48 protein-coding genes and 1 pseudogene (1 of these 49 only partly in view) are annotated in these 57,671 nt (G+C 40.4%); 18 read left to right on the forward strand and 31 right to left on the reverse strand.

The genetic code is table 11. The features are described 5' to 3' along the window. Both F895_RS14865 and F895_RS14860 read left to right on the forward strand, forming a co-directional pair. On the forward strand, positions 1-313 hold the 3' portion of the coding sequence (locus F895_RS14865) for a biotin--[acetyl-CoA-carboxylase] ligase (protein WP_005239363.1). Its footprint begins 464 nt before the window's first position; only the last 313 of its 777 coding nucleotides appear in the window; the start codon falls outside the window, past its left edge; it ends in the stop codon at positions 311-313. Between the two features lie 15 nt (positions 314-328). Next, complete coding sequence (locus F895_RS14860) at positions 329-1,072, forward strand: pantothenate kinase (protein WP_005239364.1); 744 nt, start codon at positions 329-331, stop codon at positions 1,070-1,072. Here the strand turns inward: F895_RS14860 and F895_RS14855 are convergent. Together F895_RS14855 and ffh are read right to left on the reverse strand one after the other, a co-directional pair. Beyond that, complete coding sequence (locus F895_RS14855; protein WP_005239367.1) at positions 1,042-1,629, reverse strand: RBBP9/YdeN family alpha/beta hydrolase; 588 nt, start codon at positions 1,627-1,629, stop codon at positions 1,042-1,044. The two genes, F895_RS14860 and F895_RS14855, sit on opposite strands and share 31 nt — an antisense overlap. Positions 1,630-1,779: 150 nt before the next feature. Beyond that, complete coding sequence (gene ffh / locus F895_RS14850; protein ID WP_005239368.1) at positions 1,780-3,189, reverse strand: signal recognition particle protein; 1,410 nt, start codon at positions 3,187-3,189, stop codon at positions 1,780-1,782. A 147-nt stretch (positions 3,190-3,336) separates the two neighbouring features. Between ffh and F895_RS14845 the strand changes: the two genes are divergently transcribed. Then, entirely contained in the window at positions 3,337-4,146 is an 810-nt protein-coding gene (locus F895_RS14845) for a cytochrome C assembly family protein (RefSeq protein WP_005239370.1), read from the forward strand. Positions 4,147-4,226: 80 nt separating this feature from the next. Next, entirely contained in the window at positions 4,227-5,156 is a 930-nt protein-coding gene (locus F895_RS14840; protein ID WP_005239373.1) for a tRNA dihydrouridine synthase, read from the forward strand. A gap of 87 nt (positions 5,157-5,243) precedes the next feature. Here the strand turns inward: F895_RS14840 and F895_RS14835 are convergent, their stop codons facing one another. From F895_RS14835 to F895_RS14770, 15 genes and pseudogenes are all read right to left on the reverse strand, one after another. Beyond that, entirely contained in the window at positions 5,244-6,272 is a 1,029-nt protein-coding gene (locus tag F895_RS14835; RefSeq protein ID WP_005239375.1) for a DUF6160 family protein, read from the reverse strand. Positions 6,273-6,280: 8 nt separating this feature from the next. Then, positions 6,281-8,884 (reverse strand): DUF6160 family protein, encoded by a 2,604-nt coding sequence (locus F895_RS14830; RefSeq protein WP_005239378.1) that lies wholly within the window; start codon positions 8,882-8,884, stop codon positions 6,281-6,283. Between the two features lie 26 nt (positions 8,885-8,910). Then, the gene (locus F895_RS14825) at positions 8,911-9,687 is read right to left on the reverse strand and encodes a DUF6160 family protein (RefSeq protein WP_005239379.1); all 777 of its coding nucleotides are present in this window, start codon (positions 9,685-9,687) and stop codon (positions 8,911-8,913) included. A 10-nt stretch (positions 9,688-9,697) separates the two neighbouring features. Next, the gene (locus tag F895_RS14820; protein ID WP_005239381.1) at positions 9,698-11,869 is read right to left on the reverse strand and encodes a hypothetical protein; all 2,172 of its coding nucleotides are present in this window, start codon (positions 11,867-11,869) and stop codon (positions 9,698-9,700) included. A 254-nt stretch (positions 11,870-12,123) separates the two neighbouring features. Continuing rightward, complete coding sequence (locus F895_RS14815; protein WP_005239383.1) at positions 12,124-13,611, reverse strand: tryptophan halogenase family protein; 1,488 nt, start codon at positions 13,609-13,611, stop codon at positions 12,124-12,126. Between the two features lie 86 nt (positions 13,612-13,697). After that, positions 13,698-15,230, reverse strand: a complete 1,533-nt coding sequence (locus tag F895_RS14810) for a hypothetical protein (protein ID WP_005239385.1) — start codon at positions 15,228-15,230, stop codon at positions 13,698-13,700. 429 nt (positions 15,231-15,659) lie between these two features. Then, the gene (locus tag F895_RS14805; protein ID WP_005239387.1) at positions 15,660-17,054 is read right to left on the reverse strand and encodes a hypothetical protein; all 1,395 of its coding nucleotides are present in this window, start codon (positions 17,052-17,054) and stop codon (positions 15,660-15,662) included. A gap of 278 nt (positions 17,055-17,332) precedes the next feature. Continuing rightward, positions 17,333-17,608: pseudogene (locus tag F895_RS20425) on the reverse strand (hypothetical protein); the annotation flags it as partial. A 53-nt stretch (positions 17,609-17,661) separates the two neighbouring features. Beyond that, positions 17,662-18,591: an IS5 family transposase gene (locus F895_RS14800; RefSeq protein WP_005238191.1), complete on the reverse strand. Its 930-nt coding sequence runs from the start codon at positions 18,589-18,591 to the stop codon at positions 17,662-17,664. A gap of 22 nt (positions 18,592-18,613) precedes the next feature. After that, on the reverse strand, positions 18,614-19,861 hold the full coding sequence (locus F895_RS20145) for a hypothetical protein (RefSeq protein ID WP_005239389.1): 1,248 nt from the start codon (positions 19,859-19,861) through the stop codon (positions 18,614-18,616). Between the two features lie 278 nt (positions 19,862-20,139). After that, positions 20,140-21,603, reverse strand: coding sequence for a hypothetical protein (locus F895_RS14790; protein ID WP_005239391.1), 1,464 nt, complete (start codon positions 21,601-21,603; stop codon positions 20,140-20,142). A 417-nt stretch (positions 21,604-22,020) separates the two neighbouring features. Then, a complete protein-coding gene (locus F895_RS14785) occupies positions 22,021-23,724 on the reverse strand; it encodes a ShlB/FhaC/HecB family hemolysin secretion/activation protein (RefSeq protein ID WP_005239394.1) in 1,704 nt (567 codons plus the stop codon). An 85-nt stretch (positions 23,725-23,809) separates the two neighbouring features. Then, a complete protein-coding gene (locus F895_RS14780) occupies positions 23,810-27,307 on the reverse strand; it encodes a GLUG motif-containing protein (RefSeq protein ID WP_005239396.1) in 3,498 nt (1,165 codons plus the stop codon). Between the two features lie 387 nt (positions 27,308-27,694). Next, the gene (gene dcd / locus F895_RS14775; protein ID WP_003653416.1) at positions 27,695-28,264 is read right to left on the reverse strand and encodes a dCTP deaminase; all 570 of its coding nucleotides are present in this window, start codon (positions 28,262-28,264) and stop codon (positions 27,695-27,697) included. Positions 28,265-28,371: 107 nt separating this feature from the next. After that, complete coding sequence (locus tag F895_RS14770) at positions 28,372-28,965, reverse strand: LysE family translocator (protein ID WP_005239398.1); 594 nt, start codon at positions 28,963-28,965, stop codon at positions 28,372-28,374. A 316-nt stretch (positions 28,966-29,281) separates the two neighbouring features. On the opposite strand from F895_RS14770, the gene F895_RS14765 reads away from it, so the two are divergent. After that, positions 29,282-29,839: a DUF2062 domain-containing protein gene (locus F895_RS14765; RefSeq protein ID WP_005239401.1), complete on the forward strand. Its 558-nt coding sequence runs from the start codon at positions 29,282-29,284 to the stop codon at positions 29,837-29,839. A gap of 22 nt (positions 29,840-29,861) precedes the next feature. Here F895_RS14765 and F895_RS14760 read toward each other — a convergent pair whose 3' ends face one another. Continuing rightward, positions 29,862-30,734, reverse strand: a complete 873-nt coding sequence (locus tag F895_RS14760; protein ID WP_005239403.1) for a 5'-methylthioadenosine/S-adenosylhomocysteine nucleosidase — start codon at positions 30,732-30,734, stop codon at positions 29,862-29,864. A gap of 155 nt (positions 30,735-30,889) precedes the next feature. After that, positions 30,890-32,119 (reverse strand): iron-sulfur cluster carrier protein ApbC, encoded by a 1,230-nt coding sequence (gene apbC, locus F895_RS14755; protein ID WP_005239405.1) that lies wholly within the window; start codon positions 32,117-32,119, stop codon positions 30,890-30,892. Between the two features lie 365 nt (positions 32,120-32,484). On the opposite strand from apbC, the gene F895_RS14750 reads away from it, so the two are divergent. Further along, positions 32,485-33,057, forward strand: a complete 573-nt coding sequence (locus F895_RS14750; protein ID WP_228128853.1) for a hypothetical protein — start codon at positions 32,485-32,487, stop codon at positions 33,055-33,057. Positions 33,058-33,159: 102 nt separating this feature from the next. Here the strand turns inward: F895_RS14750 and F895_RS14745 are convergent, their stop codons facing one another. After that, on the reverse strand, positions 33,160-33,609 hold the full coding sequence (locus tag F895_RS14745; protein WP_005239410.1) for a hypothetical protein: 450 nt from the start codon (positions 33,607-33,609) through the stop codon (positions 33,160-33,162). Positions 33,610-33,796: 187 nt separating this feature from the next. Then, entirely contained in the window at positions 33,797-34,333 is a 537-nt protein-coding gene (locus F895_RS14740; RefSeq protein WP_005239411.1) for a GNAT family N-acetyltransferase, read from the reverse strand. A gap of 109 nt (positions 34,334-34,442) precedes the next feature. Between F895_RS14740 and F895_RS14735 the strand changes: the two genes are divergently transcribed. Beyond that, positions 34,443-34,940: a hypothetical protein gene (locus F895_RS14735; RefSeq protein WP_005239413.1), complete on the forward strand. Its 498-nt coding sequence runs from the start codon at positions 34,443-34,445 to the stop codon at positions 34,938-34,940. Positions 34,941-35,012: 72 nt separating this feature from the next. Then, positions 35,013-35,471, forward strand: a complete 459-nt coding sequence (locus F895_RS14730) for a hypothetical protein (protein WP_005239415.1) — start codon at positions 35,013-35,015, stop codon at positions 35,469-35,471. Here F895_RS14730 and F895_RS14725 read toward each other — a convergent pair. Continuing rightward, a complete protein-coding gene (locus F895_RS14725; RefSeq protein ID WP_005239417.1) occupies positions 35,468-35,923 on the reverse strand; it encodes a hypothetical protein in 456 nt (151 codons plus the stop codon). The two genes, F895_RS14730 and F895_RS14725, sit on opposite strands and share 4 nt — an antisense overlap. 204 nt (positions 35,924-36,127) lie before the next feature. Here F895_RS14725 and metG point away from each other — a divergent pair, with 204 nt between their 5' ends. Then, a complete protein-coding gene (gene metG, locus F895_RS14720; RefSeq protein WP_005239419.1) occupies positions 36,128-38,185 on the forward strand; it encodes a methionine--tRNA ligase in 2,058 nt (685 codons plus the stop codon). Positions 38,186-38,250: 65 nt separating this feature from the next. Here metG and F895_RS14715 read toward each other — a convergent pair whose 3' ends face one another. Further along, positions 38,251-38,967: a hypothetical protein gene (locus tag F895_RS14715; protein WP_228128854.1), complete on the reverse strand. Its 717-nt coding sequence runs from the start codon at positions 38,965-38,967 to the stop codon at positions 38,251-38,253. Positions 38,968-39,365: 398 nt separating this feature from the next. Between F895_RS14715 and F895_RS14710 the strand changes: the two genes are divergently transcribed. Further along, positions 39,366-40,343 carry an MBL fold metallo-hydrolase gene (locus F895_RS14710; RefSeq protein WP_005239425.1) on the forward strand — a complete coding sequence of 326 codons (978 nt, stop codon included), beginning with the start codon at positions 39,366-39,368 and terminating at the stop codon, positions 40,341-40,343. A 63-nt stretch (positions 40,344-40,406) separates the two neighbouring features. Here the strand turns inward: F895_RS14710 and F895_RS14705 are convergent, their stop codons facing one another. Further along, on the reverse strand, positions 40,407-41,030 hold the full coding sequence (locus F895_RS14705) for a LysE family translocator (protein ID WP_005239427.1): 624 nt from the start codon (positions 41,028-41,030) through the stop codon (positions 40,407-40,409). A 362-nt stretch (positions 41,031-41,392) separates the two neighbouring features. Here F895_RS14705 and F895_RS14700 point away from each other — a divergent pair, with 362 nt between their 5' ends. Further along, positions 41,393-43,015, forward strand: coding sequence for an oleate hydratase (locus F895_RS14700; protein WP_005239428.1), 1,623 nt, complete (start codon positions 41,393-41,395; stop codon positions 43,013-43,015). Positions 43,016-43,060: 45 nt separating this feature from the next. Here the strand turns inward: F895_RS14700 and F895_RS14695 are convergent, their stop codons facing one another. Together F895_RS14695 and F895_RS14690 are read right to left on the reverse strand one after the other, a co-directional pair. Continuing rightward, positions 43,061-43,828, reverse strand: a complete 768-nt coding sequence (locus F895_RS14695; RefSeq protein ID WP_005239431.1) for a class I SAM-dependent methyltransferase — start codon at positions 43,826-43,828, stop codon at positions 43,061-43,063. A gap of 100 nt (positions 43,829-43,928) precedes the next feature. After that, positions 43,929-44,606, reverse strand: a complete 678-nt coding sequence (locus tag F895_RS14690) for a DUF1345 domain-containing protein (RefSeq protein WP_005239432.1) — start codon at positions 44,604-44,606, stop codon at positions 43,929-43,931. A gap of 184 nt (positions 44,607-44,790) precedes the next feature. Here F895_RS14690 and F895_RS14685 point away from each other — a divergent pair, with 184 nt between their 5' ends. From F895_RS14685 to F895_RS14665, 5 genes are all read left to right on the forward strand, one after another. Beyond that, positions 44,791-45,339: a TetR/AcrR family transcriptional regulator gene (locus F895_RS14685; protein WP_005239435.1), complete on the forward strand. Its 549-nt coding sequence runs from the start codon at positions 44,791-44,793 to the stop codon at positions 45,337-45,339. 13 nt (positions 45,340-45,352) lie between these two features. Continuing rightward, positions 45,353-46,999, forward strand: coding sequence for an MFS transporter (locus F895_RS14680; protein WP_005239436.1), 1,647 nt, complete (start codon positions 45,353-45,355; stop codon positions 46,997-46,999). 119 nt (positions 47,000-47,118) lie between these two features. Continuing rightward, positions 47,119-48,186 (forward strand): HlyD family secretion protein, encoded by a 1,068-nt coding sequence (locus F895_RS14675; protein WP_227501358.1) that lies wholly within the window; start codon positions 47,119-47,121, stop codon positions 48,184-48,186. A 66-nt stretch (positions 48,187-48,252) separates the two neighbouring features. Then, positions 48,253-49,125: a 1-aminocyclopropane-1-carboxylate deaminase/D-cysteine desulfhydrase gene (locus F895_RS14670; protein ID WP_005239440.1), complete on the forward strand. Its 873-nt coding sequence runs from the start codon at positions 48,253-48,255 to the stop codon at positions 49,123-49,125. Positions 49,126-49,178: 53 nt separating this feature from the next. Continuing rightward, entirely contained in the window at positions 49,179-50,375 is a 1,197-nt protein-coding gene (locus F895_RS14665; protein ID WP_005239441.1) for a BaiN/RdsA family NAD(P)/FAD-dependent oxidoreductase, read from the forward strand. A 45-nt stretch (positions 50,376-50,420) separates the two neighbouring features. Here F895_RS14665 and F895_RS14660 read toward each other — a convergent pair whose 3' ends face one another. The 3 genes from F895_RS14660 to F895_RS14650 all read right to left on the reverse strand — a co-directional run bounded on the left by F895_RS14660 (position 50,421) and on the right by F895_RS14650 (position 52,838). Further along, positions 50,421-50,600, reverse strand: coding sequence for a hypothetical protein (locus tag F895_RS14660; RefSeq protein WP_005239442.1), 180 nt, complete (start codon positions 50,598-50,600; stop codon positions 50,421-50,423). 211 nt (positions 50,601-50,811) lie between these two features. Then, positions 50,812-52,407 (reverse strand): mechanosensitive ion channel, encoded by a 1,596-nt coding sequence (locus F895_RS14655; RefSeq protein WP_005239444.1) that lies wholly within the window; start codon positions 52,405-52,407, stop codon positions 50,812-50,814. Between the two features lie 230 nt (positions 52,408-52,637). After that, positions 52,638-52,838, reverse strand: a complete 201-nt coding sequence (locus F895_RS14650) for a hypothetical protein (RefSeq protein WP_005239445.1) — start codon at positions 52,836-52,838, stop codon at positions 52,638-52,640. Between the two features lie 205 nt (positions 52,839-53,043). Between F895_RS14650 and F895_RS14645 the strand changes: the two genes are divergently transcribed. Continuing rightward, a complete protein-coding gene (locus F895_RS14645) occupies positions 53,044-53,466 on the forward strand; it encodes a hypothetical protein (RefSeq protein ID WP_005191251.1) in 423 nt (140 codons plus the stop codon). Positions 53,467-53,523: 57 nt separating this feature from the next. On the opposite strand, the gene F895_RS14640 is transcribed toward F895_RS14645, so the two are convergent. Beyond that, complete coding sequence (locus F895_RS14640; RefSeq protein ID WP_005239447.1) at positions 53,524-54,285, reverse strand: ferredoxin--NADP reductase; 762 nt, start codon at positions 54,283-54,285, stop codon at positions 53,524-53,526. Positions 54,286-54,397: 112 nt separating this feature from the next. Between F895_RS14640 and gigC the strand changes: the two genes are divergently transcribed. Then, positions 54,398-55,282: a LysR family transcriptional regulator GigC gene (gene gigC, locus F895_RS14635; protein WP_005239449.1), complete on the forward strand. Its 885-nt coding sequence runs from the start codon at positions 54,398-54,400 to the stop codon at positions 55,280-55,282. Between the two features lie 58 nt (positions 55,283-55,340). Here the strand turns inward: gigC and F895_RS14630 are convergent, their stop codons facing one another. Continuing rightward, positions 55,341-57,587: a TonB-dependent receptor gene (locus F895_RS14630; RefSeq protein ID WP_005239451.1), complete on the reverse strand. Its 2,247-nt coding sequence runs from the start codon at positions 57,585-57,587 to the stop codon at positions 55,341-55,343. Positions 57,588-57,671 lie beyond the last annotated feature (84 nt).

Here is a 57,671-nt window from a genome sequence, read left to right on the forward strand (position 1 = left end):
TGTAGCAAATGCAGACCAACCGATCACTTCTTTAGCCATGCTCGGTCTCGCCCATGCAGATCGTTTAACCTTGATTGCGGAACTCTACACCGCCATTCAACAGGCAGCGCAGTGGTTTGAGCATGGCAGCTATAATCTCGCTGAACGCTTTAACCATCATGCGATTTGGCTCAATCAACAGGTCGAATTTGAACATGCTAAAGGGAAAGTTCAGGGAGTCTTTCAAGGGATTTCCAATGACGGTGCGGTATTGATCAAAAACGATCAGCTTCAGCAATTCTATCAAGGCCGTTTGCGCCTCGCATCGATTTGAGGAAATGGTGATTCTATGAAAAGTTTATGGCTGGATATTGGTAATACCCGCTTAAAATACTGGATTACGGCACATGATCAAGTGATTGAACATGCAGCCGAACTTCACCTGCAATCCCCCGCCGATTTATTACTGGGTTTGATTCAGCACTTTCGTCATCAAAACTTAAGTCGTGTCGGGATTTCGTCCGTTTTGGATTCGGAAAATAATCAACGTATTCACATGATTCTCGACATTTTGGATATTCCGATTATTTTTGCCAAAGTGCATGCCGAATATGCGGGTTTACATTGTGGCTATGATGTCCCAAGCCAGCTCGGGATTGACCGCTGGTTGCAAGTCTTGGCCATGGCAAAGCCAGATCAAAACTTTTGTGTGATTGGTTGTGGTACAGCATTAACGATTGATCTGGTCGAAGGATTGCAGCATTTAGGTGGTTATATCCTGCCAAATCTGTATTTACAAAGAGACTCGCTAATTCAAAATACCAAAGGCATTAAAATTCCAGACTCGGCTTTTGATAATTTAAAACCTGGCCACAATACTGTAGATGCGGTGCATCACGGTATCTTGCTTGGCTTGATCAGTACGATTGATCAAATTATGCAACAGTCTCCTAAAACGCTGATTCTGACTGGTGGTGATGCTGCTTTATTTGCCAAGTTCCTCAGCCATTATCAGCCTCAAGTTGAATCCGACTTATTGCTCAAAGGCTTACGTCATTATGTTCAACTAAATTCTGCTTTCAACAAAGTTTGAACAACTTGCAATAATTGAGGGAACTCACTAAACCCATCCTCTGTACGAAAATGCCCAGCCTGAGCTACCTCAATCAGTTGGGCATTGAGTAGATGAGAAAATTTAAAGGTAAGTGGTACAGGAATGATCGGATCATTACTGGAAAAGAAAACCAGACGCCTTTGGATATTGGCACGCAATAAACCACTCTCAAAATGTGAATGCTCAATAAGACGATTAAACTCAGGATGTCGTGGAATGACATCCTGAAAACCGGCAATAAAAATACCAGCTTTCAAGGCATGCTGCTTGAGTCGTTTGGCCAGAAATCGAGCCACGGCCACACAAGATAAGCCATGTGCCACGACAATGCTGTGCTCATTCATCCCCTTTAACTGTGCCTCCAAGCAGGCTTGCCAAACTTCAGCTTCGGGATGATCGGCATCAGCAAGTAAAATACGTTCAACCGCAACCTCTTCACTTTTCAGTTGTTGTTCCAGCCATACATACCAATGCTGTTCCGGATCAGCATTTTCACAATGCAGAATAAATACGCTATTCTTTGAATTATGTGACATATTTAACACTACTTTTTAATGTAAAACATAGACTTATTTTTAATTCTCTTCTTTTTAAAGCACCTTGAATGTTGATGTTTTGTATTAAATTCATACAACACTCTCGCATTAAAAAAGGCGCATCAAGCGCCTTTTTAGGAAGTATAGAACTTACTTTTTCTGGTCATTACTGCCAAATAAAGGTCCCATATTTCCGCCACCACCAAATTGCTTTTGCATATTACCCAATGACTTCAGCATTTTGCTCATGCCTGATGGATTAGCAAATTTCTTCATCATTTTTGCCATCTGCGCTTGTTGCTTGATCAACTTGTTGACCTCGGCAACATCCATCCCACAACCTGCTGCAATACGTTTTTTACGACTTGGGTTAATCAAATCAGGATTACGACGCTCTTTGATCGTCATCGACTGAATGATGGCTTCCATACGCTTCACTTGCTTTTCAGGATTGGCTTTTTCAATCGCATCCTGAATGCCCGCATTGCTCATACCAGGCAACTTATCCAAGAAGCCCATCATGCCGCCCATTTTGCTCATTTGCTCAAACTGCATCAGCATATCTTCAAAGTTGAAGGTTCCGCCTTTTTGCAATTTTTTCGCCATTTTTTCGGCTTTTTCTTTGTCGATTTTACGTTCAACTTCTTCGACCAAAGAAAGGACGTCACCCATCCCAAGAATACGTTGGGCAACACGATCAGGATGGAATGGCTCAAGTGCATCCAGTTTCTCGCCAATGCCCAAGAACTTGATTGGCTTGCCTGTGATGGCACGAACAGAAAGTGCCGCACCACCACGTGCATCACCATCAGTTTTGGTGAGGATCACACCTGTTAGTGCTAAAGCATCATTAAACGCTTTGGCTGTATTGGCAGCATCCTGACCCGTCATTGCATCAACAACGAATAAGGTTTCAGTTGGCTTCACCGCAGCATGTAATTCTTTGATCTCATCCATCATGTCTTCATCGACATGCAGACGGCCGGCTGTATCGACAATCAAGACATCTGCGAATTGGATTTTCGCTTGCTCAATGGCACGATTGACAATATCAATTGGCTTTTCAGTTGCTTCTGAAGGAATGAAACCAACACCAACTTCGTTCGATACGGTTTCTAACTGCTTGATCGCTGCCGGACGATATACATCGGCAGAAACAGTCATGACTTTTTTCTTTTGGCGTTCTTTTAAGAAACGCGCCAATTTTGCAGCCGTTGTGGTTTTACCCGCGCCCTGCAAACCTGCAAGCAATACAACCACAGGGGGTTTTGCGCTTAAATCAAGTGTTTCATTTGCCTCACCCATCATCTTGGTGAGTTCATCATAGACAATCTTTACAAATGCCTGACCAGGAGAAAGCTGAGTCATGACCTCTTGACCGAGCGCTTCTTCCTTAACCTTCGCGATAAATTCACGAGTTACAGGTAACGCCACATCGGCTTCAAGAAGAGCCATACGTACTTCACGTAGGGTATCTTTAATATTGTCTTCGGTCAGCTGCCCTGAGCCAGTAACATTTCTTAAACTCTGTGTGAGTCGTTCTGTTAAGGTATCAAACATTGCGAAATCCGCTTAAAATGGCTAGTTGCAAAAAAATCTTTCTTAAAATAGAAAATTTATGCATAAGATGCTATAGGATACTGTAGTTCGAAGCGAATTTATATCTTATATGGCGAATATTATTCATCCTCCTAAAAAAGGTTTGACATGATCAGTCTCCCCTTGGTTTACACAATTTTGGCACTCATCGCCTATACCAGTTCATTTTGGTATTTGTTTATTCACTTGATGTCAAAACGTACTCCAAATCTTTGGTGTTATGGTCTGATGGTTGGGTTAGGATTGATCCTACATAGTACTGTACTCTATCAAGACATGATGACAGCGCTTGGCGTGAATTATGATGTCTTTAACCTGATGTCATTTACCTCTGGATTGATGTTGGCGCTGAGTTTAATTTTGAGCCTGATTCGCCCAATTCTGCCATTGAACCTGATCGGAACACCTGTCGCAGCCTTTGGGTTAATTTTGGGTTTTGCCTTTAGCCAACCCAATCAAATTATTGAACAACATAGTTTTGGCCTCGATCTACATATTATTCTCTCCCTATCTGCCTATGCCGTGCTGTTAATGGCCACGATCCACGCCGTTTTGCTATGGTTTCAAGATCGGGAACTAAAAAAGAAACAAAAACGTCGTATTTGGGTCAATTTACTCCCGCCTTTTCAGGTGATGGAGTCTTTGCTTTTTGATCTGATCATCACTGGATTTGGTTTACTGACAGTAGCTCTGTTATTTGGTTTCTTTACTATTGATAACTTCTTCGCCCAGCATCTAGCCCACAAAACCGCCTTTAGTATTATTTCATGGTTCTTATATGGGGCATTATTGATTGGGCATTACAAATTTGGCTGGCGTGGCCGTAAAGCCATTCAATTTACTATTACGGGTTTTATCCTGCTCGCCATCGGCTTTATGGGCAGTAAATTTGTTTTGGAAATGATTTTAGGGCGTTAGTTTTTTCACATTCTAATAAAAACTAGACAGCCTATCTGAAAATGCGTATAACGCTGTTTTCGCTTCGCTAGGTAAAAATCGTGAAACTTGTACTCGCTCCGATGGAAGGTCTGACTGATCCGATCATGCGTGATGTGCTCACCCATGTTGGCAGTTTTGATTGGTGCGTGACTGAGTTTATCCGTATTACCGATAGCATCTTGCCAGATCATATTTATTATAGCTTTTGTCCTGAATTAAAAAATAAAGGTAGAACTGCTGCGGGTACGCCTGTACATGTACAATTCCTTGGCAATAATCCAGACATGTTGGCAGCCAATGCAGCCAAAGTGGTTGAACTGGGCGCACCAGCCATTGATCTTAATTTCGGTTGCCCTGCCAAAACAGTGAATCGCCATCGTGGTGGTTCTGTTCTGCTTGATGAACCTGAAACGGTACATCTATTGGTGAAAGCCGTCCGAGATGCTGTACCTGCACATATTCCTGTTTCAGCTAAAATGCGTTTGGGCTATCTTGATGAAAATCATACCCTAGACAACGCCCATGCCATTGAAGATGCGGGTGCGAGTTGGTTAACCGTACATGCGCGTACCAAAGCCGATGGTTATACCCCGCCAGCCTATTGGGAAAAAATACAGCCAATTACCGAGGCATTGAATATCAATGTGATTGCTAACGGCGAGATCTGGAACAATGCCCATGCTAAGGCCTGTTTAGAGCAATCATATTGTCAAGATTTAATGATTGGACGCGGTGCAGTGACCACCCCTGATTTAACCTTGTGTATCCGTCAAAATATGGATCAGGCGTTGCTGTCTTGGCAGGATTTGGTGGAACTACAACTACGTTTCTTAAGTGGGCAATATAAAACTGAAATTGGTATGGTGGGTCGTTATAAACAATGGCTAGGTATGATGAGCAAAGCCTATCCGGAAGCACAAGCATTGTGGGCTCAGGTGAAAAAGATCAAACAACTCGAAGAAATCATCCAGTATTTGAAACAAAGTTAAGATTTTTAGTCACAGCCATATCCTTCAATAAAAAAGCGGCTTATGCCGCTTTAGAGTAAAAAATTACTGTCTCATTAACTTGTTATGCTACATTCCATTGACTCGGATTTTTAAATCCGTCACAGATGCATTGGTAAAACCAATATTCCCAATTGAGCTATTTTGTAAGCCATTAAAACGATATGCAGCATCAGATGTAGCCGGAATAGCTGCCGTATTACCAAACTGAATGTTATTCAGTTTTAAATCGACATTATCTGATTTTCCTTCATTTCCAAAAACCAGCGCCCCATCCCCTTGACCCACACTCGATTCACCAATAATTCCAGCATAGAATTTATCTAAACCAAATCCTGTTGGGTTTGAGGCTTTTAACTGAAAATTAAAACTTGCACCAACAGGGTTATTGATTCCATCATAACCAGAAACAAGCATCATATTACAGCCTGAACCAGCACCACAAATTGAATCAATTGCACCACCAAAACGTATCATTTTACCTTGTGGCGCGGCTCCCAATTGGATATTCATCTTTGGTTTATTACTTGCTAAGAATTTAACATTCAAGCCATTTTGGAGGCGTAATATTTCTTTTACACCACTCTTCAGTGTGCCTGGGTTCGTGTCGAAAATAGAACCTCTAAGATAATTTGATCCAACCAAACTGGATAAAACACCTGTGCTATCACTGGCCGCATAAACAGATAAAGGAGAAATCACAAATTCATCTACATTCCCAAATGACAAGGCAATATTGGCAAATGCACCACCTGTACCTGTCCCCTTATCAGTATCGATAACCGCTTTTAAATTTAAATCGCTTGCAGCCCCAGCTGCTTTGAATGTGATGTTCGGATTGGACACAGTGGTATTTGGACTTTGTCCAAATACCAGACCAGCGCGCCCACGATATTCAGTCGCCGCAGCATTTTTAGTATCCCAGCCATCACTATCGATCACTGAGATTTGTTTAAACTCAATTTTTGAAACATTAACACCAATATTCAAACCATCCTGTCCCGTTGCACTAGATAGGCTTTGGTCATCAAGCGGTTGCATCGCCATTGCAAATGGCGTCAATAACAGCGACAAACATCCAATTATTTTATTCATCATGCCTATCCTTAGTTTCGAGGAATAATTCCAAGCTGCCCTGTTATACGACCACCTGTGAACACAGCCTCACCTAGGCGTTGCGGTGCACTTGTTGCTGATGGTGGATAGAAGTTAATATCCCGAACCCGTAACACACCATCAATTTTATCTTGGGCAGTTCCCGTTCCCGTAGTTCCAGCAGGGTTAAGGGTTAAACCGGCTTTAAATGACACCATGCCGTCACATCCCGCAGTAGGACATGCAGTTCTTGTATCTGGTGCAATAATAATCGCATTGTTGAATGCAACCTTACCATCAATATTGTCAAAGCCAACTGTTGATCCATCCAGAGGATCGCTCAACTGAATCGCACTTTTTCCACCATCTTTTACCGCTTTTAATTCTAACTCACCGACAACACTTAAACGACTTCCATCTGTCGTTGTATATTCACTATTGGGAATCAGGGAAAGATCAATTTTTTTACCATCTAAACGCAGTTTAGTTGAAAGTAACACGTCATTATTATTCGAGAAATCAGCCGATGAAGCTAAGGCTGCCGTAGATGTACCAGCATACCTTGCACCTGGTAAATAACCACCTGCGATTTGTGCAGATAAAATAATTAATATATCTTTTAAACTTGCGTTAAAACTACCATTTTCAAGGCCCAGTGTCCCTGTTCCTTTCAACAACATATCAATATTACGTAAGCCCATATAACGAACAGAGTTTGTATCGGCATTATCCAATAATAAAATTGAAGTTGTTTTTTGCTTGGTGGTATCTGTACTACCATTCATACCTGTGGTACTCATGGCAAGAGAGAAACCTAGACGTTCAGAACCAGCAACAACAGTATAACGATTACCATTCAAATCATAATAATAGGCATCTGAAGGGGCTGTTGTACCATACATGGCCAGATTGGCATTCAGATCATAAAATGGTAAGGCCAAACCCCATGTATTTCCAGCAGTGTCATTAATCTTCGGAATTGTTGTGTTCACTGTTCTAGCACTATTGGTAAATCGTCCACTTCGTGAAAACGCCTGAAATTCAGCACCGCGAATAGCGGCAAGAATTGCATATGGATTTTGATCCGTTATGCCATTATGTATGCTCTGCACATAATCCGCATCGGTTGTAAGCATTGTTGAGGTAGAACCATTCCAATACCGACTGGTTTGTAAAACCTTATTCGCAGGCAACAAAACAGTTTTGGTATCGACCAAATTTAAATAAACATTACCAGTATCAAATGAACCACGATTTTGCAGGTTCAGTCCTGTCAGTTCTCCAAACTCAAAACCATAGGTATTAAAGCCAGCTCCACCAATTTCCAAAGTGGTCGCCTTAGAATTATCCCCTTCCAGCATCGGATCATTCTTTTTGGTAAAATCCGCTCGCATACGGAAAGCAATACCCGTATCCCCGATGATATTTTGTGAACCAGTAGCACTAACCGCATTATTGGCTTTACCTAGAATATTGGTATTGTCAGGATTACCATATTGATTCGCAGGCACATTGTAAACAGGATCTGTCCGTAATGTCCCGTTATTCACACCACTATCAAAGCTGTTGGAGTTTGTTCCTCTCACCTGTACTGAGCCATTGACCATACGGCCACTTGCACCGAGACGAATAAGACCTTTTGCAGTGTCTGACGTCAGTTGCCCATTCAGTGGCGTTTTTGTTGCATCTACTGAATAAGGGGTGTTAGCGTTGACATTCTTATTGAGCATAAACTCAAGATTTAAACCCGCATTACTTGCCGTAGCGGAATAGGTATTTCCTGTAATTGTTCCAGCATTGGCAGGGTCTGTGACTCGGGTAAAATCAACATAACCATACGTTGAATTTGGTTTGGTACTTGTTGCGGTATTTACCGAGCCATCTGCATTATAGTTAATCACAGCATTGGGAGCATTAGCAGCATTGGTTCTCACAATAAAACCGTCTGTGCCATCTATATACATCACGCCTTTAGCGGCGAAATTAAAATTGAAATTCTTCAGAATCAACTGATTAAGAATTTGGCTGGTTGATGGTCCAGTCTTTTGACCTAAATAGATGTTCGCATTTCTTGAACTAAAGACTAGCTCACTCTGGCCATCTTTACTAAACAGGCCATCTCTTGTTTTAAAGCTGATACTGGTGTCTGAGTTGGTTTGTACAGCAATATCTCCCACAGGACTACCACATACCGTTGTATCACAGACTTTGAACTTATTCATACTGATCAACACAGGTGCAACTTTTAAATTAAAATCCAGACCTGTCTTACCAGCTTGACTACCACTATTCAGTTTAATATCGACATTAGGATTTACTGTAGGTGTTGACGTATGCGATTGGATTTTAAAATTTTCCCCTTCAGCACGCAAAGTCGTATCCGTTGTTTTTCCTGCACTGCCTCGTCCAGCATTATCTTGCCAGAAGAATGTCCCGACATTCACTTCTTTAAAGTCTAAATTGACATGCAGGCCATCTTGGCCATTGACATTACTTAGAGATCTGTCATCAAGTTCTTGCAAGGCATATGCAGAATGGCTAATCAATAGCAGACTTGCTGCAAGTGCATTCAGTACAAAGCATTCCTTATGCAGCTTTTGATTATTTTTTTTCATAGCTCAATCCTTTGAAACCGATAAATTTAACAACGTGCATGATTACTACAAGCAAAAATCTGAACTTTGCCTTCCATTGCAAGGTTGCCATTCATTTTCAATCCCATAAAACCGGTTTCTTTATTGGTATCATAATTATTTGCAGTTGTGCCTGTTGCACCAGTACTTTGTGGGACTGCACTATAAGTTGCTGTTTTTAAAAAACCATAATCTTGCGGATTGCTACTGGTTTCCTCGACTAGTTTTCCTGATGCATCAAAATAAGATAGAACCTTATCCTGTTCTATCGACAAAGCATTAAAACCGAAATCACGAATTTGAATCGGTTTAGTCGGATCAAATGAAAACTGCATTGCAGGTTTAATCATTGAACCAGACGCTGCTCCATTTACATACTTGGTATAATTTAAATCAATCCCCTCTAGACCAATTTTTTGGATATTCAAGGTCCCTTGCAAGCCTTTAAATACCACCCACAATTTACGTGCTTTGTTTGTACTGGTTGGATCACTTGCCGCTAAAGACCAAACATCAGCTGAATCACCCGACTGAAATTGAACAAAACGTTTATTTACAGAAACGGCTAAGCGGCAATATTCCAAATTTGTACAGTTAAAGGTCGGTGTTGTACCAGTCAACAAGGCATTATCTGTGAGTACATCATGATTTAAAGAAACCTTTAAGGATAAGTCTGCTCCACCCTGTCCTCGTATAGACTGAAGTGTTTCATTATCTAAAGCTTGTAATTCGGCATAAGATAAGCTTGAGGTTAACGATAAGAGCAAAACGAGTATTTTTTTCATGTATATGCTCCTATAGCCCTGTCGTTGTAATTTTTAGATGCTGAATAAGTAGACCATCAATGACTGCCGAACCCATATTGTTATTTGGAATTGTTGGGGTTGGTGCGGTGTTGGTTGTTGGAATTACAGCACCTGTTGTTCCATTGGATGATCCAATAAAACTGTCTAAAATCGGATTAGCTGTGGTACGCCACGCCGCACCATTTAAATTTGTATCCGACCATGTTCGGTTACCAACAGTGGCATATTTTGGTGTTGAAGTATCAGTAGCATTATTATTACAACTCCCTGAACCACCATTAGCGTTACATAACGAAGCATCTGTCGGCGTATTGGTCCAACCGTTCGTTGATTTATCTAAAACCCCTGCACCATTATAATATTGCCATTGATATAAAGAACCAGTGGTATTAGTCACACCATTACAATTTCCCCAAATATTAGTACTTGTGCATCGACTATTGGTAATCCAAGTAGAGGTATTCATTTCACGTTGTGCATAACGGATCTGTGTTGCGGTATTGGTTGTGACATTACTCAGTATACCCGCTGGATTTTGCATATTCCCAAAAGAAATACCGACAGCATCATCAACGCCAGCAGTTCCTTTATAAGCCTGTAAAGTTTTACCACCATCACCGCTATAAACAGAGCCTAGGCTAATACTACTATGCGTTGCCAGCTTCTTGCCTGAAAGTGCCGAGGTCGAATAATCGATACGTGCTGAACCACCCTGATAACCTGCGATGTCAGAAGTACCACATTGATAGACATTACAGGTTGAACCTAAGTAAGACGGATCCGCGCCTGTATAATCGGTATAGATCTTCTTATAAACTGCAGGATTATTTGGAATACGAGCAATTTCCAGACTAAAGTTTCGGCCATTCGAGCCTAGAATAACAGGTTGGTATAAGCCACCTAATACCAGGTTGATATTCGGGTTATAAATAAATATGCCTTCATTGGCATCAAAACTGGGTGCTGTTGCGCCACTTGACAATGCGGGTGTTTCCAGACATTTAGCAGGATTGGTCGAACAGTCGTAAGCTGACGTTTCTCGTGTACTGAGTCTTAAAACGCTGTTAGTAGGCACATTCCACACGCGTTTGATTTGCTGAGTATCTGTTCGAGTCTGCTTTTGAACAATAAACTTACATCCTGCAGATGTGCTGTCAAACGAACCTGTTCCCGTATTACCACAACTGCCTGTCGCAGCTGTTTTCGATGTTCCTAAGGTTGCATCCTGTCCATTATGAATCGTCGTCCATGCCGATGTCGTTCCAATACTTCCCAATTGGGTATCGGTATATGTCGCTTTTAGGTTCGCACCATCCCCACTGTTGATACGAATAACGCCTGCGAGGCCTAAAGTATTATTATAAAAAGAGCTCATACCATTGGCATTACTTGAACCTGCTAGAGTCTGAAAGACTTGCAAGTTACTACCATTGATACTAAAACCATTCATAATTGCCTGTAATCTTAGGCGATTTGCACGATTTGGATCACTGGTACTAAATAATTCACCCAAATTAAATTGATCAGCAGCGCCATCAGATTTACTTTGGTCACGAACAAAAGCATCTGCCCAGAAAGCAAGCTTTAAATTATAGGCATCGACCCCAGTTTTAGTGCCTGTTTCATATAACGGCGCTTCTAGATTCAGATAGGTAACAGCCCCATCAACGCCAGAAAAGTTGGGTACATTTGCTGCTGTTTTTGCTTTTAGTACCCATGGATTCTCAGCTGTTCCCCAACTTGCTATCTGGGGCGAAACTGAATCAAAACGACTATTTGTGTCATTACTATTATTTTTCGATAAAGCAAGACCATATAAATAAATATCAGCCTTACCTACTGAATGGTCAGATCCATTCACAACACCATCTTTATTGGTATCCTGAGCAAGTGACGTCAGACCACCAACAGGCAGGTAATGGATATAACCCGTATCTTTACTACGATCATTCAGCAAAGCAGTGTTGGTTTCGTTCCCCGTATTTGCACCACGAAAAATAAAATCAAAATTGGTGGGTAAAATCGCAATCCCTTCACCTGTTGTCTGGCTTAGAGCTTCATCTGAAATTTCCTGCAATGCAAAAGCGTATCGGCTTAAACATAAGCCAATCAACGTTGCTAAAACAGTTCGTTTAAATGATACCGTATGAAATGTCGTCATCTTGACCTTCCTGTTACACGATGCTCCGCACCAGTATTATTTTTCTAAATCTTGCTGAGTGACTTCCTACTGCGAAAAATCACAGTCAAAGATATGCTTCCAAGCACCACTCCAAACTTAGGCCAAATCCACCTAGTCAATCTCAGTTTTTATTATGCCTACTATTTACGCAAATGCAAAAAAAACCCGTTAAAAGTTACATTTTTCCGATGTATGAAAATAAATATAACTTTGCCCTGAACACATGCAACAAATCACAGTGCTAACTGTTGCTTTATTTCCTGCAAATACTTCGCTAATTTCTGCTTTTTTTCTGGTGACAATGCATAGAGTTCCGCCGAAGTCGCTTCAGGCTTGATGACCCCAACCCCAGCCCCCACAGCAAACCAGCTGGCAGCACTAAACATCGACATCCCTCCCATACTATGTTCTACAAAATCAATATCTCGTGGTGTCCGATGTAGCCAGCATTTTTTTAGTTCTTGATAGCTTTCTGACTGTGGTACGGTCAGCATATATTGCCAAAATGGGGTGTCTGACCGTCCAGTATCATAATGCATACGAATAAAATCACGTATACCCTGCCAATATTGGGCATTTTGGTGGTTATAAAAATCTATATTCTGCTGTGAAATCACCCCATGATTTTCTTGAATAAATGAGATCAACAACGCTAACTGACTGAGCATCTGGCCAATTGACGTTGCCTCCAATGGTTCAATAAAACCCGATGCCAAACCAATAGCTACGACATTTTTGATCCAGACCTCTTGAAAATAGCCTGCCTCAAATGCGATAGGTTTAACCGGATTGATTGAATAGCCCAACCATTGCTCAACTTCCTGCTGCGCTTGCTGATCTGTAATGAATTGATCATGATAGACATAGCCCGCACCTATCCGTTCTTGTAGTGGAATCTGCCATACCCAGCCCGAACTCAAGGCAGTCGCTCTTGTCACCAACTCAATTTTATTCTTATGCGGTAAATGAAAAGGTAAAGCTCTATTCATCGGTAAAATGTCAGCAAAAGAGCACCAATAACTTTGGTATTTTTTCCCGATCAAGAGTTTTGAAAATCCAGAGGCATCAATGACAAAGTCACAACTAATCTTCTGATCTATGCATTGAATTGCAGAGACATAGCCTGTTGCAGGGTCGAGTTCAAAATCCTCTATTTTATTTTCAATATGAACTATCCCTCTAGATAGAGCAATTTTCTTTAGATATTGACCAACCCGAAAAGTATCAAAATGCAGCGAAGCTCCAAAATTATTTTTTCCTTCTAATAAAATCTGTAAAACCTCCTGAAAAGGTTTACGATCTTCACTAAATTGATAAGATGCCATATAGCGACTAACATCTATGCCATGATTAAATAGTCCAGATAAATAAGGATTAAATCCAAATTCATTCCATGCAAAGTCTTCTGTTGGAAGCGGAAAAAGATGGTAGTAATAGTCATCTTCTTTACCCGTTCGCCAACGTTCATAGCGAAACCCCAATTTAAGTGTAGCCCCTGTTTTATCTATAAAATCCTTTAAATCAATCTCTAAATCACGCAATACCGTCAGTAAATTGAGTACCCCACCTTCACCCACACCAACAATCGGAATCTCTGGCGCGGAAATAACCATTACCTCAACAGATGGGCCAAACACCTGCCTAAGCTGCAAGGCTGCAAACCAACCTGCTGTCCCACCTCCCACAACCGCGACTCGATTTAATCCTCTTAAATTTAGCATCAGACTTCCCTTCAATATAAATAAAAAGTGGAAGCTTATAACTTCCACTTAAATTCCATTTTAAATAGTTCAATTTTGCATAGACATTAACAGAATGATAATGAGCCATAGCAGTTTGAAACAACCTTTTGGTTGTTTAACTGCTGATTTTGTAGTGTTAAAGTTGCAGGATTGGTTGTTGTATATGCCCCTAAATCAATATTAATTTGTTGCACGATTGGTGCTCCGGTTAAAGCTCCAATCGCCGATCCAAAACTAACATATGTATATGGAGACGTTTTCAATTGATCGGATGCCATTTTTGCAACTTGCGGCAGCACCGAACTGATATCTACAGGATTAGTCACATTTAATTTACCTAACTGTACTGGCTCGGCAAAAGACATCCACCATCCAGGTTGCGCTACATCCGTTCCACTGCTCATCGCATTCAAATTATTGATTCCCTGATCAGAGGTAGCAACAGTTGCACCAGGCCAAAGAAGTTGTTGGTTTTGCAAAGATAAATATCCACCTGTCCCTGTAAGTGGTATGTTATGAATCATACTCAGTGCTTGGTTAAAAGTAATATTCATTTTCAAGTTGGTAATGCTTGAGTTATTTGCCATTTTAAATATGGTATTGGGTACTGCGGCGGTGATCAGCCCACAAAGTCCTGAACCTGGGGCATTACACCCTAAATCAACATATAATTGATCATTTCCCCAAGTTGTGTTTCCAGAACCACAAGCTAAATTTGTCCCCGTAATATTTCCTGAACATCCTGTTTGTGGCGCAATTGGAATAATCGGAATATTCGCCATAATATTTTGTACATTAGCTTGAGTTTGTCTCACACCATTAATACTAAAGGAAGGAAGTGTAAATGGAACGGTCATACTTGGAATTGTAATCCCGGTTGTTTTACTATTAGACGGGTCACTCACAAATGATGCATTACCTAAACCAGAAATATTTGCATAGCCGCTAAGTGACTGATTACTAGCTCCTTTACCAAAAGTTGCAGCTTGAGTCACTGCAGTACCTGTGGTGCTGGCAATTTGCATAAAACCGCTTAAACTTTGGATTCCATCTGTTGTCGATGGAGTCGCACTATTGTTTGTTCCTGCAGTCAATAAACCACTAATAGCGGCAGCTCCTAACTGTAAACCAACCACTTGTCGTGTTGAAGCAGAATTCGGATTCTGGATAGCAAATTGAATAAAAGGGTTTGTAATTGTCGCATCTGTAGATGCACGGCTATTAAAAATAGGACTACCATTTGCATCATAACTATCAGGCAAACCACTTAAAGAAAGATTCTTAATATCAATATCACAATTAGCAGCACCGTTCATGCCGCCACAACCTAACTGTAAATTTTTAATATTTGCATTAAGTTCAACTTTGGCTTCCATACCTAATTTATAAAAGCCAATATTATTGGAACCAGCAATATTTTTCATTAAATTAGCATTGTCCGTAGGTGCGATATAAGACAGACTCATTAAAGCCTGACCTGTAGTCGCTGAAAGTTCACTATCTGACATTGACTGCAAAGTGGTAGAACTCGCATATGCAGAATTTACACATAACCCCATAGTTCCCAAAAGAACCATAGATAAATATCTATTTTTCATTATAAAAATCCTTTTAGATTCTAAAATTTAAAGTGAAATACTTATCTCCATGAACTCCACTTATAGACAAATAAGGTTAATGAGCTAACCACATGCCATATTACGCTTTCCAATATAAACTCAAAATTTGTTAAATAATAGACAATATCCGATAAAAATGGCCTATAAAGTTATAAGTAACATTCAATAATGAACCAAACAGTAAAATTTTCAGATAGAGAGTTTCCATCTCCATAAAAAAAGACAGCTTATGCTGTCTTTTCAAAAAGAAAGCGAATTAACAAAATGTTAAACTGCCATAACAGTTTGTTGGAATAGATTGGTTTTTAAGCTGTTGATTTTGAAGAGTTAGTGTTGCAGTGCTGGTGCCCACTGGTATGGTTAAGCTTTTAACAATTGGATTATTCGTTAGGGCCCCCGCCGCATCGGCTAAATTAATGTTGATTGGATCGCCTGCATATAAAGCCTGAGTAACAAATGTAGAAACCTGAGGTAAGACGCCACTAATATCAACTTGTTGTGATGCTTTTCTTTTAGATATCCTAATTGTACTGGCTCAGCAAATGACATCCACCAACCTTTTTGCGCAATATCATCGGCATTTGCACCTGGCCATTGCAAAGCTTGTTTTTGCAAAGCCAAGTATCCACCCGTTCCTTTTAAAGGTATGTTATGAATCATACTCAATGCTTGTTCAAAGGTAATGTCTATATTTAAGTTAGTCAGTTTTGAATCTGCTCCCATTTTAAACTTCGCATTACTAACAAGGCAGATCAAAAGAGCAACACAGTCCGTCTGAGCCAAATTGGCAGCATTATAACCAGAACCACTTGCCTTTCTAAGACTGACATATAACTGATCATTGTCATAATTAACAGTACATGCCGCTCGAGTATCACCAGCAACACAATTTGATGCTTTTGCAATTGGAATTTCAGGAATCGTTGCGCTTACATTTGGCGCAACCGCTTTTGTTTGTCGATTACCATTGACGGTAAATGCTGGTAAAGTAAATCCGACATTCATACTTGGAACCGTAATACCCGTCGTATTACTATCAGCAGGTAAACTAGCAAAATCTCTACGGCCCCACAGTACGACATCCAATTTCCCCGCAATTGATTGGCACGCCGTTGGACCACTAATTCCAGGCAAACAGTTTGAATCACTCTTTCCGAATGTAGCTGCTTTTGTCCAGACATCACCTGTCGTACCTGCGATTTGCATATAGCCACTCAAGCTTTGTATCCCATCTGTTGACGATGGGGTTGCTGCATTTGCAATACCCGCTGTTAATAATGCATTAATTTTTTCGGCACTGAGTCTTAAGCCAACAAACTCTCGGGTTGAAGCACTATTTGGATTTTTAATCGCAAACTCAATAAATGGATTGGTAATTTCCGCACTAGTCGATGCACGTCCATTATTAAAAGTTGGGCTTCCTTCATTCGGATTTGTAGAACCACTCACGACACCATCATTTAAGCCGCTCAGTGATAAATTTTTAATATCAATATCACAGCCGCCAGTGCCATTTGTACCACCACAGCCAAGTTGTAGATTTCGAATATTGGCATTTAATTCCAGTTTTGCTTCTAACCCCAATTTATAGAATCCTACACTTTGTTCGCCACCTGCACGTTGCCTTTCCAAATTGGCTGTATCATTAGGTGCTATATAAGACAGACTCATTAGTGCCTGACCTGTAGTCGCAGACATTTCACTATCGGACATAGAATATAAAGTTGCAGAGTTGGCATATGTAAAATTCGCACAAGAACTAAACATTCCTAAAAAGGCCATTGATAAATATCTATTTTTCATTATAAAATTCCTTTTCAGTTTTTTAAAATTAAAATAATTATCCTTGTTAAATTTACTTATAGACAAAATATTAGCGAACTAACCCTGTGTCCTATGTCTCGTGTCAATATAAAGCTATTTTTTGTTAAATAATAGGCAATTTCCGACAAAAATAACCTAAAAAGTAAAACAAAATTTACCGAAAAAGCCAAATAATCATAAAATCAACCAGATAGATTATTTCTATCCGTCTAATTTGATAAAAAAGCAACCTTAGTTACTTTTTATCAAACTAAAAATTAACAAAATTTCAAATTACCAAAACAGTTTGGTTGAAAATTTTGGTTTGTTAATTGCAAATTACCTAGATTTAAATTTAATGACTTACCCGCTAAATCTACAGTACCAATATCAACATCTAGAACACCTAATCCAAGTAGTCCACAAATATCACCCGTATAGGCCTCATGCCCACCACCATCACGTAACCAATCCGAAACAGCAGCTGCAATTTGAGGAAAGAGTGGAGAAATATCAATTGGATCTTTTGGTACAACATAACCAATATTTACAGGGGGCTTTGTTGCACAAATAGACGAAAGGTAGAGTTGTTCTAATCTTCAGATATTTATGCAACAGCCACCGTTTTAGCTGTACCAAGTTGAGTAAATTTATTCAAAATATCGACTCTTATTTGCAAGTCAACCACCTGACGATTAAAGCATCGACTAGATACACCATGTCCAAGTCGTTTCAAGGCAAACATTTTAGCCTCTATTCTGGATCGTCGATGATAACCAATATCTCGTTTCCACTGCTTTTGACCCTTGTCCCAACAGCCTTGTACTGCATGATTCCTTGCTTTACCAATTTCATTTTCTACCCATAAAGCAGCATTGGAACGAGGAGGGATAATTACATTTGCTTGCCGTTTCAAAATCGCATCATAACAATTCACTGTGTCATAAGCACCATCAGTCGTGACAGATGCAATGGGTTCATCAATTTGATCTAAAAGAGGTGGGAGCATTTCAGCATCACCATATTGGCAGGTCGTGACTTCAACCGCTTGTATTTCTCCACTGTTTGCATCTGTCGCAAGATGTAATTTCAGCCATTGACGATGTTGGTTTACGCCATGTTTTTTACGCACCCATTCCCCATCGCCTGTAACTTTGATCCCTGTGCTATCAACTAAAATATGCAAGTCTTCCTGTGGATTTTTTGCTGATTTATGTAGAAGTGGCTGGAGCTTATCTGCTCGCCGACTCAATGTTGAGAAGTCTGGAACATTCCAGTCGAGGTGAGCCATTTGAAAAAGGCTTTGAATGAAACCTTGTGTTTGGCGTAAAGCCAGTTGGAACAGGTTTCGTATCGTCAGGGCAAATTGAATTGCTATATCAGTGTAGGTAGGTTGACGTCCTTTTTTTCCACTAGGTGTTGCAGACCATTGCATTTGGGGATCAAACCAAATGGTGAAAGCACCCCGTTGACGTAAAGCCTGATTGTACTCAGACCAGTTCGTTGTTTTATATCGGCTTTTTGATTCTGTATTCATCTAACATGTATGGGGATGAAATTTATTTATGCAACAAAGCCTTTACAGGGTCTGAAAATGACATCCACCAACCTTTTTGGGCAATATCATCACTTTTAGCACCAGTCCACTGTAAGGCATTTTGCTGTAATGATAATGAGAAAGGAGAGTTAATCGGTAAATTATGAATTAAACCTAGTGATTGAGTTAAATTCAGATTCGCTGAAATATTTGAAATCGTACCATTCATCATGACCTGATTAAATCTTTTCCCAACCCCAGCAATTAAACACGCGGTAATATTGCAACTGGTTACTTCAGCTTGGGTTAACCCTCCTTGTGTGTAAATACCTGAAGGTTCTTGATAGGAAGGATCATGTGGCCCATTTGGATTGTACTGAACAGAGCCATTTATAGGATAATTCGCTCCACTACCTAAATAAATATTGGGAACTTTTACTGGAGCCGACAAAACTTTAGATTTAGCTCTATTCTCATTTACTAATATTGCAGGAACTTCAAAATAGTTATTATTAATTTGTGGAATATTAAATCCGCCCCCAACCGTTTTAAAGCCAGCTTTAGCGCCTAAAATTGATTTTAGCGTACCTGTGATCACCAGATCATCTTGATTGTACATCGTTCCATATAGATTATCTCGTGTTACCGCTGTAGTTGCATATCCTTTAATTACACCAGCATTATCTGATTGAACTTTCATATAGCCTGAAATTGTATTGATCCCATTCGGTGTGGAAGAGTTCTCATTACCTGCGGTTAATAAGCCAATAGCTTTTTCTGCACTTAAACGAAATCCTACGACTTGTCTGGTAGCTGCACTATTTGGATTTTTTATCGCAAACTCTAAGAAGGGGTTGGTTAATTTTGCTGATGAAGAGGCTCGTTCTTCTCTTGTCATCGCAACCGGTTTACCACTGGAATCAAGTTTCAGACCACTTAAGCTTAAATTATCAATATCAATATCACAGTCATTTGCGCCATTAGCTCCACCACAGCCCAACTGGAATTTTTTTATATTGGCATTCAGTTCAATCTCCGCCTCCATGCCCAGTTTATAAAATCCAATGGTTTTATCGCCACCTGCTCTTTTTGTCTCTAAATTCGTTGCATCTGTTGGTGCAATATACGACAAACTCATTAAAGCTTGTCCTGTCGCTGCAGACAACTCATGATCTGTCAGACGCTGTAAAGTAGAAGAGGCAGCCCCAGCGGAACCTAGATAAAAACCACTCACCCCTAAAAAAAATATAAATAAACATCTACTTTTCACTATAAAATCCTTTTTTAGTTTTTTAAAAAAACAGCTTAAACATTTATCTCAATAGCAACCTGATCTAAAAATAAATAGCACTTATAAAAATGATAGTAATCACTTTAATATAAACATAATGCTTATAAAACAATAAATATTTTCCGATAAAAGTGACCTATAATGATAAATAAATATGCTTTTCAAGAGAATTTAACAAAGAATTAGATCAAGCTATTTTATAAAGGTGAATAAAATAAAAAAGACAGCATAAGCTGTCTTTTTTATTAATACAAAAACTAACAGAAACTTAAACTCCCATAGCAGTTTGGCGCAAAATTTTGTCCATTCAACTGCAAATTAGATAAATTCATCTGCAACGCTGCAACATTCGACAAGTCTAAATTTCCAATATCCACATCCAAACCATTACCCGTCATGACACCAAGAAGATCATTTGTTCGCGCAGGATTCTGTTTTAAGTAATCTCCAGCTTTTGTAGCAAACTGCCCCAACAATGGTTCAATACTCAGTCTTTGTGTCGGTTCAACTCGTCCAATACTTACAGGATCTTGTAAAGCAAGCCACCATCCAGATTGAGCAATATTTGCGGCATCAGAATCTGGCCACAAAATATTTTGCTTTTGCAAACTTAAAGAGGCTGCCGAATTAATCTCTAAGCGATGAATAAATCCTAAAGCCTCTTGAAAGTTGACCGTTGCTTTCGCTCCATTTACAGAGCCGCTCATTTTAATATTGCTAAACTGCCGCCCTTCCCATGCAACTAGACATGTTGGTGCTAAAGTTAAATTTCTACAACCTGTAATCACGGCATCAACTGGATTACCCGCAGTATACACTGCAGTTGTTGTTCCATTTGCATCTGTTGTAGTTCTACCTGATGCAGGGTAATCACTTCCTGTTCCTAAATTAATTGTTGGAATATTGACGGTTGCATTTAAACCTATTGAGCTATTCCTTTTACCATTGACGACAATTTGTGGATTTTCAAACGGAAGATTATTCATTTCTGGAATACTAAAACCACCACCATTTGTTTTGAAATCGGCATCAGCTAAGTCAACCAATACATTTGCGATTAAACGCCCTTCAATCGGATAGGTCGCTAAACTCATATATTGTGCTGCTGTATTAGCATAACCCTTAACTTTACTTTGCTCTATTTCGGTATCCCCAATTCCAGATCGAACTTTCATATACCCAGAAAGACTATTGATTCCATTGGGCGTAGTCGAGTTTTCTGTGCCCAGTGACAATAATCCTAAAACCTTTTCAGCACTTAATCTGAGTCCAACCACATTTCGAGTTGAGGCCTGATTTGGATTTTGAATCGCAAATTCAATAAAAGGATTGGTTAATTTTGCACTTGAACCTGCTCTACCGTCACGTGTATCAGAAACGCCACTGAGACTTAAATGATCTATATCAATATCGCATCCACCTGCTCCATTCGCGCCACCACAGCCTAACTGTAATTTCTTGATATTGGCATTCAGTTCTAATTCCGCTTCCATTCCTAAACGATAAAAACCAAGATTTGGATCGCCATCTGTACGCTGACTTTCTAAATTTTTAGTATCACTAGGAGCAATATAAGACATACTCAACAAAGCCTGCCCTGTGGTTGCAGACATTTCAGTATCAGATAAGCGATGCAACGTTGTAGACGCTGCATAAGCAGAATTTAAGCACAAGCTACCTAGAGTCAACATTGCAAAATGAAGGGATTTAAAGCCTTGCATAACCCACCTCCGTGTTTAGCATATCCATATTTGTTTATTTTTATAATGTTCTTATATCAATTAATCACAGGAGATTCTCTAATCCATTATCTGCTGTGAAGCTGTATAAAAACGAATCATCTCTAAATAATATATTAATTATTCTAAAATACCAGTTTTATTTTTCTAAACAATTTAGGCCATAAATATAAAATTTATTTAAATAGATCACTTAAAAATCTCACTCTACTTGCATAGAATAAGTTACACTCCAACCCTCATTTATATGTTAAGCGCTTGACATATATTAAAAACAGATCTACAAGTCACATATATAATTTATCTAAGCATGATATTAGGTCATAACAAAAGAATAGCTCTATTCTAAAATATAGATTATTAATAATATTTACAGAAAATATTAATCGTTGATTTAACTTAAAATCTCCAACCTACCCCAAATTGAAATCGTGGTTGCTGATCCTGATCACTCTTTGCTGCCGAGGTAGTTCGCCATGCAAGCGTGGCATTGTAATCAAAGTCCTGAGAGCCACCACCAAAACCAATCCCAGTGCTTGCCAGAGCACGGGTATTTTTGTCGTTAAGATACGGATTTTTATTTTGCTGTATTCGCCCAAAATCTTGGAATAGATACGTATTTAGCCATGGTGTTAGTTGGTAGTAAAAATTAATTGATACTCCCCAGCCTTGATCACCAAGCCCTTCTGCCGCTGGATAAGCACGCATCTGGCTCAAAGAAAGTTTTTCCGCTGAATCAAGATTTTTAGATGCAAGCTGTCCATATAACTCACTGGTGAACCATGAGGATGCGGTTAATCTTTGCTGTCTAGCAAGTTTCAGTTCATATTTATTGAAACTGCCTTGGGTCCTTGCCGATAATCGATCAATATTCAAAGCCGATGGGCTTTGTATGTCCAGGTTGCCAATGGTCGTAATTAATTCAAGCTGATTGATTCCCCCTTTTATCTCACCAACGCCCCAATCATCCATGCGACTAAAACTTAATGCAATTCGACTCGCCTCGATCTGTTTGAATGTCTCTGTATCTGTTACAGCAATTTCATCAAATAGCTTTCTTTTTTCGGCTAACAGCTTCAAATTCAGATTCGACTTTTGGCTTCGGATTAATGGATAAACAAGGTTTAAATTATAGTTTTCAGATCTTCCTTTTGCCTCTAACTGCTTAAATTGCTCACCAAGCTCATATTGAGTTCTACTATAACCACCGCCTAACCATAAACCCGTTCCTGTTACAGGAAATCGAGCATTTAGACTTCCAGAAACCAAGTCCTGATTACTGCCAAGTAGTTGAGCAGATAACTTCTCTCCATAGCCCAGCAAGCTATTACTTTCGAGATAGCCTGAAAGTCGATATTTTCCTGTATAGCGACTACCAGAGTTATCAATCCCGATTCGCCCAAACCAAGTCTGTTGTTCTAGAACATCCAAAACAAGGTCTGTTTGCCCAGTCTGTTCGCCAGCCTGTAAGTTTGCTTGGATTTGCCCCACGCCCGATAAATCTGAAATAAGCAACAAAGTCTTATTACTTTGCTGTTGTTGCAAGGCTTGATGATGAGGGAGTTGATCTGTGTAGCGTTGAATCACCTTATCTTTAATTTTAGACTGATTATTTAAAATAACCTTCCCCAGTTGGCCTTCAAGCACACGAATAATTAATGTTCCATTTTCTAGTTTTTGCTTGGGCAAATATGCTTTCGCTAAAAAATACCCCTGCTTCTTATAATATTGGGTAATTTTTTCTGCGCCGAACTGTAAATCGGCCATAACATTATTTTTGTTTTCTAGTGACTTGACTAAATCATGCAAAATCGTTGTCGCAATTTGCTGATTGCCTTCTATCTGGATTTTTGTGACCCAAATGGGGGTCTGATCCTGACTATAATTTTGCTGCGATGGATCAGAACCAAAGTACTGTTGATCTGTTTTAGGTATTTCTTTGAATTGTTCAGGACTTAATTGCTGAGTAATAGTACCACTATCAGGGATCACAATTTCGGCATGAACCATAGAAGACATAACCACTAAAACACTCATCCCACTGATCATTCGAAGAGTTTTTTGATTATGTCTGCCTACTTGTTTTCGTAAATAAAATTTCATTGTGACTCTAATTCATTCAATATCTTATTTTTAAAGACCAGAAGCTTCGGCCTCTGGTCTTATATTTTAATAATCTGTTTTAATCTCAATGATTATAGCGAAGCCATGGGGTTTTGTGATTTTCATCAATTACCCATGTCGAAGTTGAATTTGGGACAGAGACATCAGCAATGTCCCACCCTGTAAAGGTCAGGATTTTTTGCATTTCTGCTGTATTTTTTCCAACCCCTCCTGCACTGGTAGATTGTCCTGAAGTTTCAGTGTTCCAATAGCTATTTTTAGCGATAGAGATACCATTATTATTACCAATGAGCCCACCTGTATAGACTGTCCCACTAACCCAACCAGAAGAAAAACTATTCTCAACATTTGCCAGATTATTCGAAGAAGTGCCTCCTAGTAAGCCACCAGTAGAATTCTCTCCTGTCACATTGCCCACGGCATAGGTATTTACAAGGCTGCCCCCTTGTATATTTCCAAGTAGGCCACCAGTATATTGATATCCTTTTACTGCTCCGCTGGCATAACTCGAAGATATCTCACCTAAAAAGTTAGCACCAACCAACCCTCCTACATTTTTATTAGCTTCAACTCTCCCTGTCGCATAAGTATTACTTATCTCACCTCCAGTTACCCATTTTTCATTAGAACCCGCTAGGCCACCGACATTTTCCTGTCCTTTTACATCTCCTGTCGCATAACTATCCTTTATTGTCTGTCTATTCTTCCCGACCAATCCACCGACATAATTTTCACCGTTTACAATACCTGTAGCTGAGCTATTTATAATTTCAGTCCCATTAAAACCCACTAGACCGCCTACATAATTTGTTCCGTTCACTTGCCCCTGAGCTAAACTGTCCCGGATAATACTTTCTGATAAATTATTCCCTACTAGACCACCTGTATATTCGGTTCCAGTGACATGACCTGTTGTATAACTATTTTCAATTTCAGTTTTATGCTGTGTGCTTGGGAAGTTGTTACTAATTGAACCAACCAGGCCTCCTGTCTTGGATGCTCCATTCACATCTCCAGTAGCGTGGCTGTTCTTGATCTTGACCGCCCCGTTAATTGAAGCAATAAGTCCACCAGTAGATGCAAGATAAGTATCATCAAAAGCACTTACGTTCCCTGTGGCATAACTTTGTTCAACGGTTGCTATCGAATCTATATCACGACTTGGATTATTATAAGAGGCTTCGAGTCCAACAAATCCGATTAATCCACCTGCTTGAACTTTACCGTGCAGATTTCCCGTTGCATAACTCTGATAAATTTTGGTATTACCCTGAGCATATCTTAATACACCAACCAGTCCCCCAAAATATTCAACATTGCCCCAGATATTTCCTGTTGCATAACTGCGAATAATGTCATTATTGACCTGCTCACCAACTAAGCCACCTACTCCATATGAACCAGCACTTTCTGAATCAATACTCCCCGTAGCATAGCTATCTTTAATCAGACTGAAACTTTGACCAACCAGCCCCCCTATATTGGTCGCATTTACTGAAGGAGCAATATTAGAAATTTTAATATTTCCAGTCGCATAAGAATTTAAAATCGATGCCGCAGTTTGCTGGTTACTGGCATTCCTGTCACCACTCTTACCAATGAGTCCCCCTACTTTTGATACCCCCTCTATAGAATTCGAACTGAAAATGTTTTTAGCAACTCCAGATTTCTGGAATCCGATCAGCCCTCCGACATTACTGCTTCCTTTTATTGAACCATTGGTAGTTCCAATATCTCTGATCATATTGGTTGTGGCACCAAATAATCCTATCGAATGAAAGCTAAAAGTTGCAGGTAACTCTGTTGGCAATGCCAATAGCAATTGATCAGGTCTATTAATATGAAGCCCAGTAACAGAATGCCCTAAACCATGAAAATTTCCAGTAAAAGGTTGATCGATCAGACCTTGAGAAATACTCATTCCTCCCGGAGCATTTGGATCATTGTTTATCGTTACTGTTTCAATATAATCCCCGATAGGTTTAAATCCCTTACCACCATTCCAGTTCACGGTATCAGAAGCATCAATATTACTGCCTAGGACATAATTTCCTGTCAGGTTATTGTTCATTCTTTGCAAGGTATTGATATTGGCATCACCCTCTTCACCTAGATCATTGATCACAATGTAGGAAGTTCCATTAATCAATAAGGTCGGGGATGAACCACTGATATTAATCTTGGCGCCATTATTTAGGTTGTAATCCGAACCCGCACCATAATTCATGGCAAGCTTGGCCTTATCTCCACTTAAATCCAAGTCACTATTAAAGTTAATATCTTTGTTTGCGCTTAGTGTAAGTGCTGTATTGGCATTCCAACTGGTGGCATCATTGATATTAATATTGCCTTGGCCTTCGGCTGTACCCATCGCATTTAAGCTCACATTACCTTTGTTTAAAGCATCACCCAAGGTGCTACTGCTGACACTGCCACCAAAGAAATCGACATCGATATTTTTAGCTTTCAGTTCCCAACCACTGCTGGTCGGCGGTAAGCTGCTCGCACTATTACGCTGTGTTGTGATATTCGTGCCTGAACTGACATGAACCTCTGCCGCAGCAGTTTTGATTTGCCCACCATTGCCTCCATTCGGAGCCGATGCATCTAGCGTACCGCTGACATTTACCGTACCACTACTTAAATCACTGCCAAGCTCAATCACGCCACGGACATTGTTCACCGTTTGCGCTTGGATCACCCCAACACTGTTCACTACGGCATTGCTTAATTCATCAATCCCTTTTGCAGTCAGGATCACTTTACCACCATCGGCTTGAATCATGCCGCCTGAGTTAATCAAGGCTTGTGCCTTGCCCTGATTAATGGTGTAACCCAATAAACTACCATTATTTAGATTCAGGGTGATATCTCCACCAGCCGCTAATAATACATTGCCCTGCGTTGCATTAATCGTGCCTGTGTGTTTTACCGTTGGTGCAATCAAGGCCACTGTACCACCTGTAGGCACGGTGATTTTGCCGCGGTTCTCAACGGTTTTGTTATTGCTGGTATTGGTAAAATTAAATAGATTATTATTAAAATCGTTGTTGCTCAAATTCAGGGTCGATGCCACCAAACCTGCCGTATTGACCTGCGAGGTGCTGCCAAATAACACCCCATTCGGGTTAATAATAAATACCTGTCCATTGGCATTTAGCTGACCATTTAAATTGGATGCACTTGTCCCCGTGACGCGATTTAAGGTAATCGAGCTGCTATTTGGTTGCACGAAATTCACGATTTCATTGCTATTGGTGGAAAAACTGCTCCAGTCAATCGCGGCTTTTGCGGTTGACTGGTTAATGGTGGTGGTGGTTCCTGCGGTTGAAATCGTGGCTGTTCCTGAACTGACCACTCCTCCAGTTGGTCCTGCAAATGTAATACTTGCACTGAGTACATTCACCGCAAAGAATGCTGCTCGTTTTACTGTATGAGCAATAGAGGTTTTAGATTTGATTGTTGTTGATTGCGTTGCAACCACGCCCCCTTTCGCCATTTCACTCACTGCTTGCCAGCAAAGATATGTCGCATTCCATACTAGTTGATAGATCTTATTCACAATTATTCTCACCTGTTCTTAATATTTTAAAAATTGCGGTTTATTTTTAGCATATCTTCTTTATTGTTTGATTAATTAATATATTTTCCTGACCAATGGTTAAAACATCACCAAGTAATAAAGTAAATCAGCTCGAGCGAGTAAGTTTGAAATGTCTGTATGAAGGAAGAAGAGCAAAGGCAATGGAAAAATAAGAATCTTATTTAGAATGATAAACCCCCCCCATTAAAAATGAGAAAATATTAAAAATAAAAGTAGAAAGAGCGTTATTATTTTTTAAAGTAAGTAAATTTGAACATCAGTATTAAAATTATTATTCAATTCTTAGTTAGAACGTTTTAACCATTGACCCATTGATCAATGGTTAAAATTTAGAATGATTAAAAATTAGGTCTTTGGTAATGTCACACCAGTTTGGCCTTGGTATTTACCGCCACGATCTTTATATGAAGTTTCACACACTTCATCGCTTTCAAAGAACAACATCTGTGCAACACCTTCACCGGCATAAATACGTGCAGGTAAATTGGTTGTATTTGAGAACTCAAGGGTAACGTGACCTTCCCACTCTGGTTCTAACGGCGTTACGTTCACGATAATCCCGCAACGTGCATAAGTCGACTTACCTAAGCAAACAGTTAAAACATTACGTGGAATACGGAAGTATTCAATGGTGCGCGCCAAAGCAAATGAGTTAGGTGGAATAATACATACATCAGATTCGATATCGATAAAGCTTTTATCATCGAAATTCTTTGGATCGACAATCGCTGAATGAACGTTGGTAAACACTTTAAACTCACGTGCACAACGGACATCGTAGCCATAGCTTGATACCCCATAAGAAATCAACTTTTCACCGTTTTCATCAAAACGAACTTGATTCTCTGCATAAGGTTCAATCATGCCGTGTTTTTCGCTCATTTCACGAATCCAACGATCAGATTTTATTGCCATGACTTTTTATCCATAGACGAAGTTAATAATTGGCGAGTACTTTAACGTAAAATGATATCAATGAAAACAACAGCACCATCCTGTTCTTCGGGATAGCGCTGTGAAAGTTATAAATTGATGAGGGCTGAGTAGCTAATCGGGATGGCAAAAGCCATAAGAACCACAGAGGCAGTACGTTGTAATTTTGATTGAGACAACCATGTTACTTTATTGGTTGCTAACATTGCACCAACAGAAATCCAGAATAAAGCGATCGGCAGAATTAGTCCAACAAAGCTCCCCATATGCGTCATATAAATTTCTTGGTTTTGCCATGCGGCAACAGGAAAAATAGCTGAGGCAAATAACAGTGCCTTAGGATTCAACAAGGTCGCGCATAACAACTCTCTAGGTCGAATGGTCGGTTGATTTAAGGCCATTTCTTGATTTGCAGTACGCCACAACTTAATTGCAAGAAATACGATATAAGCCGCACTTAATAATTTCAGGAAAATCGGCAATGCTGGCAAGGTTGCAGACACTTTACCAATCAGTATTCCCCAAGCACTAATCGCAATGATATAGCCCACAGCTTCTGCGGGAATCAATAATAAAGAGCGACGTAATCCTACCTGAATACCAGAAGATGCTAATAAAGTATTGGTAGGACCAGGAGTCAGCAAAATGGTGATGACTAAACCAATAAAGAACCATGAAATCATTGAATGACCCCACTACAAGATCGTTTCAGATTAATCCAATTCTCAAGGGATAGCAAAAAAACAACTGTAAGCACTTATGTTGAAAAATAAATTAAGCTTTTGTTTTACATGCATTTTATAGATTTCAAGCCCTCTCTACTCAATAGTCACAGCATAAAAAAATCATCATATAAATAGAATAAATGTAACCTATTGACAATCAGCTTGTTTTTTAAAGGAATAAGTTTGTGTTTCTTTTAAGTTTTCACTAAGTAAATAATGCTATTTTATATACGATCAACTGTTTCCTTGTCCTGTTGGGTTTATTGCAACGTTTATGCCTAAGCAATTCTTTCACAAGTGGCTGCCTTCAGCAGAGAAAGTCGCTAGTCTAAAGCTAATGAAAATTTTTGGTGAGCGCACCTTAAATCCATTACTTTGGTATGTGAATCGCCGATCAATTGCAAAAGCAATACTAATTGGCACCTTTTGGGGAATTTTACCCGTCCCATTTCACAGTGTGTTTATTATTCTGACAGTTTTATTCTTTGAAGTGAATTTACCGATTGGCCTGTGTATGGCGTGGCTCACCAACCCTTTTACCGTTGTACCCATTCTTTATTTGGGCTTTTGGTTTGGGACTAAAATTTATCATGTCAATATGATCAATAAAGACATGCTATTGGGTGTATTGCATCAAATTTTGAATTGGATCAAAAACTTTGGGCATGGCCATATTGATTTCAGTCTGGCTAAAATCTTGGTTTCAGGGCTGATCATTGAAGCGATTTTGTTTGCGATTTTGTTCTATCTGGCAACCCTTCTGCTATGGCGCTGGATCGTGATCCGAAGCTGGCGAAATCGAAGGAAACATCAGAGAGAAGAAATCATTTAAATGACGTCTTCTCTCTAGAAAACTATTTTGCTGCTTTTGCCTTCATATATTGTTCAGCAACATCGAGTGCATAATCCTGACATGCTTCACCTGTCGCAGGGTCATATGCTCCATTATTGGTAATGTTATTCGATAGCACACGAATACCCAGGAATGGGACTTTAAATTGTTGCGCAATTTGAGCAACAGAAGCGGCTTCCATTTCTTCGACCGAAGTTCCATAAACCGTATGAAAAAGTTTGATGCGATCCAGCTCATTGTTCCATGTATCCGCTGAACCGATAACCCCTTCAACTACCTGCCCCTTGGTATAGTTCACTTTGGCCTTATAGGCTGCTGTGAGTAACTCCTTGTCCCCTTCAAATTTACGGATTGCAATTGGCTCTGGATCAGATTCATCATCTGGCAACACATCAAAAGCTTCATTCCATTCAAGTGCATTAGAGCCACCACCAATCGGTTTATGGGGTGTTTTAAATGCACCAATATTGGTCGTGTATTTACCCAATACAATATCAAACACATGCAGGTCTGGGTCATGTCCACCCGCAGTCCCCTGATTGATAATGGCAATTGGTTGATAATGTTGAATCGCAAGCGCTGTTGCCGCTGCAGAGTTACTCATGCCCATCCGGGTTTTAGAGACCACAACAGGATATCCCTTATAGGTCCCTTTCCAGAACTTCCAGCCACCAATGGTTTCTACTGTCGCATTGTCTAGTTTTGCCGCCATTCTTTCAGATTCAACAGGTAAAGCACCCTGTATCACTATGGGCTGTAATGTTGGTTTTTCTTGTACTTGGTTACTGCTGCTTGAAGAGTTATCTCCATTACAAGCACTAAGCAATACAGCCGTACAGACACTGGCAATGCCGATAAAATATTTAAATTGCATCTTGATCGAGAACCTATCTAAAAATAAAAGCAAATACGAAGCAAGCAACGTACCATTTTAGTTTTTCAGTCGCTTTTAAGCGATGAAACAAAAACCACTAAAATTAAAATCAGAAAGTAAAAACCCAACACGTTGATGTTGGGTTTTTTGTTTATTTAGAAGATACGTTTATCATCTTTCTGGCGCTTTGGCAGTTTTTCCATCTGTTGCAGGACTGCCTGTGCAATATTGAGATAGCTCTCCGCCGCTGTATCTTTGGCAATCACACTTGGCGTACCTTTATCTGCATGTTCACGGATTTTTACATCCAGTGGCAAACGGCCGAGCAATGGGATCTGATATTGTTCAGACAACTGATCGCCACCACCAGTCCCAAAGATTTGCTCTTCATGACCACAGTTCGAACAGATATGCGTCGACATATTTTCAATCACACCCAATACCGGAATATTCACTTTATTGAATAATTCAATCCCTTTGGTGGCATCCATTAACGCCACATTTTGTGGTGTGGTCACAACCACTGCACCCGTCACTGGAATACGTTGTGCCAGAGTCAGCTGGATATCACCCGTTCCCGGTGGCATATCAATTACCAATACATCTAAATCAGGCCATAAGGTTTGATTGAATAATTGCATCAACGCCCCTGTTGCTTTAGGGCCACGCCACGCCACAGGCGTATTGTGCTCACCAATAAGATGCCCGATCGACAGTACCGCCATGCCATACGCATCTAAAGGTACGAAGTGCTCATTTTCAATCTGCGGTGTTCTACCTGCATTACCCAACATGGTCGGGATACTTGGACCATAGATATCCGCATCCAGAACACCCACTTTTAAACCCAGTTGCTGTAACGCCAGTGCCAGATTCACCGTAGTGGTTGATTTACCCACCCCCCCTTTACCAGATGAAACCACAATCACATTTTGAATGCGAGGATGTGCCGCAACGTCGCGTTGTTGCGGAGCCGCTTTCTGGATTGGTGGATTATTAGGATCGGCTTCTACTTGAGGTGAAGCATCCATGACTGGCGGCAAATTGCTATTTTCTGCTTTAGGCTTGGATGAGCAGCTATGACCTGCTTCACCATGCGCTGCATGTTTTTGTTGAATAATATGCAGGTTTAATTCCTGGATACCACATTTTTCCAAAGCTTCAGCCAACTCATCATGGATCTGCTGTAAATGATCTTTTTCTTCAGGAAAGGTATTCACCGTCAGTTGTAAAATACGACCTTGTACATTGACTTGGCTGATACGATCTTTTAGCGCATTGTCTGAATGTGGCAGTACATAATTTTGTAGAACTGTTTGAATCTCGTCTTCCTTCACTTCTTGTGCTGGCGAAAAAACAGATTTTAAGGAAGAAAGCCACGACATTTTGTTTACTCCAAAAACAGATCAACATTTCACTGAGTTTGACTAGTTTAGCAGTATTGAAGAATGGACGCTCATATCAAAACAGATAATTGCTCATTTTTTATAGCAACTTTTCGGCTTTATATGGCTATCGTAAACAACTGTCATTCTTCTAGCGGAACAAGTTATATTCATAAGCTTATGATGTGTGCTGCAGCAAATGGATGTTTACGCTTTGAGCCACATTCTCGTTATTCTTGTCATAGGGGCGTTTAATGACACGGTGTTATTTCGTGATATGCAGTTTACTGACATCTTTTCCCCTGTTCGCCCAAGAATCTATCAATCGGGCACCTTACCCATTGCCACCACAAACAGAAATTGTGGTGAATAAGCAAACAGGTCAAGAGCCTTGGTCTGAAATTAAGGTCTCTGTTAGAATTATCCCAGAAAAACAAGGAATGAAATTTCAATTATTTAAACCAAGCAACTCAGACATACTCAATCACCATGCTTTAGCACTTGCCCAACAGATAAAACCAGAGGATTTGCCCAAACGCGATGCTTCGACAGAGCAGCATGACCGCAACCCCCAACAACTATTTTCAGACTATGAGCAAGTTTATTCTTTTATCTCTATGCAAAATCAGTCTGTGATACAGCGTATTCGACGAGTAGCATCCCCCTCTTTCCTAACCGAAACGGCTTGTTTGCTTTTACAAAAAGATTCGCTCTCAGAAGATGATTCTTTCAGATTCAATGTAAAACTATATATAGATAAACAAGGTCGAATCTACATCCAAGATATTCAGCCTCTGTTAGAAAAATCATTACTAAATCAGCTTTTCCCTGACAAAAAACGTTCGCAACCTTTTTATAGAATTTTTGATATCGAAAACCAGCAATACACAGATACTCATCTTAACCAGCCTGTACAGTTCATTTGTACGGACGAATAGGCGAAGCAAGAAACTTCTTTAAAAGAGATTAAAATAAAATTCCTCAAACATAGTTTGCCTATGTTTGAGGAATATTTTCAGTCGATCCGTCGGTTAGTAAGCTTAACCTTTGAATTTATTTAAAGTATCTGTTGCTGCTTTCTTTAAATCATCTAGCTTATGGCTGGCTTGAGCTTTTAGATCATCAAATTTAGCAGCTGCTTCATCCTTTAATTCAGCTGCTTTGGCTTTGGCATCATCCAGTTTATGACTTGCTTCTTCTTTAAAGTGATCAAATTTATCTTGAACCGCATTTTGAGTATCTTCAAATTTGGTTTTCAGATCATCCACTTTATTCGAAAGCGCTTCTTTACCTTCTGCATTTTGCTCAGACACATCTTTCTTGAGGTCATCAAGCGCTTTTTCGCCCTTTAACTTCAATTCCTCTGCCGAATGTTTTAAGTCATCAACTGCTTTTTCACCTTGTAGCTGAGCTTCTTTTGCTTTGTATTTTAAGTCGTTACCCAATTCTGCTGCCTGATCTTTTAATTCATTAAGTTTTTCGTTTGTCATGGTATTTCCTCACTATAGGTAAAAAACATATTGTTTGGATCAGTCTTAGTTATACCGTGTTTGGAGTTTTTTTTTGTCTATTGCTGCAAATTGAAACAAATGGGATACAGGAAGATTCAATTAATTGCGGATTGTTAAAGCTATTCATTTTTAGATATAAAAATCATATAAATGAATAACATCCTATTTATTCAATAAAATCAGATCGTAGAATTTCATACAGTACATGCCAGCTTAAAGGATGCTCCGTCGCTAAAGCGGGATGTTGAAACTCAGACACTTTTTTCATCCTTAATTTTCGCATCACCGTTTGTGACTTGGCATTTTCTAAAGTGGTAAAGGCAACCACTTTATCCAGTTTCAACTGATTAAAAGCAAATGCGAGTGCAGCTTGAGCCGCTTCGGGTGCATAACCCTGCCCCCAATAGGCATGATCGAGTCGCCAGCCAATTTCCACACAAGGCGAGAAGGAAAATTGTGTAGGTTGATCATGTAAACCAACAAAACCTATAAACTGTTGATTTTGCTTTAGCTCAACCGCCCACAAACCCCAGCCTTGGGTTTCGATAATCGATTGCATTTTATCGATCATGGCATCACTTTCTGCTCGGGTCAGGAGTTTAGGAAAATATTCCATCACCTGAGGGTGGGTACTCATTGCAGCAAAGCATGCAGAGTCTTGTGCTTGCCACTGTCTTAAACGTAGTCGGGCTGTTTCGATCATTTTTACAACCAATAAGTTTGTATTAAAAACTATTAACAATATAAGGAGATAGTTCGGCTATACTTCCGCAATATCTCAATCATAGACCTCGTTGTCAGAATTACCTAATATGAATGAAAATGAACTTTTAGAAATTCAGCAGGAACTTCAAGCCCAAGAAAAACGCTTGAACTACATTCTTTCCAGTAAAAGAAGAATCCAGAACATGATTCTTTCATTTGAAAAGGATCTGGCTGAACAGTTAATTCCAGTGATTGATCAACAGAGTGATGATCAAGCCCCTGTTGAAAGCAGTCTGGCGCTTACAATCTGCTGGAAATTTTCTAAAGCTGAATTTCCTAAAACTGAGCATTGGTGCAGTGAACTGAGTATTACTGAACTTGAGTGCAAAGATGAATTTACTGTGGCGCTAAAAGCACAGGCGTGGTTAGGTACTTTGGGCAGTGATGAACTTTGGCAAACGCCGATGTGTGCTGAAATTACGCTTGATCCGAAAACGGACGGCTTAAAGAGCTATCACATTCATTTCCTGTCTAAAGGAAAGATTATCTCTTTAAGAAAAAATTCAAAGCATAGTGTCACTGTGAAACAAATGCAGAGTATGTAATCCTTCGGGGTACATACTTTTCTCTAAATTCCATGCTTAAAAATGAGTAGATAAAATTACTCAAAATCAAATATGAATAAAGAAGAACATACACAGCAAAAACAAGAAGAGGAACGGTATGCAAAGTGGTCAAGATATGTTTATTCCAGCAAAAGAAGAATTCAACGTAGAGTCTTGTCTATAGAGCGTGATATTGCCCAAACTATTCTTCGATTCAAAACATATCAACAAAGTGAAGACTTAGAAACATTTATTGCTTTTTTAAGTTGCTGGAAATTTTCTAAAATAGATTTTAGTCAAAATACATTCTGGTGCGATGCAGTCTATTTGGATGACTTTACAATGAAAGATGATCGTACGTTTACATTTAGTGGCCATGCTTGGATCGGGTTTACTGAGAATACAGAGAAGCAATGGCGAGTACCCTGTTCAGGTTATTTCACCTTGAATGGACATCAGACTAAACTCAAAAGCTACAGTGTTTATTTCTACTACGAAACAAAAAAGCTTCAGTTAATTAAAAGTAATTAACTAAAAGTACTTGTGTACTTTTTCTTGCACATCAGAACATAACAGATATTGGCACTGATACAGCCCACTGCAAGCACAGGTAAAACCGCAACAAAAATGAAAAGACTCATGGCCAATGTTTCAAAATCAAAGCCATTAACCTGATCTTCAAATAAAATCAGCAGCACCAAACACATCCACGCGATAAAAAAGATCAGACTTATTTTAAAAAACTGAACAAGATCGAAAATCTTGGTTGGTAATTTCAATAGGGCAAACAAAATTACATAGCAGATAAAAGCAAGCACGATAAGAATGGGCGTGAGGTACAACATCACTTCCATGCCGTTACTCACCACATGAAATAAATGGTTCTGTTGAAAATTTAAGAACAAACAATACGGAATCACAAAACTAAAAACCGATGCCACACTTGCGCAAAAAGATGCACAAAGCAAATGCCAAGACCTCATTTCTATTCCTTTCACTGATGAACCATGCAGCCATTATCAGTAAAGGAAATGTGTTTTGATTGAAGTACAAGTGAAGCTTGCATGAAGTCGCCAAAATAGAATAAGAACGCAGCTTGAAAAGATTTCACTGAATCCCTTGTGCAAGTCAGCGTCAAGTCATGTAAAATCATCTGCCTTGTAAATACGAATGAGAGAACAATATCCGTGCGTAAAATTTTAGTCACCAATGCCCTACCTTATGCCAATGGTCCTATCCATATGGGTCACTTACTCGGTTATATCCAAGCAGATATTTGGGTTCGTGCGATGCGTGCAATGGGCCATGATGTGACTTATGTATGTGCGGATGATGCTCACGGTACTGCAATCATGCTGCGTGCTGAAGCCAATGGCATTAGCCCAGAACAACAAATTGCCAATGTTCAGAAAGAACATATCCGTGACTTTGATGGTTTTGGCGTACATTTCGATCACTATGATTCAACCAATAGTGACGAGAACAAAGCGCGTTCAGAAGAAATCTATATCAAAAACCGTGAAGCAGGCAATATTGCCATTCGTCCTGTTACCCAGTTATTCGATCCTGAAAAAGGCATGTTCCTGTCTGACCGTTTCATTAAAGGCACATGCCCGAAATGTAAAGCGGAAGATCAATACGGCGATGCCTGTGAAGTATGTGGTACAACGTATAACGCCACCGAATTAGAAAATCCACGCTCAACCTTGAGCGGTGCGACCCCAGTTGAGAAATCATCAGACCACTACTTCTTTAAGCTTCCGAATTTCTCAGAATACTTACAGAAATGGACCCGTGACCAAGGTCGTTTACCTGTTTCAATTGCCAACAAACTCGATGAATGGTTTGAAGCGGGTTTATCGGATTGGGATATTTCGCGTGATGCGCCTTATTTCGGTTTTGAAATTCCAGATGCACCTAACAAATATTTCTATGTTTGGGTCGATGCACCGATTGGTTATATGTCGAGTTTTGAAAACTACATCAAAACTAAACGTCCAGATTTAAGTTTTGATGATTTCTGGAAAAAAGACAGCGATAAAGAAGTCTATCACTTCATCGGTAAAGACATCGTTTACTTCCATGCGCTGTTCTGGCCTGCAATGCTCGAAGGCGCCAACTACCGTACCCCATCAGGTTTATTTGTGAATGGTTTCTTGACCGTGAATGGCCAGAAAATGTCGAAATCTCGTGGCACCTTCATTAAAGCTGAAACCTATTTAGAACATTTGAATCCTGAATATTTACGTTACTACTTTGCCTCTAAGCTGTCTGATAAAGTTGAAGATTCAGATTTGAACCTAGATGACTTCGTTCAGAAAGTGAATTCTGACCTTGTGGGTAAAGTGGTGAATATTGCCAGCCGTTGTGCAAAATTCATTAACACCAACTTCAATAATACTTTGTCGAATACATGTGCAGAGTCTGAACTGGTGCAAAGCTTTATTGATGCAGGTGATTCAATCGCACAGGCTTATGAAGCACGTGAATTCTCGGCAGCAATTCGTGAAATCATGGCTTTGGCTGACCGTGCCAATCAGTATATTGATGAGAAAAAGCCTTGGGCACTTGCCAAGCAAGAAGGTCAGGAACAACAAGTTCATGATGTGTGCTCGGTCGGTATTAACTTATTCCGCCAACTTGCGATTTACTTGGCGCCTGTGTTGCCAACACTTGCCGCACAAGTTCAAGCCTTCTTACAGCTTGAAAGCTTTGACTTTGCATCACGTCAGCACATCTTGCTTAGTCATGAAATTGCTCAATTCCAACCGTTAATGCAACGTGTTGATGCCAAAGCTGTTGCTGCGATGGTGGATGCATCTAAAGATTCTTTAGCTGCGGCGGCAGAAGCGCCAAAAGCTGAGAAGAAAAAAGAAAAGAAAGCCGAGAAAAAGCCTGAGCCAAAAGTCGGTGAAGCTGAAATCATTGGTATTGAAGATTTCATGAAAATTGATCTTCGTGTGGCAAAAGTATTAAAAGCTGCAACGGTTGAAGGTTCTGATAAATTGCTGCAATTGACTTTAGATGTCGGCGAAGCTGAACCACGTAATGTGTTTAGTGGTATTCGTGAGTTTTATCAGCCAGAAGATCTCAAAGATAAATTGGTGGTAATGGTCGCTAACCTTGCACCACGTAAAATGCGTTTTGGTATTTCTAACGGCATGGTCCTTGCCGCAGGTAATGGCGAAGGTGTTTGGGTGATTTCTCCTGAATCTGGCGCTAAACCAGGTGATAAAGTGTCTTAAAAGAAACCATCTACACAAAGCCGAGTTAATTTTTAGCTCGGCTGTTATCTTAGATTACAACATTTTTAAAAATAAATCTTATGTCTTTTTTTAGGTAATTCATGAAATTTTATAAGTTCAGATATAAAAATTTCTTTCTTCCTCTTACTTATACGGTTAGCACTTGCCGTATTATCAAATAAAAAATCTAAAAAATTAAAAATCATTAATAGAGTAAATCTAAACATATAAGCGAAAAGAAACATAATTAATGAAATAAAAAATATCCAAAGAAAAGCCTCTAAAAAATTTAAAGATTCATAGATAGCATATAAATTTTCTACATTTGAACCACTTGCAACATTCAACCCCATAAACAATGCGACTAATCCCATAAACATTGCCAAAACTCTATTTTTAGAATCAGAAGAAAAAATATAGCCAATAAATTTATCTCTACTTAAAGAAGGCTTAGCGTACTTTTCTTCCAGCATATAATATTTATCGATCTTCTCTGCTAAAATTGCATATTCATGCACAGGAACATCTATTGTATTTTCTAACCATTTCTTCTTAATTTCCCGTAACTTTAATTTTTTATTATATTTTTTTTCATATTTTTTTACTATATGACTATCTCTCTGCTTATCTAAACCTCTAAAAAAAAATAAAGTAAAAACTTCTGCTATAAATACAAAATATAGCCCAGAGTCTTGAAAAAAATAGTTTCTTTTATGGGAGTCAAAAAGATTAAGAACTAATACAATAAAAATAATCATAGAACATATAGCTAAAAGTAGCATAGGATTCTTTAGCCGCCAAAACCTACCATATGACTCGAACTCCTTATAATACATATTTATTATTTTATTCAAATCAACTCCTCCAACTGAAAAATATTTTTAATATACTAAAATCAAAATTAAGCCACAAACTTAATAAATATAAAAATTAAATTTAGTACATCTTAAAATATTTATCCTTACACATACAACTACTTTATAAGATATTAAATCAACTCTTTTTCTTAGATAAATTTTATTTTTATCATTCATCTATTACTAAAAATAAGAACTAAAAAGTTACTAATAATTTAGTTCTCACTAATTTATATTTATTTACATTCATAAAATTTAGATGCAAAAAAAGTACTCACATGTTAAAAAGTAGACAATTCAACTAATTTTGAGAATATTTATAAATGAAAAAAACAGCCCTCCTCCTTTCTATCTCATTCTTGAGCAGCTTCCCTTTACTCAGCCACGCAGAAACCAGCAAAACCCTGCCGATCATTGAACAACAAAAACAGGTTGCAGGCTACTATCAACACCAAATCGGTGACGTACAAATTACCGCCCTGCTCGATGGCACTAACTTTATGTCACCAAGCTTGTTTAAAGATATTTCACCACAACAAGTGCAGCAAATCTTAAAGAAGTACTATGCAGATCAAGAGAAAGGCGTACAGACCTCCATCAATGCTTTCCTCGTCAATACCGGAAAATCACTGGTTTTAGTGGATAGCGGTGCAGCCAGTTGTTTTGGCCCACATTTGGGCTCGATCCTAAAAAATCTGGTCGCTTCGGGTTACAAGCCTGAACAGGTCGATACCATTTTACTCACACATTTACACCCTGATCATGTCTGTGGCATCAGTAAAGATGGCGTTGCCAACTTCCCCAATGCAACTGTGTACGTTTCCAATGCCGAAACCAATTACTGGCTAGACCCGAAACAAGCAGCCAAGCTTCCAAAAGACAAACAAGCGGGTTATGAAGGAACGGTGAAGCACATTAAACAGGCCATCGCCCCTTACCAAGCCAAGCAACGCTTTAAAACCTATAAACTGGGTGATGAGATTCAAGGTTTTAAAGTCATCAATACGGCGGGACATACGCCAGGGCACTTTAGCTATGAATTAAAGAGCAAAGGTGAAAGCGTGGTGTTTATTGGGGATATCGTGCATTCACATACCGTACAGTTTGATCAACCGAAAACAGCGATTGAATACGATATTGATCCGAAAAAAGCGGTTGAAACACGTTTAAAACAGTTTGCTGATTTCGCCAAAAACGGCCAAACCATTGCAGCTCCGCATTTACCTTTCCCGGGGATTGGGCATATTTATTCTGCTGATGGAAAAAGCTATCAATGGATTCCTGTACACTTTAAAGATTAAGCTGCATAAGCTGGTTCTAGGCAATAAAAAAGCGACCTTCTCGGTCGCTTTTTTATTGCTGCATCATTTCATGCCAAAGATTAACTTTAACCCCAGCAAGGTCATGACCCCACCTGCGATACGATCAAATATCGATTTAGATTTTAAATAAACTTTGCGTGGCCCTTCTGCTGACAATGCCACCGCAACCAACGAATACCAACCTGCATCAATAAAGAAACACAGCATTGGCAACACCACATAGTAATAACTTGGAATCTCTTTCGGTAATAAGGCGGTAAAAATACTGGCAAGAATAATCGCAATCTTCGGGTTACTGAGTTGGGTAATCAGCCCTAAGCGAAAAGCTTGTGCATAACTCATACGGTTCACAGTGCCATTGACTGCTTCCATCGGTTCTTTGGCATGTTTAATGATTTTATACGCTAGCCAAAGCAAGTACAGGCCACCAAATATTTTTAACGCGACATAGGCAGAAGGCACAGCCAGTAAAATGGCTTGTAGCCCCATGACTGCAAGAAAACCAAATAGCGCAGCGCCCGTCCCTGTCCCCAAAGCGGTAAACAGTCCATGCTTACGCGAAATCGCAATTGAGTTTTTGGCGACATAAATAAAGGTAGGGCCAGGGCTGATTGCACCCAACATTAATGCCAAAGCAATTGAGCCTAAAATCAATAACGATTCCAAGTGAAACCTCTAGATTAGAATAATTTTCAAATACTAATTTTACTGAAAAATCTCAGCAAGAAGATATAAAAATTTTGACTCATCTTATCAATTTATTGGCACTTACATATGCCTTACCCGACAGGGAAGTCACAATCTAGAGCAAACACTCAATTTATTTTTAATATCAAACACTTAAAAATAGCATATTTATATTACTCATAAACTCAGCATCCATTTTTTCTATCAAACTAATTTTATGATCAAAATTTGTCATCTTTTTTACTGTAACTTTCATTTATTTTTAGAAGATTAAATCCCATAATAAAATTATGGAATTAAATTCATTTTCATTCATAACGATAAACAACGGGGCACATCAGATGCAAACGAAGAAACTGAAAACTTTAGACCCTTCACAATCACATCTCTGGATCATTGGCGGCGGTATTGCAGGTATGGCAGCGGCAGCCTTTGCCATTCGGGATGCCAAAGTGCCAGCCCAAAACATTCATATTTTAGAAGAGCTTGAGGTTTCAGGGGGTTCAATGGATGGTGGTCATAACCCACTCAACCCCAATCATGCTTGGGTGACGCGTGGTGGACGAATGCTGACCGATGAAACCTACCTCTGCACATGGGATCTATTCTCTAGCATCCCCTCACTCGAAGATCCCACTATTTCGGTTCGGGAAGAATGCCGTGAATTTAATGAAAAAATTAAAACCCACGCCCAAGCCCGTTTAATTGATGCCAATCATGTCATTGCAGAAGCCGAAAAGCTCGGTTTATCCACCTTGAATCGTGCCCAGATGCTACGTCTGTTGGCACTCAAAGAAGATCGGATTGGTAGCCGTCGTATTGATGAGTTTTTTGATGATGCTTTTTTCCAAAGCAATTTTTGGCGGATGTGGCGCACCACCTTTGCCTTCCAGAAATGGCATAGCGCAGCAGAATTACGTCGTTATTTCTTACGTTTTATTCAAGAATTACCCCGTATCCATACCTTGGCTGGGGTTAAACGCACCAAATACAATCAATATGACTCGATGATTTATCCCTTACAACGTTGGCTGGTGGAACAAGGCGTAGATGTCCGCTTTGGCACTTATGTCACCGACGCTGATTTTGTTGAAGACGAGCAGAGTAAAGAGCGTAAGGCAAGCAAATTGTATCTCAACCTGCCAGAAGGCACGGAACAGATTGTATTGGGTGAACATGATTTGGCACTTTTCACTTTAGGTTCGATTACAGCAGATTCACGTTATGGCGGTCAGCATGATGTGCCTGCCCTAATTCGTGATCGACAGGATCATGGCTGGCGCTTGTGGGAAACCCTTGCACAAAAAGCACCTGATTTTGGTCGCCCAATGACCTTCAATGGCAATATCGACGAACATAAATGGAAGTCCTTTACCCTGACGCTACACGATGATGTCTTGCTGAAACGTATCATCGAATACACAGGCAATGAACCGGGAACAGGCGCACTGATGACCTGGTTTGAATCGGGCTGGCATTTATCCATTGTTGTGCCTGCACAACCGCATTTTGCCGACTTACCTGAAGGTAAATTCACTTTGTGGGGCTATGGTTTTGAAATTGACCACATCGGTGACTACATCAAGAAACCAATGAGTGAAGCCACTGGGCAAGAGATTGTGATTGAGTTAATTCATCAGCTCGGATTCGACGATATCTTGGATCATGTACTGGCGCATAGTGATATAACCACGGTGATGATGCCTTATGCCTCTGCCCTGTTTGCCTGTCGTAAAGCGGGCGACCGTCCTTTACTGATTCCAGAAAATGCAGCCAACTTTGCCTTCTTGGGTCAATTTGTGGAACTGGAAGATGATGTGGTGTTTACCGTGGAATATTCCGTCCGTGGTGCCATGCTTGCCATTTATCAGCTCTTAGGAGTGGATCGTCAAATTCCAGAAATCTATAACGGTCTGCTCGATCCTAAAGTCGGTTTAAAAGCTTTAGAAACGGTATTTCATTAAACAAGCATAAATTGATAAAAATGAAGTAGATCTTGATGATCTACTTCATTGACCACATCGAGAAAGTACCAAATACATCACCTCACTGTTGAACGAACCATCTGCTTGAATACGATAATATTGCTGGGTTTGATCAGATGCCTTTTTTTGTAAAGCACGAATAGTCTGAATCGCATATTCAGGGGTTTGCATGCGCGCCGTCCAACTTGTAAATTCTAAATCTAAATACTGCTTTTCAACGGTCTCAATCCTAAAACCTGTAGATTCAGCAAAGCGCATCCATTCCTGCAAACTATAATTGCGTACATGACTTGGATCCCGAATCGTTTCAATGGTCTGAAAAAATGTATCCATCACAGGATTGGAATGCCCTAAAATATCGACGATGATCACTTTACCCTGTGGCGCCAAGACACGATGTATTTCTGCCATCGCCTGTGCCACATTTTGCCAATGGTGTGCTGAATATCGGGTCATCACACAATCAAAACTTTGATCGGCAAAAGGTAAAGACTCCGCGGCACCTTGCTGAACTGTTATATTATCAAAGCCCCTTTGCTTGGCTTGTTCAGCAACAAGTTCAACCATCGACGGTGTTAAATCATAGGCCGTCACCTGATCTGCAAATGCTGCAATCTGGTAACTGACATGCCCGCCGCCACAGCCTAAGTCCAAGACCTTCTTCAATTGAGATGACTGGATCAAGTGCTGCATTTTCGCAAACTCTATTCCTTGGGCATGCACTGTGCTGTTTAAATAAGCTTGGGATTTATTTTGATATTGTTGCTGATTAACTTGATGCTGGGTATTCATCTTCTTATCCTTGCGAGCTTGGTCTCTTTTTAAAATAACCGACACTATGCAAAAATTAAAATAATCAATTTTATAACTAGATATAAAAATAAGTTATCAATTATAAGCCAATCAAACTGGCGGCGACATTGATCGTAACCGCCAAAATTACGGTATTAAAAATAAAGGCCAGCACGCAATGAAAAATATTAAGATGCCGTAGGGCTGAGCTGGTAATGGAAATATCTGCGGTTTGTGCAGAAGTTCCAATGATATAGCTGAAGTAAATAAAATCCAAATAATCTGGCTGCTCAGTTTTGGGAAAATCCAGGCCCGGTTCCTGATGACGACTTTTCGCCAGATAAAAGTCATGGGCATAATGAATCGCAAAGAGTGTATGGAGCAATAACCACGTTGAAAAAATCGTCCCGATGGTGAGCAAAATAAGCACACCTTTTAAAACGGGCTGATCTTTCGGTACATGCCCCAATTGCATCACAATCGCAATAAAACAGATTACGATGGCAATCAACACGACAATCAGGATCATCCATTTCCCTTCATCTTGCTGCTTGGCACGATTTAAGATCAGTGTCGCCTCCAGATGCCACATCATTTTCAAGGTCAGAAATAGATACAGCCAAATCGCAATATTCCAGCCAAGCAATAAACAGGTTGCCCAATGCCATGGTGTAAATAAATGCAGGGTAGCAAAAAGTAAAAGACCTAATGCAAAGGTTGCCGATAAATACGGTCGATATTTTATTCCTCTGAGCAAATGATGTATGAATCTTGGCATGTTTCACCTATTTGTATTTTTTATACATGAGTAATTTACGCTTATTTTTTAACATTGTATGCTGTTATAACAGTACGATGTTGCTACTATTTAACCTAAATTAAACAAAATAAAGTTTCCGTAGATATTTACTTCGGACAAAAATGTCCGTTTAATTTACATTAAATCCCCACGAATTTTAATCATGGCAAAACGTCAGCAGCTGGCAGCACATAATCGTGATGAACTCCTCAATGCCGCCGAAGAAATCTTTCGCAAGCAAGGCGTTCATGTGCCTTTGCAAGCCATTATTGATCATGCGGGTGTCGGGCGTGCGACGTTTTATCGTAATTTTGCTGATCGCAAAGCACTGGTTGCAGCCTTATTAGAACGTGCCATTACCCGTCTGGAACAACGCTCACACGCTTTATTAGCTTTTAATGATGGTTTTATCCGTTTGATTGAAGGCCATATCGAACAACTGCCCCATTTAGTTGTACTGATTGATTACTGGCGCATTATTGATCGGAAAGACCCAATCATGCTAAACATTTATCAAAGACGCGATAAAGCATTACAACCCCTGATTGATCAGGCCATACAGCATCAACTGTGTCGTCCTGATCTTACCCCGCAAGACTTCGGGATGATTACGGCGATCTTGGGGTCTTCATTTCAAGGACATCATGCCTCTGATCAAGTTCGGCTGGCAAAACGCGCAATAGAATTATTATTAAACGGCATTAAAGTTTAGTTCGAGGAATAACATGGATAAAAGCCCTCGCTATCTTGAGACTCCTCCGGATTGGTCAGCAGATGAGCGTCCAACTTTGCCGGGTTCGCCTGCTGCAATTGCGCATGCCAGACCAAAACGTTTTGCCTACTTCATTATTGGTTTATTGATTTGTATCGCAGCCAGTTTAAGTAATGGTTTTATTGTTGCAAACCTGCCGATCTTCCAAGGTGAATATGGGCTAACCCCATCGCAGGCAGCATGGTTACCCGCAGCCTATGTCATGGCCAATGTCAGTTCTAACCTCATCTTGTTTAAGGCACGACAGCAATACGGCTTGCGTCTGTTTTCTGAAATAGGTCTACTGGTCTTTATTGGTGTCTTGGTTCTACATATCTTTGTCAAAACCTATGAAATGGCACTATTTGTGCGTTTTATCGCAGGTTTGGCCGCTGCTCCGCTCAGTTCACTAGGGATGTATTACACCATGCAAGCCTTCGGCAAAGCAGATATGGCCAAAGGGATCTATCTCGCGTTTGGCTTTCAGCAGCTGGGTTTGCCATTGGCATGGATCATTTCTCCTTTTCTGCTGAGTGCCAACCAGTGGGATGTGATCTATACTTTTGAATTAGGTCTGGCGATTTGCTGTTTTGCCATGGTGGTGGCGTTAAAGCTACCACGCAGCTTACGTATGGAAGTATTTGAGAAGCAGGACTTCTTTACCTTTGCCCTACTCGCACCGGGTTTTGCCTGCCTCTGTATTGTACTCACCCAAGGGCCAATTTTATGGTGGTTTGATAGCCCGTGGCTCGCCTATACCTTGATCGTGGGTTTTTGTTTGATTGTGATCGGTCTCACCTACGAGCATTATCGTTCGAACCCCCTGATTATGACCCGTTGGTTAGCGGCAGGCGATTTACTCAGTTTCGTGGTCAGTGCCTTTGCCTTACGCTTACTGATGTCAGAGCAAAGTTATGCCGCAGTCAATTTCCTGAAAACCATGGGAATGGGTCCCGACCAGTTTGTACCGCTGTATGTGGTGATCTTCTGCGGAACAATAGCAGGTTCCGTGTTTAGTGCCCTGACCTTTCACCGCGAACGCGTTATTCTTAATTTATTCCTTGCTGAGATTTTAATTTTAATCGCCTGTGCACTGGATTATCACCTGACCAGTGATGTGCGACCCGCCAACTTCTATCGCAGTCAGTTTCTCGTCAGCTTTGCAGGTGGTGTCTTCATTGGCCCGCTCTTGCTGATGGGTTTTATGCGCACTTTACAGCGTGGTCCACAATATGTGGTGACCTTCATTGTATTGTTTTCAGCAACACAGAACTTTGGTGGTTTGGTCGGCTCTTCCTTCTTTAATACCTACCAGCAACGCCATACCTATGATTACAAAGTTGAAATTAACAGCAACCTTAATCCAACCGATCCGATTGTGGCACAACGCTTACAAAGCTATCAGCGTAGTGCCATGATCAATAGCAATGATCCAGTTTTGCAAAACAACCAAGCCTTACAGAACCTGAATAAAGTGGTGACTCGTGAAGCCCAAGTCCGCGCCTATAACGATGTCATCGTATTGAATGGTATCTTTGCAGTGGTGTTATTGCTCTGGGGGCTATTTAAATATGCACGGGATAAATACAAAACCCGAAAAAATCTGCAAGCAGCCAGTTAGTCCTTTTTGATTGAGAAAAGATGATGTCAGAACAAGATAAACCCGAAAATAATCAGGCTCAAACTACTGGGCAAAATGAAACAGCTCCAGCAGTAAAGGCACCTGAAACAGTGACACAAATGCCTCCGCCACCTCCACCACCGACCAGTAAACTGATCAAGACCAAACGTTCGACTCTGTGGTGGATGCTACTGGTATTATTGGTTGGCATCACCATTATCTTATGGGCGTGGCGTATTGGCCCATTCCATACGGCGGTTGAACAAACGGACAATAGCTATGTGAAAGGTAAAACCACCATCCTGTCTTCGCAGATTAATGGCTATATCAAAGATGTACTGGTCAAAGACTTTGACCAAGTCAAACAAGGTCAGGTGTTGATGCATATTGATGCCACCACCTACGACCAAAAGGTCACACAGGCGGCCTCAGGTGTCGAGCAGGCAGAAAACAGTCTTGCCAATCAAACCCAAACGATTGCGCAACGTCAAGCCGATGTTGTGGCTGCACAAGCCAAGCTGGATCAGGTCAAGGCGCAATATGATTTATCTGTGGCGCAATTAAAACGTTATCAACAATTGGGCGATAGTGGCGCTGCATCCAAATCTGAACAAGACAAAGCCGCGGCAGATGCACAAAATAATCATGCCTTACTCAAACAGGCTGAAGCCAATATCTTGGTGGCACAAGAAGCCTTAAAAACAGCGCAAGTGGCGCAGTCTGGCTTAAAAGCACAAGTGAATAGCGCACAAGCGCAACTTGACCAAGCCAATACCACCAAAGACTACAGCACCATTGTTGCCCCTCTAGACGGACAATTGGGTGAGGTTAATCCGCGCGTCGGTCAATATGTTGCGGCAGGAACACAGCTGCTTTATCTGATTCCAACGCAAACGTGGGTGATTGCCAACTTTAAGGAAACTCAAATTGCCAATATGAAAATCGGGCAAAAAGCCTATTTCACTGTCGATGCGATGAATCATCAGAAATTTACAGGACATGTTGAACAGATTTCCCCTGCGGCAGGTTCAGAATTCAGCGTGCTTAAACCCGACAATGCCACAGGTAACTTCACCAAAGTGGTACAACGGATTTCTGTTCGTATCGCCATTGACCCAAATCAAAAAGGCATCGAAAACTTACGTCCGGGCATGTCGGTGATTAGCTCTGTAGATACCGACTCCTAATGCAACACTGACATTCTCAATCAAATCCATTTACAATGTGATCAAATCCATTTCTCTTGTTCGAAAATGTTTGATCACATTGCTTTTCCCACCCCCTATCAAACATTAACGCTTCCCAGTTCGGTTCAACTGACCATTAAGCGTTTGGATCTGATCCATCCGCAAATTTCAGGCAATAAATTTTATAAACTAAAGTACAACCTACTCGCAGCTCAACAACAAGGTTTGACCGAAGTACTGACTTTTGGTGGTGCATTCTCCAATCATATTGCCGCAACCGCCTATGCCGCCCAGCGCTTCGGCTTTCAGAGTATTGGCATGATCCGAGGTGAAGAGCTTGCGACCCGTGACTTAAACCCGACCCTACAGACAGCGCAAGATTTTGGCATGCAATTGCATTTTGTCAGCCGAGCTGAATATCGGCTGCGTCATGAAGCCGAATATTTGCAACAGTTACAACAGCAATATCCTCAAGCCTTTATTATTCCAGAAGGTGGCAGCAATGCACTTGCCCTGCAAGGGACACAGGAGATTTTGAGTGAACATGACCGAGAGAATTATGATGTGATTTGTTGTGCCGTCGGAACAGGTGGCACCATTGCGGGCTTAATTGAAAGTAGCTCATCACAACAACAGATTTTGGGCTTTTCTGCATTGAAGGGCGACTTCCTGAAACAGGATATTCAGCAGTGGACTGATAAAAGCAACTGGTCTTTAACCGATGCTTATTGTTGTGGGGGCTATGCCAAAACCAGCATCGAGCTGCTGCAATTTATGCAGTATTTTGAGCAGCAATATGCAATTCCTTTGGAGCAGGTCTATACCGCGAAGATGATGATGGGGTTACTCGATTTAATCCAGCAGCAGTATTTTCCAGAAAACAGCCGTATTTTGGCGATCCATACTGGAGGATTGCAAGGGAAGTTGAAAACATACTAAAAGCTGCATAAATCTTTTATAATTGCCCGCTTTTCGTCGATCGAGTATTGCTCATGGTTCATCAAGTTGATGTTGTTGTTTTAGGTGCAGGTGCATCAGGCTTGATGTTGGCTGCGGAAGCAGCTAAACGTGGGCGTTCAGTAGTTGTACTGGAAAAAGCCAATAAAGTTGGAAAAAAGATTTTGATGTCTGGTGGTGGTAAATGTAACTTTACCAATCTGGAGGTTGAACCCTCCAATTATCTGTCTGAAAATCCGCACTTTGTCATTTCTGCACTGACCCGTTATACCAACTGGGACTTTATTGGTTTGGTCTGTGAATATGGGATTGAGTACGAAGAGCGTAAACATGGGCAACTGTTTACATTGAAAGGATCGAAAGAAATTCTGGAACTTTTGCTGTCAGAATGTAGCAAAGCCAAACATGTACAGATCCAAACCCATTGCGAAGTACAGCAAGTCAAGGCTCAGGCAGATTCAGATTTTATCGTGGAAACGAGCCAAGGCACCTATCGTTGTGAGTCTTTGGTGGTGGCAACTGGCGGTTTATCCATTCCCACCCTGGGTGGTTCAGGCTTTGGCTATGAACTGGCGCAACAGTTTGGTCATCATGTCTTCCCAACCCGAGCTGGTCTGGTTCCTTTCACCTTCTCCGATCATTTCAAAGAAGTCACCACCCGCCTAAGTGGCAATGCCTTAGATGCAACACTGGTCAATGATCGCCATCAATTTACTGAAGCTTTGCTATTCACTCATCGTGGTCTTAGTGGTCCAAGCTCATTACAACTTTCAAACTACTGGCAAGTGGGAGAAAGCTTCAATATTGATTTTTTCCCAAGCCAAGACTTTGTGCAATTCTTTAAAGACAAGAAAAAATCACAGCCTAAAGTGTTATTACGTACCTTAATCAGTGAATTTACCGCCAAAAGCATCGTGCTCGAACTACAACAATTGATTTGGGCAGAGCAAAGTGAAATAGCAATTGGCAATATCAGTGATGTGCAACTGGAACAGATTGCTACACAATTGCATGCATTTACGGTAAAGCCATCGGGAACTGAAGGCTACCGTACTGCTGAAGTCACGCTTGGCGGCGTGGATACCAGTGAAGTGTCATCCAAAACCATGGAAAGTAAAAAGCAGAAAGGCCTTTATTTTATTGGTGAAGTCCTTGATGTGACTGGACATCTCGGCGGTTATAATTTCCAGTGGGCATGGTCTTCTGCACAAGCTGCAGCACAATTTGTTTAAGGCTTTCTCGCTACAGTACAGTGGGCTTCATCCAATAAGTCCACTTTAATTGTGTGGCTCTGAAGAGTTTGCCGCTTCTGAAGTGGTGATCTGCTGCGTATTTTCAATTGGTTTCTCTTTAGAAGAGTTTGATTTAGCAACCACAAACTTATAAGCACTCGCCAGAAATCCAACCGTAATTCCTGCAATAATAATCGGTGCAAATACTCGATTTGGTCTCTTCATTTCATTCTCCTATCGATTTTTTATTTAGAGACTATTGATACTTGAGCTATAAATGAATTGCTTTTGAGGTCAAATTCCTTCATTAAAGCATTTAGACCCGCTAAAACACCCAATTATAATCCCAAATAACACCCAATAATGCTGATACAAACAAAACGACCACCCTGCTTAGAGTGGTCGAATTAATCAAAAAAATCAAAGATTATTTTTTCTATTCATCCGAATACGGCGGTGTTGGTGGGGTTGGATTCAACGTATTATTCGGCGTTGGAGCCACTGGATTCACCGTATTGCCCGGTGCAACCTCCTGCTTATGTAAAGGATTCGGCTGTTTTGCTTCTGTTTTGGCTTTATCCAGTAAATCACTCAGCAAACGTTCCGCAGGTTGACGACCGCCTAAACCGAAAGCCAAGGCAAAGGCCACCGCAACGGAACCTAAAGTGAGACCAAAGGCCAAATTCACAATCGAATCTGCAATGCCCATAGCTTTTAGGCCCATTGCAATCACTAAACCCATAATGAGTATACGAACCAAATTCGCCAACCAGCGCGAACTGTTATATTCACCACGTTGAACAATATTGGCAACTACATTGGCCAACCAGAAGCCAATCACCAGAATAACCGCACCAAGCAAGATACTGGCGCCGAACTGGATAAACATGGCAATCAGTACACTAACCTGCTCTAAGCCAAGTCGGTTAGCTGCTTCTGACACTGCAAATAACATGGTAAAGAAAACAATCAGATAACCGACAACATCAGAAACACGGGTCTGTCCCAAGAAGCGTTGTAAATCAAGCTTCATCGGGATTTCATCGACACCTGCGCCAGAAACGAGTTCAGCCACTAAGCGTCCAACAAAACGCGATACGATATACGCCACGATCAAGATCAAACCTGCTGCAATAATTTGTGGAATTGCATACATAATTTGATTCAGCATCGCTGTTGCTGGTTGAGAAATCGCTTGGATTCCCAATGCTTCAAAGGCCACAATTAAGGTGGTGATAATAATGATGGCAAAGACGAATGAACCTAAAAACTTAGCGACATTCGAGTTTTTAAATAAACCCACTTTCTCAGCTTGGGCTTGCAAGCCAAGACTATTACTCAGTCCCTCGACAATCCCGCGCACGATTTTCGCGAGAATATATCCAACAAAAATGATGACCGCAGTAATAAACAGATTAGGAAGGTAGGCAATCGATTCGTTCACCATGTTCTGGACAGGGATCAATAAACCAGTTAAACCCAAAATTGATAGAACGATGGGTAAAAACAGTAATAATACCAGCCAATAAAAAATCTCACCGATATTGCTACTGAGTGAGCTAACGCCGACTTCACTACTTAGTTTCTCGTCCAGTTCAGTTCTGGCAAGTACATTGCTCAACCCAGCCCGAACCAACCTTGCGATGATCCAGCCAATAAATCCAACTGCTGCCGCAGCAAGCAAGTTTGGTATATAGGCCAAGACACGCCCCACCATATTGCTAAATGGGTCACTAACACCACTGATATTTAACACATTGAGTGCACCAACCACAGCCAAAATCATCACGAACCAGAACACCAGTTTGGAGACTAGATTTTCGATATTTGGAGTACGGCCAGTTGCAGAGGACAATTTATGATTGGTATCAAGTTTTTGCAGTAATTTTTTCACACCTGCTGCAATCACTAAAGCAACAATCCATCCTACCAGTAGGATGACAATTGCAGCAAAGATAGGATGAAACTGATCCCAGTAATACATTGCATCAAATCCTCCTCGATTGGAGGGGTCATTCAAAAATTCATTCATGTTGTTATCCTTATGTTGTGTTTTTAAATCTTGATACACATCCACCTAAGAACGTTCTGCAATTAAAGAACATGATTTATGGATGCTTCCACCTTAGTTTTTGTCTATTTTCCAATCAATCAATGGCTGCACTAATACAACAAAAAGGTCTCATAATATTTCAAAAAAGCCCATTGATTCACACCAATGAGCTTTATGGTAAATTGAGTCTTGGTCTAAAATACGCTTGCCTAAGCATTCAGAATAGCCGACTGCATATGTGCCATTGTCACTTGTGCAGTTGGATTAGCTGAATGATCAGCAACCATATAAACAAGTAGTGCAATCAGGAAGATCCCAACCATAATCAAAATATAAACAGGTAATCTTCTCTTTTTGGTAATTTCTTCTTTGCTTGCCACATGAGGCTGTGGCTTACTAAAATCATGCATGATAGCAGCCCTCATCCTTTTACTTTTCAAGTCTTATATTAGCAATCCGCTATGTAGCATTGTGTGAAAAAGCTTCGGACTATCGTTGCGCCAGTTGCAGAACTCTACTTTTTTTTATTATTTTTTTGTTTAAAATATAGTCGCTTTTAGAATGCGATAAAAATAAGCTATAATGCTCGGCTTCATTTCTTTAATGTTTTGCTTTATGTCCTATAGCCAACAAAGCGTTTCTCTTGATTTAGACACTGATGTCACCCATCAATGTTTTTTACATCACACACGCGATGAACATTTGATTGGAATTATTGAGTTTAATAAGCCAAGCTATATTCTGAAATGGGGAGATTTAGAGTACTTCCGTCGCCGTACCGAAGAATTCTCAGTGATGCCATTACCCGACTGCATCAATGCCATGATTGTCGATATTCGCAATGTGCAACCCTTCCTCGACAACGAAGTCCCGATTCTGCCTTGGCGTTTACTTGAAGAAGATTGCCCAGTGCGTCTTGTGGTGCCACAAGATCGTCTGGAACATTATATCGGCTTGTTTGAACCAACGTGGTTAACCACGGACGTCGATACTGCCATTCAAGAAATCCGTGAATTTATGGATATGTTTGTACATTAAGACATATCCACTTACTTACACACGCTTAATCATCCTAGCAGCACGACAATGCCGCCATTACCAATAATTCTCTACGGCAATATTGCCTTCACCACGACGATTCATAATCAGACCACGTTGCTTCAGCGCTTCTTTGGTATCTTCCACCATTTGTGGATTACCACATAACATCACATGACTACTGTCTCGGTTAAAAGAGAATCCTGCTGCTTTTTCTAATTCACCATTGCCAATTAAAACAGGCAGGCGGTCATGCAGTGCCGCATTCGGATCACGGGTAATAATTGGAATAAACTTAAAGCCTGTATGCCCTTCACCAAAGAAATCTGCTATTTCCTGAATACGCTCGACATATGCCAGCTCAGATTCAGTACGCACGCTATAGACCAGATTAATCTGCTGATATTTTTTCCAGGTTTCAAAGTCTTGTAACATGCACAAAAACGGCGCCAGTCCGGTGCCTGTTCCCAATAACCATAAGTCTTGTGGTAATGGCTGTTGATAACGCGCCAAGGTCAAATAACCGTATGGAATTTTTTCCAGATACAACTCATCACCAACTTTGAGGTGTTGCAGATTCGAGGTAAAAGCACCTTCTGGCACCACAATTGAAAAGAATTCTAAAGTTTCATCAAAAGGTGAAGAAACCACAGAATAAGCACGTACCACCAATTCGCCCTCAACCATTAAACCAATACGGGCGAACTGCCCTGCGGTAAATTTAAAATGAGCAGGGCGAGTCATGGTGAAACTAAAAAGATTATGAGTCCAACGGTGTACAGATAAAACCTTTTCTACGCTAAATTTTTCAATTGACATGATGAGAACGTGGCACGAAACAGTGCGCTCATGTTAGCATGATCAGATAAATCATGAATACTCTTAGGATCTGTTAAATAGATGAGATCCTCAATACGTTAAGGCTTTTAACATGCGCATGACATTACGCCAATTGGCTGTTTTTGTGGCGGTCGCTCAAGAGGGAACTGTAACCAAAGCGAGTGATGCTGTCCGACTCACACAAAGTGCGGCAAGTATGGCCTTAGCTGATTTGGAAGATGGCCTCGGCGCCCCCTTATTTGATCGCTTGGGTAAACGGTTACAACTCAATGATCTCGGGCGTTTCCTGTTGCCGCAAGCCTTAGAGATCCTCGGTCGTTGCGATGCTTTTGAACAGGCAGCAAAAGGTGAGCTACAAAGTATTGATTTACGCCTTGGTGCAACTTTAACAATCAGTGATTATTTAATGCCTGATCTGATGGCTAATTTTTTACAATGCCATCCACAAGCACATTTACAGTTACAAGTGGGCAATACCCGTCAAATGATTGAAGCAGTCAATCAATTCCAGTTGGATTTGGCTTTAATCGAAGGCTCTTGTCATCTGCCACAATTACAATGCATTCACTGGCGTGATGATGAGCTTGCAGTTTGCTGTGCGCCGGATCACCCACTAGCCAAGTTGAATCGCCCTCTCAGCCCAACTGATTTTCATCATGTGGAATGGATCTTGCGTGAAGAAGGTTCGGGTACTCGTGAAGTATTTGATAATGCCATTTTACAAGACCTTCCCGACGCCAACATCCGCTTAACCCTAGGTCATAATGAAGCGATTCTAAAAATCGTCGCAGGTGGTTTAGGCATGTCTTGTGTATCAAGATTAGCGATTGAACCGTTGCAAGAAAAAGGCCAACTGGTGATACTGGATACACCTTTCTGGGAACTAACACGACCGCTATATATGCTGGTGCATCGCCAGAAATATCAAGGACCAGGACTGAAAGCTTTTTTGCAGTTTTGTGAAAATAAAGTTTAATTGTTTCGAATATATAAAAAACGCTTCTAGTCAGAAGCGTTTTTTATTACAGCTCGATTTAGAAATCGAAACTCACCCCTAACTTATAAGTCCGGCCTGCTCCTACTGTGGTAAAACCGCTAGTGAATACACCATCCCAATATTTTTTATCTGCAACATTATCAACATTCGCACGGAAAGTTGTGTTTACACCTCCGAGTTTAGTCGCATACTTCGCGCCTAAATCAACCAGCGTATAATCAGATAACTTGAGTGTGTTATCAGCCGTTAAATATTGGTCATCCACATAAGTCACGAAAGCATTGACACTTAAGCCTTCAACCACTGGAATTTGGTAGTCAACCCCAACACCAGCAGTAAATTCAGGTGTACCTTCAATCGTTTTACCTGAAAGATTCACACCGCCTGAAATCCCTTTTTTATATTCGGTATCGATATAAGCCAAATTACCGTAAACAATTAGATCATCCGTAACTTTACCTGAAAAGCCGTATTCAACCCCTTTGGATTCGGTCTTCGCACCATCGGTTGTGATTTGGGTAATGGCTTTATTATTTGGGTCGCGATAGCTTGTATCTATCATCGTGCTTGGTTTTTTAATTTGATATAACGCTAAAGTGTGTAACCAACGATCTCCTTGATATTTCGCACCCACTTCATATTGCTTACTTTCAAATGGCGCAAAGGTTTTACTGTAATTCGCATCTGCCTCATTAGATACCTTTGCACCTCGAACCAAACCTTCAACATAGCTCACATAGAACGAGGTTTCTTCACCAAAAGGTTTCACAACAATAGCTGCGCTTGGAGATACTTTATCAGCCTTCAGTGGTGGTAGATTCGTCGTGAGTGCCTTTAAATTCATATCTTGATAACGCACACCTAAAATAAACTGTAGCTTATCATCCAGCATAGAGATTTGATCACTTAGGCTATAACTGACATACACATCATCCGCAGTAGGAACAATCTCTGGCCACGTATTTGGCATATGCCCTTCATTGCTTGGATTGTAAATATTAGTTGGGAAATAAACCTCTGTTGCCCCCCGCCCTTTATGTTGGCTGTATTTACGTTTGAGATAATCAGCACGGAATGCCAAAGTATGAGAAATATCACCCGTGAAAATTTGACCTTCTAAACCCGCATTAAAGGTCGTGTTATGTTCCTTTGAACCAACACGATAATATTGTGCCAGTGCATCACCATTCGCCCCAACCAAAGCAGGATTCTTCATTCCCATTGAGTTGGCTGGCAGATCACGCACAACCATACGCGTACCAAATAAATGTCCACGATACTCACGTTCATTAAAACCAGCGCCTGCAAATGCTTTTAAATTAGGTAGAAGCTTATATTCACCCGATAAACCTACATAGTTAGCACTTTGCATACCTTCTAAATGCGGGAAATAATTCAGTTTGCCATCTGGTGCAGCTAAAACACGTTTCAAAGTTGAAAAAGAGATCATGGCAGGTGAGCCACCCTCACGGCTATCTCGTGTGGTATAGGCATCAAAGTTAATTTTAGCTTGGTCCGTGGTGTAGTCGAGAGCCAAAACTGCTGCAGTATTTTTATCTTCTAGGCCATCAACAATATGTTCACCTTGTCCATAAGTCGCACTGACGCGTGCTCCGAACTCCTTGTTTTCACCAAAACGGCGGGCGACATCAAAACCTGATTTATAATAGCCGCCATCTTCATACATGGCCGAAACTTGGGTCAAATCTCGATCGGCACGCTTAGTGGTGGCCATTACCACACCACCAATACTACCGCCCGGTGCCATCCCTGCAATTAATGCATTGGGACCTTTGAGTACACTGGCAGAGCTCAAAATATCAGTCGGAGTACGACCACTCGGTGACATCCCATAAGAACCATTAATATTGGCATCTTCCCATGTCACAGGAAAACCACGAATCATAAAGTTTTCGTTTAAATGGCCACTGTTGGTGGTGGTACGAATACTTGGGTCATTTTTCAAAATGCCTGCGATCGAGTCAGCTTGTTTATCCTTAATCGCCTGTTCTGTGTAAGACTGGATACTAAAAGGTGTATCCAATACTGCTTTCTCACCAAGGATACCTAAGGTTGTGTCTTTTTTAAGTTTGCCTGTTGCATCTGTTGCCTGTGAATCAGCTTTCACGGTAATGGTCGGTAACACGGTACCATCATCAGCAACCGCGAACATTGGTAAAGCAATGAGAGATAGAAATAATATGTTCTTTTTCAATTGATCAAACCCCGATAAAAATTTGACCACAGTATATAAGACAAATTTACAAATGATAATAAAAATCATTAACAAAATAATAACTATTATTTATTGAATCTCCAAAATCTCATGATCAGAATTCAAAGATATCGGCAGCATATCGTTAAATAT

The organism is Acinetobacter sp. CIP 64.2, from assembly GCF_000369645.1.
Lineage (GTDB): Bacteria > Pseudomonadota > Gammaproteobacteria > Pseudomonadales > Moraxellaceae > Acinetobacter.

Bases quoted from the DNA above. Each gene is read 5' to 3' on its own strand.
- F895_RS14685 (WP_005239435.1), top strand. From the start codon at position 44,791: ATGGCAAAACGTCAGCAGCTGGCAGCACATAATCGTGATGAACTCCTC.
- F895_RS14835 (WP_005239375.1), bottom strand. From the start codon at position 6,272: ATGATGAATAAAATAATTGGATGTTTGTCGCTGTTATTGACGCCATTT.
- F895_RS14805 (WP_005239387.1), bottom strand. From the start codon at position 17,054: ATGAAAAATAGATATTTATCAATGGCCTTTTTAGGAATGTTTAGTTCT.
- F895_RS14725 (WP_005239417.1), bottom strand. From the start codon at position 35,923: ATGAGGTCTTGGCATTTGCTTTGTGCATCTTTTTGCGCAAGTGTGGCA.
- F895_RS14770 (WP_005239398.1), bottom strand. From the start codon at position 28,965: ATGATTTCATGGTTCTTTATTGGTTTAGTCATCACCATTTTGCTGACT.
- F895_RS14800 (WP_005238191.1), bottom strand. From the start codon at position 18,591: ATGAATACAGAATCAAAAAGCCGATATAAAACAACGAACTGGTCTGAG.
- F895_RS14710 (WP_005239425.1), top strand. From the start codon at position 39,366: ATGAAAAAAACAGCCCTCCTCCTTTCTATCTCATTCTTGAGCAGCTTC.
- F895_RS14855 (WP_005239367.1), bottom strand. From the start codon at position 1,629: ATGTCACATAATTCAAAGAATAGCGTATTTATTCTGCATTGTGAAAAT.
- F895_RS14745 (WP_005239410.1), bottom strand. From the start codon at position 33,609: ATGACAAACGAAAAACTTAATGAATTAAAAGATCAGGCAGCAGAATTG.
- F895_RS14730 (WP_005239415.1), top strand. From the start codon at position 35,013: ATGAATAAAGAAGAACATACACAGCAAAAACAAGAAGAGGAACGGTAT.
- F895_RS14860 (WP_005239364.1), top strand. From the start codon at position 329: ATGAAAAGTTTATGGCTGGATATTGGTAATACCCGCTTAAAATACTGG.
- F895_RS14680 (WP_005239436.1), top strand. From the start codon at position 45,353: ATGGATAAAAGCCCTCGCTATCTTGAGACTCCTCCGGATTGGTCAGCA.
- dcd (WP_003653416.1), bottom strand. From the start codon at position 28,264: ATGGCAATAAAATCTGATCGTTGGATTCGTGAAATGAGCGAAAAACAC.
- F895_RS14740 (WP_005239411.1), bottom strand. From the start codon at position 34,333: ATGATCGAAACAGCCCGACTACGTTTAAGACAGTGGCAAGCACAAGAC.
- F895_RS14640 (WP_005239447.1), bottom strand. From the start codon at position 54,285: ATGTCAATTGAAAAATTTAGCGTAGAAAAGGTTTTATCTGTACACCGT.
- F895_RS14650 (WP_005239445.1), bottom strand. From the start codon at position 52,838: ATGCATGATTTTAGTAAGCCACAGCCTCATGTGGCAAGCAAAGAAGAA.
- F895_RS14785 (WP_005239394.1), bottom strand. From the start codon at position 23,724: ATGAAATTTTATTTACGAAAACAAGTAGGCAGACATAATCAAAAAACT.
- F895_RS14670 (WP_005239440.1), top strand. From the start codon at position 48,253: ATGTTTGATCACATTGCTTTTCCCACCCCCTATCAAACATTAACGCTT.
- F895_RS14690 (WP_005239432.1), bottom strand. From the start codon at position 44,606: ATGCCAAGATTCATACATCATTTGCTCAGAGGAATAAAATATCGACCG.
- gigC (WP_005239449.1), top strand. From the start codon at position 54,398: ATGCGCATGACATTACGCCAATTGGCTGTTTTTGTGGCGGTCGCTCAA.
- F895_RS14765 (WP_005239401.1), top strand. From the start codon at position 29,282: ATGCCTAAGCAATTCTTTCACAAGTGGCTGCCTTCAGCAGAGAAAGTC.
- F895_RS14660 (WP_005239442.1), bottom strand. From the start codon at position 50,600: ATGAAGAGACCAAATCGAGTATTTGCACCGATTATTATTGCAGGAATT.
- F895_RS14760 (WP_005239403.1), bottom strand. From the start codon at position 30,734: ATGCAATTTAAATATTTTATCGGCATTGCCAGTGTCTGTACGGCTGTA.
- F895_RS14830 (WP_005239378.1), bottom strand. From the start codon at position 8,884: ATGAAAAAAAATAATCAAAAGCTGCATAAGGAATGCTTTGTACTGAAT.
- F895_RS14695 (WP_005239431.1), bottom strand. From the start codon at position 43,828: ATGAATACCCAGCATCAAGTTAATCAGCAACAATATCAAAATAAATCC.
- apbC (WP_005239405.1), bottom strand. From the start codon at position 32,119: ATGTCGTGGCTTTCTTCCTTAAAATCTGTTTTTTCGCCAGCACAAGAA.
- F895_RS14815 (WP_005239383.1), bottom strand. From the start codon at position 13,611: ATGCTAAATTTAAGAGGATTAAATCGAGTCGCGGTTGTGGGAGGTGGG.
- F895_RS14810 (WP_005239385.1), bottom strand. From the start codon at position 15,230: ATGAAAAATAGATATTTATCTATGGTTCTTTTGGGAACTATGGGGTTA.
- F895_RS14655 (WP_005239444.1), bottom strand. From the start codon at position 52,407: ATGAATGAATTTTTGAATGACCCCTCCAATCGAGGAGGATTTGATGCA.
- F895_RS14700 (WP_005239428.1), top strand. From the start codon at position 41,393: ATGCAAACGAAGAAACTGAAAACTTTAGACCCTTCACAATCACATCTC.
- ffh (WP_005239368.1), bottom strand. From the start codon at position 3,189: ATGTTTGATACCTTAACAGAACGACTCACACAGAGTTTAAGAAATGTT.
- F895_RS14845 (WP_005239370.1), top strand. From the start codon at position 3,337: ATGATCAGTCTCCCCTTGGTTTACACAATTTTGGCACTCATCGCCTAT.
- F895_RS14630 (WP_005239451.1), bottom strand. From the start codon at position 57,587: ATGATTTTTATTATCATTTGTAAATTTGTCTTATATACTGTGGTCAAA.
- F895_RS14820 (WP_005239381.1), bottom strand. From the start codon at position 11,869: ATGACGACATTTCATACGGTATCATTTAAACGAACTGTTTTAGCAACG.
- F895_RS14645 (WP_005191251.1), top strand. From the start codon at position 53,044: ATGTCCTATAGCCAACAAAGCGTTTCTCTTGATTTAGACACTGATGTC.
- F895_RS14665 (WP_005239441.1), top strand. From the start codon at position 49,179: ATGGTTCATCAAGTTGATGTTGTTGTTTTAGGTGCAGGTGCATCAGGC.
- F895_RS14825 (WP_005239379.1), bottom strand. From the start codon at position 9,687: ATGAAAAAAATACTCGTTTTGCTCTTATCGTTAACCTCAAGCTTATCT.
- F895_RS14715 (WP_228128854.1), bottom strand. From the start codon at position 38,967: ATGCTACTTTTAGCTATATGTTCTATGATTATTTTTATTGTATTAGTT.
- F895_RS14735 (WP_005239413.1), top strand. From the start codon at position 34,443: ATGAATGAAAATGAACTTTTAGAAATTCAGCAGGAACTTCAAGCCCAA.
- F895_RS14790 (WP_005239391.1), bottom strand. From the start codon at position 21,603: ATGCAAGGCTTTAAATCCCTTCATTTTGCAATGTTGACTCTAGGTAGC.
- F895_RS14675 (WP_227501358.1), top strand. From the start codon at position 47,119: ATGCCTCCGCCACCTCCACCACCGACCAGTAAACTGATCAAGACCAAA.